This window comes from Pedobacter caeni (assembly GCF_900129215.1).
Lineage (GTDB): Bacteria > Bacteroidota > Bacteroidia > Sphingobacteriales > Sphingobacteriaceae > Pedobacter > Pedobacter caeni.
The window spans coordinates 115,343-173,013 of record NZ_FQUQ01000003.1 but is presented as its reverse complement, the minus strand read 5'-3'; the positions used below and the strand labels follow the sequence as shown (position 1 = coordinate 173,013).

The window sequence follows — 57,671 nt, the reverse complement described above, 5'->3', positions numbered from 1 at the left end:
CGTCCTTCAATAGGTAAAGGCGGCTTTTATCGGTTGCAGAATGAGGATCAATCAGGTAATCTTTCAGGGTGATGTTGAGATTTTTCACCGAATCCACTTCCGGCTTCGTCTTGTTATTATTGATGTATTTAAACCTGATGTTGTTAAAATCTATGGTATGAATGCTGAATTCTTTGAGGTAGGCGGAGATATAATCATACGGAGATTGATTGGGTTGCGGGAGTTTGTCTTCATTAAAATCAAACTGTTTATTGATCATCACTACATTTGGATTGTCGAGCCGCAGCTGACTGATGTTGAGTTTACGTTCCTGAAGCAACCTGAACAGGTGAAAATTTCTGATCCCTAGTTTCTCCAGTTGCACATAATAGATGTTGTTTGGTGCTTTTTTTAAAGCGATCAGCTTTTTAAAAATCTGGGTATCGGGAACAACTTTCACATCTGTTAAGGAGGCATTTGCCGTGAGCAGATTAATCCTGATGGAAGAAAATTCTATATGGTACAGGCTATCCGTAGACCTTAAGACCAATTCTTTGATCTGTTCTTTGATTAAGGGTTTGAATTTATTGGCAAAATACCTTGAGGTCAGGCTAATGCCCAACACCAATATCAATATAATGCCCCCAGTCCATATCAGTATCTTCTTTCTTTTTAGGGATTTTTCAATCATAGGCCTTACACAGATATCCTAAGATAGTTTTTTTCTCTCTACTTTTCCTTTCGTTCCCTACTTTTCTCCTGTCGCTCCTTTTTCTTATCCTTAATAGCTTCCATCGCCTTTTCGGGAGTTTTTACAGGCACAATCCCAAGGCCGGCTGTTTCACGCATGCCTATAAACAGTCCTTTCCAGAGCAAGTTAAAGAAGGAGGCTGCCGGGGAGCGTTGAAAAGTAACATTTGCTGTTCTTACCGCCTCCCCTTTTGAAGGATTCGCATCTATAATGAGCAGGTTATTGGCCAGAAAAGAGAGCAATCCTTTTTTCTTCGGGGCTTCACCATTTTCTCCTTCTTTGAGCAATTTGAGTTTTAAGCCGGTATAATAAAAATGCACCTTTCCGGCAGATCCGCTTCTGTTTGCGCTGAAATTGAAATCTGCTTTCTGCATCCTGCCCTCTTCAATTTCTATCAGCCCCAATGGTTTGGACACCGTATTAAGCTCCGTTAAATCCATTGGCCCGACATTACCGGAGTAATTGAAGCTCCCATCCCTGCTGCTCAGGTTAAAGTCTATCCGGAGGTCAATCTTCGCTTTTTTCATTACCATGGCATTGATCCTGGCAATGGCATGGTTGTTTTTAATCAGGCTGAGAGAGTCGTTAGTCAGGTTGCTGATTTTTCCGTTCAGGTTTTGAAAATAAATGGTCCCTTTCTTCTGACTAATGGGGTTGTATTCGGTGTAGGCGAGGTCAATGTTATCCAGTTTAACCTCATCTATAGTTGATGGTATCGGTGCTCTTTTCAGGGCCATATGGGGGAAATTCTTTGCTTTATCCAGGTTTGGGACCGGGGGCATTTCACGGTTTAAGAAGATATTTACTTTGGCAGGTCCGATTTTCAGTGTTTTGGCATGAAACTCTTCCTCTTCATTTAAGCGGAGGAAATCTACTCCGGAAAAGCTGATCTGACTAAAATTAAGGTCGTACCGGTCTTTCCCATATTTGCTCATCCGGCTAAACTCAAGTTCAGGATACAAAGGGATCATTTTAAGGCCCTGAATCCGGATTGTTTTTCCGGTAGCAGAACCAGAAATGGTATCAGCCTTTATCTGGTACATTTTGTCTTTAGATTGATATCCGGTAAGTTCAAACCCAATATCTTTGGTATAATAGAACCGGGTAGTATCAAATTGAGATAAGGAATCAATCAACAAATCTTTCACATTCAGATTCAGGTTCTTTATTCTGTTTAACGGTTTTGATGTCTCTCCATTTATATAGTCGAAGTCTGCGTTTACAATTCTGATGGCATTGACCCGAATGGATTTTACCTTTTTAGATATCAGCTGGAACAGGCTCACATCTGGTTTAAGGCTATCTTTTCTTTTGCGTATGGTATAATGGACCATATTGATGGATGGCTGATCCAGTACAATACTGCTGATGTTGATTTTTTTCCTGAAGTAAGCATTTAGCAGACCAATATGATTGATCTGGAGCTTTTTCACTTTCACCTGAAAAACATGAGCAGGGGCGGTTCCGAGTTTTTTCAGTTTAAAAAATACAGCGGTATCCGGGTTCAACTCTGCCTCGTCAATAGAAGCAGTACCCGTCAGTAAATTCAAATGGATGTCTTTAAAGTTAAGCCGGTAAAGCCCATATGAGCCATCACTTATCCCATTTTGTATTTTCTCTGAAAGAATGGGTTTCCATTTATTTAACAAATAATATCCGGCTCCTGTTCCGATTAAAAGAAGGGCAGTTACAATTCCCGCAACCCATTTCCACCATTTCTTTTTAACTGATTTGTCCTGTTCCATAAGCTCCTGATTAACCGAAGAACCTGCAATATCAGGGCCAGAATCAAGATTTACAATGCGCCGGCAGTGTAGGTCCTTAAATCCACATCAATCGCATAAAAATATCCCTGTGCATTTCCGGATATATTGCCCGTTGCATTTACAGGGACACTGGAGAAAAGTCCGCTCCAGTCTGTTTCCATAAATGCATCGTACAGGTATTTGGCATAACGTTCAGAAAGTGAGATTTTAAAAATCCTTATATTTTCGTTTTTATTCAGTGTAAAAGTTCGTTTCAGGTTATTGAGTGGATAAAGGGAATTCGGGGAACCCAGAGAATGGGTATAACTATAGTATTTAGACTGGTCGAATTTACCAGGATTCCATAAAGGGATATCCCGATAACAGATCATCCATTTATTGGGATTCAGGTAACCGAATGTATGTTTTGGAATCGTCCCGTTATATGTTCCATCAGAATTCACTTTCATCGATAAAGGCAGAAAATCATCCACAATGTTAACCACTTGTCTGAGGGTATCCACTGCGGTATAAGTTTTATCGCCCACCTTGATGGTTAAGGTATAGGCTCCATTATAATTGGGTTCATTTTTAGCAGCCCCTGTATAAATACCCTTCGTTGCAGACTCCGTAAACAAGATGTTTGATTTCCCGTCATTCACGATGACCTGCGCTTTCGAGATGGGTGCCGGATCCTCATCCGGACTTAATGCCGGTTTGGAAATGCGGATGTATTGGGTAGGCATCCTGGTATTGAAGCCCCCCTCCACAGACAGGTCATACTGACGTTTTGGATTCAGAAACTTGTCATCCAGTGATTTCTTGCATCCCAGGGAGCAGACCAGCAACAGCACCATAAATAAGCGATAGTCTTTCATACTAAATCTTAAAACTGTAAGCAATCCATGGATAAAAACCGAAACCATATTCAATACTACTCTTTTTCGTTTCAAAAGAAGAAGAATTAAGGTGGTAATACAAGGCATTCTTTCGGTTATACAGGTTGTAAGTACCCACAGAAATGGTACTGAAAACCTTTCGTTTTCCAAAAAAACGGTGCTGGAACTGGTATTGTGCAGAAAGGTCAAGTCTGCTGAAGTCAGGGAATCTGGAGGTATTTCTCTCTTCAAAAATGGGAACATTCAGCCCGTCATGCTGGTAATATCCCACAGGAAGTGTGAGTGGCCTTCCGGTGGAATAGATAAAGAAGCCCTGAAAAGACAAATGTTTATTCCAGTCGTACCTTGCCGTTATTTTAAGCTCATGGGGAATGTCGTAGTTCGCTACAAACTCACTCCCGAAGTTGATGTCATCAATCCTGCGAAAAACCCTGGAATAGCTATACGCCAGGGTTCCGGAGAATTTCCCTTCAGTTTTACTGACCTCTGCTTCCAGCCCGTAGGCATTAGACCTGCCTGCCCTTAGCTGATTCCTCACTCCGGGGTTTTTGATGATCTGCGCATGGTCAGTTAGCTCCAGCTGGTGATTTAAACGCTTATAATAGGCATTTACCGAAAAGATATAATTTGCCGGGGAATAGCGGTAACCCAGCGAAAAGTAATCAGAATGTTGCGGCTTAATATGCTTAGAGGCAGGAATCCAGGGTTCAAGAGAAGAAAATGCAAGTGTGCTGTTCTGAACCAGTTGCAGGTACTGATAATTGCGGTTATAAGTTAGGAAAATCCGCATCGAAGCATTCGGAAGATAACTCAGGTTAAGCCTTGGCTCCGGATTTATAAAAACCTTTACTTCATTCGCATTGATCCGGTTTCCCTGAGGATCGAAGACATTATTGCGTTCCTGAGTATTTTTAAACAGGCTGAGACGGAGTCCATAATTTAACTCAAAAGATCTGTTTAATGTGATCTGTTGTGAGTAATATGCTGCAGCTTCTACGGACTTATCCCTGGGAATATTTAGCTCATCCATCGGTGACTTTTGGATTTCACCTGGATTAAACTGATGGTAGATCGTGGAAACACCAAACTTAATTTGATTTTCCGGACTATGGTAATAGGTATAATCGGCTTTCAGGGTAAGGTCCCTCACCCTGGTTATCCACTGTGTTTTCTGAGAGAGGGTATCTGCATTCAGGTCCAGCAGATTATTATAATTACTGTAAATCAGAGAAACGTTCTGAAAGATTTTCGAGTTAAAGATATGGTTCCAACGCAAGGTAGAGGTAAGATTTCCCCAATTGTTGGTATATGAATTTTCGGACAATAACCTGTCCTCTCCCATATAAACGGAATAAAAGACGCTGTTATTCTTATTCAGCTTGTAGTTTGCCTTGGCATTGATGTCGAAATAGACAGAATTAGGGCTGAACAATTTAAATTTATTGGGGAAAACATCCAGCAAACTTCTTCTGAAAGCAACGATAAAAGACCCTTTCTCTTTGACAATAGGTCCTTCTGCGGCCAGGCGGGCCGACATCAGGCTTAGTCCGCCACTAAGGTGATATTCTTTACTACTTCCTTCAGCCATTCTATTCACGACCACCGAGGAAAGCCTTCCACCAAAATTGGCCGGCATATAGTCTCTGTAAACCTGAACATTGTTCACCACATCCGGATTAAAGACGGAAATCAAGCCATATAAATGGGAAGGATTGTAGACAATTGCCTCATCTAACATGATCAGATTCTGATCCGTATTGCCCCCTCTTACGAATAAACCGGAGCTTCCTTCCGACATTGATTTGATCCCGTTCTGCATTTGTAAGCGCTTTACAACGTCCGTTTCTCCCGCATAATAGGAGGTATTGTTGAGCTGCCTGACTCCGAAGTTCTGTTCGTTTAGCAAAATGGGATTGGGTGCTATGGCAGATTGTTTGATCTCCACTTCTTCCAGCCGGTTTGTTTTTGGGCGGATTTCAATTTCCAGCTCGATGTCCGTATTCAGGAAGGTACTTTCCGATTTTGTTTGATACCCGGTATTGGAGATCAACAGCTGATATTGTCCTTCAGGAATAGAAATCGCATAAAATCCATATTGATTCGTATTGATCCCCACTCCCAGTTCCGGAATATGAACCGTAGCACCAATGAGTTCCTCTCCGTTAGATTCATCACGCACGTGACCACGAATGGTCCATACCTTAGGTTTTATGGGAGTGATGACAATGTCGTTTCCCACCAGTTTAAAACCGAGTCCGGATCCAAAGAGTACGTACTCTAAAATCCCGCTTAAAGTGTTTCTGGAGAAATGAAATGCTTGAGACCTTTTATGCTTTAGCTGATCCGGATCGTAGGCAAAACTACATTTAGCTTTTGATTCCAGCAGGTTCAGCACCTGGATCAATGCCCCCGCGGGGATATTTACGGTCAGCTCCTGGTCCAGAACGGTTTTAGTCTGGGCCTTTACACTACTGATACCTGTAAAAAATAAGAGCATACAAAGGCAGTAAAGCCGCCTAAGAGAAATCATCAATTGTCATATAAAATAAACGTGTCTTCAGACTTTTTAACTTTACACTGCAAAGATGCAGAGATCACTGCAAGTGCACTATCCAGTGTCTGATATTTCAGTCTGGCAGTGAGTTTTCTGTTTTTTAAACGATCTCCTTCAATGTCTATTTTGAAGTTATATACTTTTTGCAATTGCCCCGCCACTTCACCTACAGCCACCGCTTTGAATACAAAACTTTTATCGATCCATGCTTTATAATTGAGGTCCTGATTGTCTTCAGCGATCAATGCCCCGGTCATGGGATTATAAAGACCAATCTTACCTGGTGTCAGACGGAGTTCTTTAGCTGTACTGTTCTGGCGCAATGCGACCTCTCCTTCTTCTACAATGACAGTGGTCTTATGTTCCGTTTTACTGATGTTAAAGCGGGTTCCAATATCTTTGGCCTCCAATTCTCCCAGGTCTACCCTAAACTGAGAGCTGCTGCCTTTTGCTACGTGTATAAAGGCTTCGCCTTTGAGCAGTTCCAGTTTTCTATCCGTTTTAAAGGTGTTTTTATGATAGCTGATGCTGGTTGCTGCATTGAGCTTGACCTCAGTCCCATCCGGAAGCACAATATTGGTGAGGGCTGTGTTCTGATCGGTATGGATCACCACATCCTGGTTTCTCCAGACGAAGTAAAATCCCACTGAGGATACCAGCAATATAGCCGCAGCGATTTTCAGCCAGTAATGGTTTTGTTTTTCTTCTTTAAGAAATACCAGTTCCTCCAGATCGGGTTGATCGTTAATTTTTTTATCGAGCGATTCCCAGGACTGTTGTGCATCAATCTCGAGTCGTCCAACCAATTTGTCCAGATTCACCTGAACATTCAGAAATTCCTGGTAGGTTATTTCATTGGCAGGATCTGCTTCACGCCATTGATTCAGGAGTTCTTTATTGGCAGGCGTGATGGTATTGTCCAGATCATCGATGATCAGTCCAAAAATTAGTTCTTCGTTTGTTTCAAAATTTTTCATTTGAATGGATTTTTTTAAACGTTAGGGATGAATTAGCGTATCATTATTTTAAACAACAGGATCAAAGAAATAAAGGCCTTTTTGTTTTTTTCGAGATGTTCTCTCAATTTCTGAAAGCCATAAGTCAAATGGTTTTTAACAGTTTTTAAGGAGATCCCCATTTGATCTGCGATCTCCTGCTGTTTGAGTTTTCCAAAGCGGCTCAGGTACATCACCTCTTTGCATTTGGCAGGTAGCAGAACCAGGGCATCGTCCAGGTTTTTCAGCAACGCTTCCTCCTGCTCGGTATCGTCGGCTGAGGGTTCGTCAGCAGGAACTGTTGCCAGCCATACCAATTTTTTCTCTGCATCCATCTTTTCTTTTTTAATGAAATTCAGTGAGGAGTTGACGATTGCTCTGAACAAATAGCTTTTCATTGAATACTGAATATTTAACTGGTCTGCTCTATTCCATATCGTGATAAACAAATCATGCACAATTTCTTCTGCTGCTTCAGCCTGCCCGACATATCCGTAGGCTGTACTAAACAACTGTTTATAATATTTTTTATAAAAGGCTTCAAATACCTTTTTTTCTTTTTTTCTGATGGCAGTGATGAGCGTAAAATCTTCATCAGATAAACTATGTATCGGCTCTTTGCTCATGTTACCGGCCTAATTTTGTTTCAGCGTCAATACCCCTGAAATCTCAGGAGATTTTGCCAATGTATTAATCGCTACAAACCACAATCCCTTTAACAGGTTTCTTTCCTGTAAAGGGGTCAGAGTAAACGTTCCAGATAAGGGCAAAGGAACAATCACTCCTGAGTTTTTATAAAGAACTGCTGTTAAGGTTCCTTTTGAACCTTTTGTCCCGTTTCTAAGGCTGATTTCTTCTGGTATCAACTTCTCATACGTTAGCTCGTAGCTTAATAATTTTGTTCCTTCATCGTATTTACCTTTTAAAGTCGCGGTCCCCTCAGAGTTGGTGTTCGTTCCTTTCTTATCTATTCTCGCAACAACGAGGTAAGACCTTACCGGAGGTTTAATTTTCTGATCTGCTACCGGCGTTTTTTTACATGCCCAAAGGCAGACCATTAAGATACCTATTACCGCTATTTTAAAAAATATAAGCCCCTGACCTTTAACCCTTCCCATATAGTAATTTTAGTCAGGGCCAAAAATACTAACTTTTTAATCACTAAGTAACATCCTTTTTATCAACCGGAAAAATAGCTCAGGCGCTTAATAAAGAAAGCTATATTGAAAAGAACGTTTTGTATAGAAATGTTTATAATATCCTCTGATAGAAAACAAGAGGTTTCTGCCAAGCACCTTTTTCACCCATTCCAATTCGTTGTTGGTCTGATAAGGGATAATTCCGCCTACATTTTTATTGACCAGTTCCTCTGCTGCCGAAAGTGCTTTCACATAAGGTTTATAAATATGTTTGATTTGATTTCTATTTAATTTATAGCCTTTACTCGTTAGCATATAGCTGCCATTGAGCGAATAGCTAAAGGCATGATAATGGTAAAACACCAAATCGAAATTCTGCTTTCCGGAGACTTCCGTTCCTATGCATTTACCGGACTTGATGTTAAAGTCATACTGCTGTACATTCCAGGGTGCGACTCCACCACCAGGATGTTTGAGCACATGCACACAGGAGAAGCGTTCTGCCCAGTCGTCCAGGTATTTCTGATCTCCGAATTTGTTGTCTTCACATCTGCTGAAACACCAATCCAGACAGGCATTCACCCACCAGTTCAGCACCTCCATTCCTTCGGCGTTGTTTTTAAAGGTTAAAAACTGCACACAATAGACGCCGCTTGCGATGGTTTGATCATATTCAGGTGTATACCTATGCGGGGTAATCAGTACCGATTTATCCTGCATTTCATCGATCAGCACCTGTGGATTTTTAAAGAATAGCAAGTCAGCATCCACATAAGTACAATGATCAAGGTTAAAATTTTCTATACAAAACTTAATGGTAGAAGATGCACAGGTCCAGCAATATTCCTGAGCAGTCCGCCCTGGTTTTACTGCAAGCAGGGCTTCGTTCTCAAACTCTTTCAGGTTTACAATACTAACCTGTGTCAGCTTTAGTTTAGTCAGCGCTTCAAAACAATGCTGATCAAAAGCAAAGATATACAGGTGAAAACCTGTCCCACATTGTTGTTTAAGAGACTGATACATGGCCAGTCCGCGGGAAAGGTAAGTGGTATTAAATAAGGTGCAGAAGTTAAGCATGTTTTGATAGATTAATTAAGTAAAAGCCTTTATCATAGCCTGATTGAATTCCATCAATCAGCGTATTTTCTTCTCCTTTGACGTAAGAAGCAAATTCTGCCACCATCTGATACTGCGAAGAAAAATGGCTTAGAAAATTGGTTTGGTTAAAGAACCAGGATGGATAGCTGGCCGGATAAATTTCCGGAGGAACCTTTTGCAGGGTCAGCCGGTCTTTCTCTCCATAATGGAAAGCAGTCCGGTCAAACAGCAAAAACTGAAAATTATATTCCGCGAGTTTCTGTAAGAAATCATGTGGTTTTTCCAGGTATTGGACACTTCCCGACAAAATGACCAGATCGACGGTTTTCTCCTTCAGGCAGGCATCCATACTTTCATAGAATTTCAATACTCCGTCTTCAAAGTGTGATTTTCCACATTCCACATAATGGCTTTGCTCCACTACATTCCAGCTGCCACAAATTTCCGGAGTTAAAAACTCTTTCACCTGATAATAGGTACTTCCTAATGAACCGCCAAAATCAATGACATGAAGTGGTTTCTTATTTAGTGTTGCACTGTGCAACAAAAAAGTGATCAACGGGAAGGGATATTCCTTTTTATCGAATACGACGGAGTCACGTTCATACACTGCTTCTCCGTTTTTGACTTTTAATATTGCATTTTTTGTTCTTTCCAGAATCACGTCTGCATCATAACCATCCGTTTCCCTGCTCAGTTCTGCCCAGGAGGAATAGTTACCGAACCAGCCGTATTGGTTCTTTTGATGTTTTTTAAACAGATTTTTAAACATGCGCCTGATTAATTTGCCTGATTTTGTCATTAAAGACAATGACTTTTTAAAAAGGTCCTATATGTTTCATCTATTTATTTTCGGACTTAAAAATTCTGCCACTTTGTCATTTATAAATATAAATGTGTATTTTTGAAGCCCAGAAAAAGGTTAACCATTTATGATTGATTTACAGCTAACAGATAAGACACACGATGAAGAGCGCCAGGGCGAGGCTTTAGTTATTGATGCACCAGAGGTACTCAATGGACGGAAGCTTTATATTGAAAGCTATGGTTGTCAGATGAATTTTGCAGATAGTGAGATCGTTGCCTCGATACTAAAAGATCAGGGATTTGAAACTACAGGTGATTATCATGAAGCTGATGTGGTATTTATCAACACCTGCTCCATTCGCGAAAACGCGGAACAGAGGGTACGTAACCGCCTGTCTCAATTCGGTGCTGAAAAACGCAGGAATCCGAAATTGGTAGTTGGCGTTTTAGGTTGTATGGCAGAGCGTTTGAAATCTAAATTCCTGGAAGAAGAGAAATTGGTGGACATGGTGGTTGGCCCTGATGCTTACCGCGACCTTCCTCAACTGATCAGTCAGGTGGAAGACGGACATAAAGCCATCAACGTTTTACTCTCCCGTGAGGAGACTTATGCAGACATCAGTCCGGTAAGGTTGAACGGAAATGGAATCACGGCTTTTATTTCAATTATGCGTGGTTGTGATAACATGTGTTCTTTTTGTGTTGTTCCTTTTACAAGGGGACGTGAAAGAAGCAGGGATCCACATTCTATTCTTGCCGAAGCTCAGGACTTATTCGACAAGGGCTATAAAGAGGTTACTTTACTGGGACAAAATGTAGATTCTTACAAATGGAAAGGCCCGGATGCAGAAGAAACTGCTGAGATCGAGGTCAACTTTGCCCAGCTTCTGGAAAAAGTGGCACTGATCAGCCCTGATTTAAGGATCCGTTTTTCAACCTCACACCCTAAAGACATTACTGACGAGGTATTGTATGCCATCGCCAAATACGATAACATCTGTAATTATATCCACCTGCCTGTTCAGTCCGGCAGCAGCAGGGTTCTGGAATTGATGAACAGAACTTATACCCGCGAATGGTACATCAACAGGATTGATGCCATCAGACGCATTATTCCGGGTTGTGCAATTTCATCTGATATCATTGCCGGTTTCTGTACAGAAACAGAAGAAGAGCATCAGGAGACACTGACGATGATGGATTATGTGGGCTATGATTTTGCATTTACGTTCAGCTATTCGGAAAGACCCGGAACACTTGCAGCAAGAAAGCTGGAAGATGATGTTCCGGAAGAGGTAAAAAAACGCAGGCTAGCAGAAATATTACTTAAACAACAGGAAACTTCTTTGTTCCGCCTACAACAATTCGTAGGAAAAACTGTTAGGATTTTAGTGGAGGGTACTTCCAAAAAATCCGACAAGGACCTTTGTGGAAGAAATGATCAGAATGCTATGGTTGTTTTTCCTGCAACAGCAGGAGTTAAGGCCGGTCAGTATGTGAATGTTCACATTGACCGTTGTACATCGGCAACTTTATTAGGAACGATTGCAGTTGAAGTACCCGAAATTGTTTAATTAAAAAACAAATTACTTTGGACATACAAGACATTAAAAACCGGTTCGGGATCATAGGTGGTTCTCCGCTACTGAACCGGGCTATAGATATCGCCAGACAAGTTGCACCTACAGACATGTCGGTTTTAATTACCGGAGAAAGTGGAAGTGGCAAGGAGGTTTTTTCTCATATCATTCATCAGATGAGTACCCGCAAGCACGGCGCCTTTATTGCCGTAAACTGTGGTGCCATTCCGGAAGGAACAATAGATTCGGAATTGTTCGGGCATGAAAAAGGCTCTTTTACCGGAGCACATGAGGCCCGCAAAGGTTATTTCGAAGTGGCCAATGGAGGAACGATCTTTTTAGATGAGGTGGCAGAATTGCCATTAGGTACCCAGGCCCGTTTATTACGGATTTTAGAGAGCGGCGAATATTTACGTGTAGGATCTTCCAAAGTACAAAAAACTGATGTCCGGATTATTGCGGCAACAAACGTAGATGTATACAACCGTGTGAAATCGGGCAAATTCCGTGAAGATCTATATTACAGACTGAATACTGTTCCATTGCGTATTCCGGCTTTACACGAACGGAAGGAAGACATTTACCTGTTGTTCAGAAAATTTTCCGCCGACTTCAGTGATAAATACAGAAGTCCGGGAATTCAACTGGAGCCGGAAGCGATTCAGCTACTGAGCAATTATAGCTGGCCTGGAAACGTCAGACAGCTGAAAAACATCGCAGAACAGATCTGCGTATTGGAAAAAGAACGCAATGTAAGTCCTGCGGCATTACTCAATTATATTCCAAACGAGAGTGCCACCAATTTACCTATGGCCATCAACGGCAGCAACAAGGAAGATTATACGGAAAGGGACATTCTTTATAAGGTGCTGTTCGATATGAAGAAGGACATGATGGAGCTGAAAAAGCTGGTCGCAGAGATCATACAGAGCGGAGGCAATACTTCACATATCATTGCCGATAACCCTCATTACATCAATCAACTTTACCAGGAGGTAGACCAGACGATTAATGAACCTACGTTTACGATCAAAAAACCGGTTCAGAATGCACCGGTAGATTATAACTATACCCAGGAAGCCGAAGAGGTAGAAGAGTCTTTATCTTTGATTGACAAAGAATCCGACCTGATCAAAAAAGCATTGAAGAAACACAAAGGAAAGCGGAAATTTGCCGCACAGGAGCTCGGCATTTCTGAACGTACTTTATACAGAAAGATTAAGGAGCTCAATTTAAATTAGCCGAAACCATCTTTTGATCGTTTCATGGCCTTTAAACCGGGTTTACAAGCTCTTGAAAACTGCTAAGCTGAGCTTGCGAACTCCTTAGAGCCATTGAATAGCAATAAAAAGGGCGAAAAACTCAATATAAAACGCAAAAAAACAAGATAAAACCAATGAAAAAATTATATTTCCTTTTAGTCATTGCAGTCTTCAGTTCCTGTTCCATTAAACTTAGCGGAGATTCTATTCCTCCGGAAATGAAAACGGTGAACATTACCTTTTTTGAAAACAATGCTCCCTTAGTCGTTCCCTATATGTCAAATGACTTTACGGAGAACCTTCGGAACAGGATTCGTAGCCAGACCAAGCTGAACCTGACGACCAATGATGCACATGGTATTTTTTCAGGAACGATTACCGGTTATGACATCAGGCCAACCAATATTTCGGATGCCAATAACCGTGGACAGGTTCAGAGTGGAACCAACAGGATGACCATTAGGGTAACCGTGAAGTATACCAATAACCTGGATCCTAAACAGAGTTTTGAAGAGGCTTTTGAACGTTTTAAAGATTTTCCAACTGCAGGACAGAACTTCCAGGCTCAGGAAAAAGGATTAATAAACGAAGTACTTACCCTACTTACGGAAGATATTTTTAACCGTGCATTTGCAAATTGGTAGAAATTGAAAATTCAATTGTTAACTTAGCGACGTGGAGCAGGACATAGACATTAGACAAGAACTGGCGGTATTATTAGCGGAACCTGAAAAGGTAAGGCCCGGCCATAGCCCAATGCTGAAAGATCTGGTATCATCGTATCCTTATTTCCAGCCATTGCATCTTTTGCTGGCTAAGGCAACTGCAGAAAGCCCTGAAAATAATGGTCATCTGGCTACAGCTGCCTTATATACCAATGGGCAGTTACTTCACAATTTCCTTTATGAGCCTGATGCTTTAGTAAAGACGGCTTTCAATATTGTTTTTTCACCTGCTTTTGACCAGCTTAACAGTCAGCCTGAGGCATTGGATGAAGTGGTGCTGGATGAAGTTCCTGCAGCATCAGAGTCTGATGAGGATTATACGACCGATATCGTGGAAACGGAAGCGCTTCCCAATGAAGAAAAGCTTTCAGATCAGGAAAAGGTAGCCGATGATTTTGTACTGGAGAACATTGTATCTACAGACTTTTTCGCTTTCCAGGAAAACTTTAGCCCTGAACCGGCACCTGAGGAATTGCCTGAAGAAAACACGACAGTAGCAGAGACAGAAGATGGCCTCCCAAAGGAAGATCCTGTGGTGCTGAGCAAATATGACGATGACCAGTTGCCCTACACTTTTCTCTGGTGGTTACATAAAACAAGAAAAGAATATCAGCAGATCTTCCAGCCTTATGTAACGACTGTTAAAAAAGAGCCTGTAACACCGGGCGAAAGACCAAACGAATTACAGCAACAATACGTAGAGCACATCTTCCATTTACAAAGCCCGTTTACAGAGGCTGGAGAAAGCGATTACAGCCCTTCGAATTTACGCAATACCCACAAAGGAGTCGACATTATAGATAGCTTCCTGAAGAATGACCCTCAGATCAGTCCGCCAAACGCAGAGCAGATCAATACAGAAAACAAGGCTAAAAAGAGTGCTGAGGATCACAATGACCTGGTATCTGAAACACTGGCAAAGATCTATATAGAACAAATGCTTTACGACAAGGCCATAGAGACTTATGAAAAATTAAGTTTGAAGTTTCCAGAAAAAAGCCGTTACTTTGCCGACCTTATCCAATCCATAGAAAAGAAAATTTAACCATATAACCTATTATGCTTTTTTTAATTATTTTATTAATCATTGTCTGCATTGCCTTAGCGCTATTTGTTTTGATACAAAACCCTAAAGGTGGTGGCCTTGCAACAGGTGGATCAGGCAGCAACATGTTTGGCGTTCAACGTACTGGTGATGTTCTTGAAAAAGGTACATGGGTATTATTGGCATTGATCGTAGTGCTTACGTTATCGATTACAACGATTGCAAAATCCGGTGGTTCTGCAGCAGCAGTAGATTCTAAAATTCAGGAACACCTGGATAAGATCCCTACTCCATCACCGCTTGGAAATTCAGCACCAGCTGGTCAGGCACCTGCAACTCCTGCTCCTGCAGCCGGAGATACCACAAAAAAATAAGTTTTAAACGAAACTCATAAAAGAGCCTTCCTGAATTTCAGGAAGGTTTTTTTTATGGCCAACAATTCTGCCACTCTGACACAAAAACGGTTTACTCTAATCTATTAGCTGACAATGCAGTGTAAATTTGTCAATGAACCTCCCTTGGCATAAAAACTGATATACAAGGAGCACGAATACTTTTACATTAATTTTAAAATTAAAACAACCAATAAGTTATGGCTTTAAACATTAAACCCATTGCAGATAGAGTAGTCATTGAAGCTGCTCCTGCCGAAGAAAAAACAGCTTCGGGTCTTTATATCCCTGATACAGCTAAAGAAAAACCTCAGCAAGGAACAGTAGTTGCAGTAGGACCTGGCAAATTTGCAGAGGCTACAGGTAATCTAATTCCACTGAGCGTTAAAACAGGCGATCAGGTATTATATGGTAAATACGGTGGTACAGAAATTACCTTTGAAGGTAAAGAGTATCTTATCATGCGTGAGTCTGATCTTTACGCAGTTCTTTAATCGTTGAATTCAACCATTCAACTTTACAACAATCAATCATTAATAACAATATTTTAAAATGGCAAAGCAAGTAAAATATAATGTAGAAGCCCGTGACGCCCTGAAAAGAGGAGTGGATATTTTGGCTAATGCAGTAAAAGTAACTCTAGGTCCTAAAGGACGTAATGTAATTATTGACAAGAAATTTGGTTCACCTGCAATCACCAAAGATGGTGTTACAGTAGCTAAAGAAATTGAATTAAAAGACCCAATTGAAAATATGGGTGCTCAAATGGTTAAAGAAGTAGCTTCTAAAACTGCAGATATTGCAGGTGACGGAACTACAACTGCAACTGTATTGGCACAGGCAATTGTAACTGCAGGTATTAAAAACGTTGCTGCCGGTGCAAATCCAATGGATTTGAAACGCGGTATCGACAAAGCAGTTACTGCAATTGTTGCGAACTTAAAATCTCAGTCTCAGACTGTAGGTGAAGACAATAACAAAATCAAACAAGTTGCTTCTATCTCAGCAAACAATGATGAAGTTATCGGTTCTCTTATCGCTGAAGCAATGGCTAAAGTAGGTAAAGATGGTGTAATTACTGTTGAAGAAGCAAAAGGTACTGAAACTGAAGTAAAAACAGTAGAAGGTATGCAATTTGACCGTGGTTACTTATCTCCATACTTCGTAACTAATGCAGATAAAATGGAAGCGGAATTAGAAAACCCTTACATTTTAATCTATGACAAAAAGATCAGCAACATGAAAGAATTGTTGCCGGTTTTAGAGAAACAAGTACAAACAGGAAAACCACTATTGATCATTGCTGAAGACTTAGATGGCGAAGCATTGGCTACATTGGTAGTGAACAAGATCCGTGGATCCCTGAAAGTTGTTGCGGTTAAAGCTCCAGGTTTCGGTGACCGTAGAAAAGCAATGTTAGAAGACATCGCGATCTTAACTGGTGGTACTGTAATTTCTGAAGAAAGAGGTTATAAATTAGAGAATGCTGACCTTACTTATTTAGGTACTGCTGAGAAAGTACTTGTTGACAAAGACAATACTACGATCATCAATGGTGCAGGTAAATCTGAAGACATCAAAGCCCGCGTTAACCAGATCAAAGCTCAAATCGAGACCACTACATCTGATTATGACAAAGAGAAATTACAAGAGCGTCTGGCTAAATTAGCTGGCGGTGTTGCCGTTCTTTACGTTGGTGCAGCTTCTGAAGTTGAAATGAAAGAGAAAAAAGACCGTGTAGATGATGCATTACATGCAACACGTGCAGCGGTTGAAGAAGGTATTGTTGCCGGTGGTGGTGTTGCTTTCATCCGTGCTATTGAGGCATTAGAAGGAATGAAAGGTAGCAACGATGATGAAACTACCGGTATTGCTATTGTAAAACGTGCGATCGAAGAGCCATTACGTCAAATCTGCCAGAATGCAGGTATTGAAGGTTCTATCGTAGTACAAAAAGTTAAAGAAGGTAAAGCTGACTTTGGCTACAATGCACGTACTGATGTATATGAAAACTTAATTGCTGCCGGTGTAATCGATCCAACTAAAGTTGGTCGTGTAGCACTAGAAAACGCAGCTTCTATCGCAGCGATGTTGTTAACAACAGAGGTGGTATTGGCTGATGATCCTGAAGATGCTCCTGCTGGTGCAGGTATGCCTCCAATGGGTGGTGGTGGTATGGGTGGAATGATGTAATCATTTCCCTTTCACAAAACAGAAAAACCCGCAATCTGCGGGTTTTTCTGTTTTAGGGACAATCTCCGATATCTTTGTTATATTTAGTTCTGTAACACTATGGAGAACATCTTAGAAAACAACCATTTCCTTACGCAGACTGAGGTCTATAAATTCCTGCTGGCTACGCTGCTTTGCGGTCTGATTGGTACCGAGCGTGAATTCAGGAGTAAACAGGCCGGCTTGAAAACCATGATCATGATTGGACTGGGCTCTACCCTCTTTACCATTTTATCCATAAAGATCGGGTTGACAAGTCATGACAGGATTGCCTCCAATATCGTTACCGGAATTGGATTCCTTGGTGCAGGGGTGATTTTCAAAGAAGACAATCAGGTGAAAGGTTTAACCACCGCCTGCGTGATCTGGATCGTTGCAGCAATCGGGATGGCTATCGGCGCCGGATATTTTGAACAGGCTGTTGGCGTAACACTGGTGGTGCTCCTTGCTTTGCTGACCTTCCCTTTTATCGAAAACATGGTAGAACAGCGTTTCACAAAACGGGTTTACCGGATCGTAAAGAAGTACGAGAATGAAAGCCTGGAGAAATACGAAGAAGACATAAAAACCTCCGGACTAAAACTAAGCAGGGGAAAACAGGAACTGGCCAATGGAACCATCAGCGGAACCTGGGTGGCCATCGGAAGCCCAAAGAACCACAAACGGTTTGTGGACCGGATGCTGCAGGACAAAAAAATCATTGCCTTCGATTTTTAGCCCTGATTCTTTCAATTATATCCTTTTTGAACAGGATCAAAAGCCCAAAATGTCCCAAAACTATCTTAGCTTTGTAATATGCAAAGGGAACAAATCTCAGTTTTTGATATTTTTAAGATAGGCGTTGGACCATCAAGCTCACATACTTTAGGTCCCTGGAGGGCCGCCCAACAATTTACCGCATCCTTAAAAGAAAAAGACCTGCTAGAGCAGGTTGATCAGATTAAGATCTTGTTATACGGCTCTTTAGCTAAAACCGGCAAAGGACACGGAACAGATGTGGCCATTCTATTGGGATTAAGCGGTGCTGATCCGGTAACCTTTGATGTGAACGCCATTGACTCTACAGTCGAAGAGATCAAAACCTACCAGTTATTAAACCTGAACGGAGAAAGAAACATCACTTTCAATTACGAAGAGGACCTTGTGTTTTTATTCTTTGAAAGCCTTCCTTTTCATCCTAATGCCGTGACTTTTCAGGCCTTTTTAAACACTGGCAAAGCAATCTCAGAAACTTATTACTCCATTGGAGGAGGTTTTGTACTGAAAGAAGGCGAAAGCGGCAGTGATAAGGAACAGGTAGACCTTCCATTCCCTGTAGAGAAAGCAGCGGACCTGCTACACTGGTGTTTAACCACAGGCTTAAAGGTTTCTGAGGTCGTTATGGAAAATGAACTGGCCTGGCGCACAGAGACCGAAACCAGGAAAGGCATCATGCAGCACTTCAATGTGATGAAGGATTGTACTTACCGGGGTTGCCATACTGCGGGATTTTTACCCGGTGGACTGAATGTTGGAAGAAGGGCTTGTGCCTTGAATAAACGCCTGATTGGCAACAGTACCTATACAAATTATGAAAGCTGGATCATGGCCATCAGAAATGGCGGAAATGGTTTTAATTATATCCTGGATTGGGTAAGCTGTTTTGCCCTTGCCGTAAATGAAGAAAATGCTTCATTTGGCCGCGTGGTTACTGCGCCTACGAATGGGGCTGCCGGAGTAATTCCGGCAGTACTTCAATATTACATTGCTTTTTGTGATGGCTATACAGATGAAAAGATCAGTCAGTTTATCGCCTGTGCCTCAGAAATAGGCAGCATCTTTAAAAAGGGAGCCACCATCTCTGCTGCCATGGGTGGATGTCAGGCCGAAATAGGGGTTTCTTCGGCAATGGCCGCAGCAGCGTTGACCGAATGTTTAGGTGGTTCACAGCGTCAGGTTTTAATGGCGGCAGAAATTGCCATGGAACATCATTTGGGTTTAACCTGTGATCCAATCGGGGGTCTGGTACAAATTCCATGTATTGAAAGAAATACGATGGGCGCCATTAAAGCGATTACTGCCAGTCAACTGGCCTTACAAAGCAATCCTGACAAAGCGAAGGTTAGCCTGGATGCAGTGGTGAATACCATGTGGGAAACCGCATTAGACATGAATTCTAAATATAAAGAGACTTCCGACGGAGGTCTGGCTACCAATATTCCGATCAGCTTACCGGAATGTTAAGCATTTAGGTTCTCTGCTGGGATTTCAAGGCCAGATAACGGTTAACAACATTGATGGTTAAATTTTCCGGTGGGGTAAGGATGCTCAGGATCCCATGTTTGGCCAGCTCTTTAACCATGAGTTTTTTTTCATGGGCAAATTTCGCTGCAATGGTTTTAATATAGATTCCTTCCACATCTTTAGCCGGCTCATCACTCAGTGTTTTGAGTTCTGTATTTTCAAAGAAGACAATCAGCAACAGATGGAACCTGGCCATTCTCTTTAAAAAGGGAAGTTGTCTGTTTAAGGCCGACATGCTTTCAAAATTGGTAAAAAAGACCACCAGACTCCGTTGTTTCAGGACCTGACGGATGCTCAGGTACAAAGCCTCCATATTGGTTTCCAGGTAACGTGTCTTTTCTTTGTACAGGACTTCCATTATTTTCCCCAGCTGGGCAGGTCTTCTTTCTGCGGGAACGACACTTCCGATCTTTTCAGAAACGGTAATCAGTCCGGCTTTATCTTCCTTTACCAAAGCCACATTGGAAAGCACCAGACTTGCATTAATGGCATAATCCAATAAGCTCAACCCTCCGAAGGGCATTTTCATCGTTCTGGATTTATCAATTACACAATAGACATGTTGGGCTTTCTCATCAGTAAAAGAGTTCACCATTAAATCACCTCTTCTGGCCGTTGCCTTCCAGTTGATCGTTCGGTAATCATCCCCCTTGACATAACTCTTCACCTGATCAAACTCAATGCTATGGCCAATTCTCCGGATCTTCTTAATGCCAATTTCGCTGAGCCTGTTGGAAATGGCCATCAGCTCGTATTTGCGCAATTGCAAAAAAGAAGGGTATACCGCAACCATGGTCTCTTCTCCAAAATTGTACCTCCTGGAAATCAGTGCCAGAGGAGATCGTACATACAAGCGCGTCCTGCCAAATAAATATTCCCCTCTCTTTGTCGGACGCAGGGTATAAGTGATCGTTTTGTTTTCCCTGGACTTTAGCTTACTGCTGAACCAAAGGTCCCTTTTCTGAAATTGGAAAGGGATTTCATCGATGATCCCGACATGAATACCAAAGGAATAGAAATTCTCAATATGCAGGCGAAGTTCATTATCATCCCCATTACTTAGCCTTTCAGGAAGGTCCCTGCGCAGGAAAACACCTTTATCCGTTTTGAACAATAAAATCAGATCTGTAACGCATAACAAGACCAGCACCCAAAAGCAAAGGTAAGGCAATGCGCCAAGCCAGGGCAGAAAGAAAGAGAACAGAAACAGGGATACACAAGCCCCGATACCGATAAAAAGTCTTTTACCAAGGAACAGGTCAGTGTAATATTTAGTAATGAAGCTTTTCAATATGCTGATATTATCTTGGGATTTCTATTTTCTGAATGATCTGGGCAATAACATCGTTTGTGGTTAATCCCTCCATTTCCTTGTCCGGTGTCAGCATGATGCGGTGTGTCAGCACTGGTGTTGCCACCTTGATGATGTCTTCCGGAGTAACGAAATCACGTCCCTGCATGGCGGCAAAAGCTTTGGCAGCGTTTACCATTGCTAAAGAAGCCCGGGGGGAAGCCCCCAGATACAAGGATTTATTATTCCTGGTTTCATGAGTAATCTTTGCCACATATTCAATCAGCTTAGGCTCTACATGCAATCCTTTAATGATTGCCCTGCAGGACTTCACCTGATCTATGCTCAGCACCGGCTGTACCGCTTTAAGCGAATCATCCAGGCGATGTTGGTGTTGGTTGAGCAGGATTGCAGTTTCTTCCTCCAGGCTGGGGTATTTCACTTCAATTTTGAACAGGAAACGGTCCAGCTGTGCTTCCGGCAAACGGTAAGTTCCTTCCTGTTCAATCGGGTTCTGTGTAGCCAGAACCATAAAAGGTTCGTCCATCAGGTAAGTATGCCCATCAACAGTGATCTGGCGTTCTTCCATCACTTCAAATAAAGCAGACTGTGTTTTTGCCGGAGCCCGGTTGATTTCATCCACCAGGATGATATGGCCAAAGATGGGTCCCTTCCTGTATTCAAAAGCCGCATTCCTGGGATCAAAAACCGATGTACCCAATACATCAGAAGGCATTAGATCAGGTGTGAACTGGATCCTTGAAAATGAAGCATCGATACTTTTGGCGACCAGTTTAGCACTTAATGTTTTCGCCACTCCCGGTACACCTTCGAGCAGGATGTGCCCGTCGGCCAGTAATCCTGCGATCAGGAAATCAATCGTATCTTTTTGACCGACAATGATCTTACCCAGTGTTTCCCTGATTTGTTCCACTGCAGTATTCAGCTGCGTCAGGTCGGTTCTTTTGTTAAACATTTCCGCTTCCATTTTTATTGGGCTTGTTTATAAAATTTTTCTATTAGTTTGTTCAATGTGATCAACTGATGATCAGTCACCCTGCCGGGTTTATTCATTTCTTCAATTGTGGCAAATAAATGCCGGATATCCTGTTCATTCCCATTGGATTTGAGCAAGACCCCATTAACCAGCTCTTCGCCTATTTCGCTGGTCTTTAAGCGGTAGGACGCTCTGATAAATTCAAGCAGATAGCTGATCTTTTTCAAAGCAATGTCCCTGTTATCGCGTTGCTGGTAATAAACTTTACCCACAACCCGGACAAAGTCGACTGAAGAATTTGCCAATTGAGGAATGATGGGAATGATTCTTTGCCTGCGTTTCCTCTCAAAAATCACAAAAACAAGTAAGCCGATGATGGAAAGGTAATAAGCCCAGCGCAACTGTCCATGTTTAAAAAGTACCCTCAGCAAACTTTCATCTCCCTGATTCCCTTTGGTGTTCTTCTCATCCCAGATTGTTGTCGCAGCCTGGGGCAGATAGGACAGTGCCTTTGCCGCATACTCTGCACCTTTAGGGCTCAGCAAGGCATAATTACTGAACAATTGTGGATTTGGTAAGAGGTATAAAGCTCCCTTTCCGAAGTTATATCTGACAAAATTGACCTCTCCTTTCTCATTTCTCCCAAGTACAATCGCCCTGGAAGTATCCAGTTTGCTGAAATAGAGATCGCCAAGCCCCTTATCAAAGACATAAGCATGCTTCGCCTTTAGGGCAGGGTTGACAAAATTAATTGGTATATCTTTTTTTTTACGGTAGCTCAAGGCCGAACTGACGTCCAGGCTTAAGGTATCTTTCAGGTAATCACCGATATCAAAAGCTGCGATAAAAACGTGATTTCCATCTTTCATGAATTTAACCAGTTCCTGATAATCCAGTTCATCGATATTTACCGCACCGGCAACCATGAGGTAATTGCTGGTTTTTCGTTTTTTATCTTTCAGGGTATTGTATGCCGGAAGCCTTGAAGTTTCAATTCTCGTTTCCGGGAACAGGCTTTGGTACTCCTTATTCAGGACATACAATCCAAATGGAATCTTATCTTCCTTCAGATAGCTTGGCCTCCAATCGGTAGGTTTAGGCTTGTAATATTCTGCAGCGAGGTATAAGATGAGCAGGATACCCGTTCCGATAAGGTACAGTTTCATGCCTTTCATGTGCGCCTCCCGTTAAACGTGTCAAAATCCTTTTTTACTTCGGCAAAACTTTCTTTGTTAATGAAAAACTCTCCGTACCAGATGTATTCAAACTGGGTAGTCAGTTCTCCGAAATGTTTTCTTTTTACGGGATCTGTAAGTTCCTCTATATAAATCTGATTGGTTTTCTCCGGCTGCCAGTTGATCAGCTGATGGTCATTCATTACTTTTAGCGCATGCAGGTACAAGAGTCGTACCCCCAATCTGTAATTTCCTGTAGCAATGGCCTTATCCAATTCCCCGCTGAAATTAATTTCATGAATATTCTCCAGGCTTTCTGAATAAGGAATCTCCACCATTTTAGATTTGCCGGTAAAGATTTTCAGGTCGAGTCCCATCGCCTTTATAATGATATAGGCCACCAGTGCTGCCAGGGCAACGATGATCCCATACTTGATAAAAGTACCCGATGTTTTGTTCTCCAAAACTCCCGTAAACCAGTTCCAGAACCAGCGCCAGAATCTGGCCCATAAACTGTCCTGATCGGGTGGCGTTTCTTTATAACTAAATTCGGTCTGCTCTGTATACGCTTTAATCTTTTCTGCATCAAAGTTACGCAGGATCAGCTTACTGCTGTCCATACGGAGCTGCTTTTGAACAGGTTTTTGTACCGCAGGAGCAGTAAAGCCACTGATGGTCCAAAGCATGAGCATAAAGATTAAAACCAGTCTGCGCATATCAATATTCTTCCGGCGTATTGAAGGCATCTTTTGAACTCCCCATCTGTTCTATGCGATCCATTAGTCCGGTACTATCCAGACGTTCTGCAAGGTTAAAATAACAAAAGGAGATCCCCACCAAAGGAATGATGATAAACACCTGACACAAATACTGTACGGTAGTAGAGATGATAATAACCGTATTACTTAAGCCTTTTGCTCCTTCTGTGAATGCGCTGAAAAAAGTAAGAATCAGGGCAGGAAGGGAAGCCAGAGACTGACAGGCGGTGGCAATAAAGTAAATGAGCAGTATGGTTCCAAAAGTAACCCACCACTGTCCTTTGAGCAGTTTAAAGGCGCGGTCAAAAGAGTAGCTAAAACCGGCATTCTCATAAATCATTACCGGAAGGAACAGCATCATGGCAGGCATTACATATATCCCTGGGATCAAAAGGCAAACAAAGCACAGCCCAACGAATATGCTGATTAAAATCCCGCTGCCCAGTACCCTGAAGAAATAGAATTTAAAATAAGCCCAGACTTCTTCCAGCTCAGGGGTTTCATTTCCTTTTTTTACATATACGGCAATGAAACTCAGAATAGACACATTCATTGCGGTGTAACTCACCATGTTGAAAATCAACACCAGCAAATAGTTGAGGTTAAATATCTTTCCCATCATAGAAGCGAAATCATCTGCGGTTTTCAGGCTTTTTTGCATCTCTATTTGTTGGTATATACCTGAGATCATTGATCCCAGTATGAAAATTCCACAGAAATAAACAAACACTTTTAATAAGGCTTTGAAGTTCTGTTTAATGAATAAGAAAAGATCATTGATGATCTCTCCGAATTCTCGGACTTTTTTGAATTCCAGTTTTTCAGACATTTTCTATAGTTTGATGGCGTTTATGAAGTTTTGATGGATATAGGATGACATACCAGATGATAAATAGCAGAGAGCCTGCCAGGATACTGATGCTGAGCGCAACCGGCATTTCTGTATGGCGTGTGATGAACCCCTCAAAGAAAGCGGCAAGCAGGATGATGGGAATCAGCCCCAAAGCAATTTTAGTCCCATCCTTAGCGCTGTTTTTAAAAGCCTGAAAGCGGGTATATGTTTTAGGAAAGAGCAGGCCATGCCCCAGTACCAGCCCCGCAGCACCAGCGATAATGATGGCGGAGATCTCCAGTGTCCCATGAATCCAGATGGTTAGTATGGATGCTGCGCCCAAACCTTTACTAAAAAAATAATATTCAAAAGCACCGATCATGACTCCATTTTTCAGCATAAAAAAGACAGGGCCAACGGAGACGAATATTCCGCTGACAAACATGATCAGCGCAACATAAGAGTTGTTTGCGGCAATCATCAGGAACATTTCCACTTCTCCCTGCCGTTTATACACCCCGAACGGATCTCCTTTTGCGATATTCTCATTCGTCATGTTCACATAACTGTCTCCAAGAATAAGTCTGACAAAAGAATCATCATATTTAGCCGAGAGTGCTCCTATTGAGGCAGAAAGCAGGAAGAAAAACAGGGAATACAGCAATTGTTTGCGGTAAGTATAGAATAGTACCGGTAGTTCTGTTTTCCAGAAGGTGATGAAGCGGTTCCGGTCTTCTTTTTTATTCTTGTAAATTGACTGGTGTAAAACAGACGCTAAACCATTAAGATAAGCCGTGGTATTTGATTTTGGATAAAAGGTATTTGCATAAGCCAGATCATTGGTAATGTCAATGAAACGCTCCGCAAGCTCATCTGGGTTCTCAGAATGCATTTGCTGATAACGCTTCCACTTCTCCGAATTCTGTTTAACAAACAAGGCTTCTTTCATAAATCCCGATGAAGATCAAATTTTCTGTAAAATAGCGACAAAAAACAATTTTACAATAATAAATTGAACATCAATATTATATTTGATCTTATGGAAACAATTAAGGTAAGTACCAGTCAGCATGTAGACATCAATTATCCGGTAGCCGGATTAGGGGAGAGGATTGCTGCAAGGCTGATAGACCTGGCTGCTTTTTTAGGTTTATACCTCTTATTTATTGTTTTGGGAGCGCTAACTGGTATGGGGACTACTTTTATAGTCTTAATGATCATCCTTGGTGTCCTTTATATTTTTTACAATCTCATTTGTGAAATCTTCATGAATGGGCAGAGTGTGGGCAAAAGGCTGATGAAAATAAAAGTCATCAGCATTGACGGAAGTCAGGCCAGCATCGGGCAATATTTTATCCGTTGGTTGTTCCGCCTGGTAGATTTTGTGCTGACCGGACAAATTGGGGGTTTGATTGCAGTAGCAGTATCAGAGAATAAGCAAAGGATCGGAGATATGGTAGCCGGAACGACATTGATCAAAACTGTTCCCAGAACACATATTGACCAGATTGCCTTTCATCCGGCACAGGAAGAATACCAGCCTGTTTTCGGTAATGCCGACCTGTTGAGCGATCGTGATGTAGAGCTCATACATGAAGTTGTCCGCACCTATTATAAAACATTCAATACAGATCTGGTTTATGCCATGTCAGCAAAAGTAGCTGCACATTTAGCGGTCAGCCTTCCTCAGGGAATGAATGAGCTGAACTTCCTAACCACCGTGATCAAAGACTATAACCATTTAACTTCCCGCGCTGAATAGTTATTTGATTTTCTTAATCACAACAGGAGCCAGTTGAACCACCCAGTCAAGATACATTTTAGAAGAGGGATGCAGGCCATCCGCAGCGACCAGTTCCGGATCTGATACCACCAGGCGGGATGCAGCAGTAATGTCAGTATAGCTGATTCCTTCGGCCAGGCTTTCTTGTTTATTAATGGCATTAAAGGCATCGATATCTGCACTGACGGCCAAAGTTTCCCTCCCACTTCCCATTCCGTAAGGAGTAAGCCCCCAATCCGGAATAGAAACGACAAAGACATGGGCTTTATTTCCATCAGCGAAAGTAATGGCGGCTTGCAGAAGTTCCTTAAACTCTTTACGGTATTTTTCTTTTGACTCTCCGCGGTACTGATTGTTTACCCCGATCAGCAAAGTAACCATGCTAAACTTCTGTCTCAGATTTGCATGGTTGATCCCTTCCTGCAACTCACTTGTAGTCCATCCGGTTTTAGCAATAATATGTGGTTTGGAAAGCTGCATATCTGTCTTTTGCAATTCTTTTACCAACTGATATGGAAAACTGCTTTCTAATGGAACAGCTTCGCCAATGGTATAAGAATCACCAATGGCTAAATAAGAGATTTCATCTTCAGGTTTTACAACCGGAATTGGGTTGGGAGTTGTTGTCATTTTAAAACTATTCTTTTGGCAAGCCAATAATACTATAAATGGCAGAATTAAAATAACGTTTTTGATCATAAATACATTTACGGATGCAAAGGCATTTCAGATTCAGGAATGGGTATGGGCGGTGAAAATTTTGAAGAAATAACTGATGGTGATGATCGAGCCTGTGATCAGATACAAGACTTTAATCAGTTTATCACTATTTCCCTTGCTCAAATAATTTGCGGGAATGGCTACCATGAAGGTGATTAAGAGAGGGACAGTAGGTGGGTACAGCTGAAAACTTTCCTTCCATTCGCCCTGGAACAAGGCAATTAAAGACCGTTGAAAGCCACATCCCGGGCAATCTATTCCGGTGAGGTACTTAAACGGGCAGGTCAGAAAAAAATTATCCGCCTGATCTAAAAAAGAAGACCAGGCGGATAACAGGTATATCATCAACACCAGCAATTATGCCTGAGGTGTGGTTGGCGGCTTATTGAAAGGGTCATTTGTACCAAACGGGTTGTTGGTGCCAAATGGGTTGTTGGGATTTCCGTTGAAGCCTGGTTGTGCTTCAGCAGCAGAAGGACCTAAATACCTTGCATCTCCAAATCCCAACAGAGGATAGAATACGAATGGTAACAGGATCAGTCCTGCGGTAAAGCCTTCGCTTTTTCCGAAACTTTTGCTTAACAGGTTCATTGCCCAGATTCCGAAGTAAATGTTTACACAAGGAATGATCATCCAAAGAATCCAGATGGTTGGTTTACCAATGATTTCAAGAAGGATAATAATGTTATAGATAGGAATTAGTGATGCCCAGCCTGGTTTCCCGGCTTTCACAAAAACCTTCCATAAAGATGCGATCATGAGCACAACGAGAGCGAGATAAATTATCCCACCAACGGCTCCGATTCCAGCCACTGCGGCCGATTGTTCTGAAGAGTAATCCATAATAGTAGTTTGTTTTTCGAGTAAAGATAATCTTTACAATAAAAAAACAAAGAGATTATTCGTCTTTTTTTAGCAAAATTAGTAAAGCTCCATTTGGAACAAGCTGGAAATGTGACCTTTTAATACCGATTTCACCTCTTCCATATTCAGCTCATGCCCCAACTCTCTTTGCATTGAAGTCACATCTTTATCGTCTATCCCACAGGGAACAATATTTTTAAAATAATCAAGATCAGTATTCACATTAAAAGCAAAGCCATGCATGGTTACCCATCGGCTACACCTCACTCCCATTGCGCAGATTTTGCGCGCCCGGTCGTTGTCGGCATCCAGCCAGACCCCTGTAAATCCGGGATATCTCCCTGAAGGGATCCCATAATCTTTCAGCGTCAGCATAATTGCATCTTCCAATGTTCTCAGGTAAAGGTGAATGTCGGTAAAGAAATTATCAAGGTCAAGAATCGGGTACCCTACGATCTGCCCGGGACCGTGATAGGTAATATCTCCCCCGCGGTTGATTTTATGGTAAGTCGCATTTTTTTCCTTTAAACCTTTTTCATCCAATAACAGATTCTCCGGATGACCACTTTTACCCAGTGTATATACGTGTGGGTGTTCAACAAAGATCAGTTGATTGGGTGTTTCCAATAAGGTATTGTTATTTCTGTTATCGGTTTTGACCGCAATTGTCTGATTAAAGATCAGTTCCTGCCGATCCCATGCTTCCTGGTAATCTGTCAGGCCCCAATCTGTGAATTGCACTTTCTTATTCATCATTTGAAAATTAAGCCACTACATAGCCCAGCATATACCCATCGCTGGTTTTAAAATAGCTGACAGTCAGTTCACGGGTACCTTCAGGTAATTCCACCAGGGCATTCAGGCTACCCTCTGCTTTCAGTTTAAATGGTTTGATGTGGATGTCCTGCTTAAATTCCAGTCCTTTCCTTCCATTCCATTTATAGATTGCTTCTTTAGCGCACCAGCAGACATACAAGCCGTTGATGTTATCGCCGATCTGTTTTTGTGCCAGTTCGATATCAGAAAGGAACTTATGCCTGATGCTTTTGATTTTGTGTTTGATGAGCTCTATATCCACGCCAACTTTCCTGTCTTTACCGATGATCACCGCAGCATAATCGTAAGAATGGCTCAGTGAAATGTGATAATCCAGGTTAGGAAGAAAGGGTTTCCCATGTTCGTCCATCTGACAGTCGATATATTCGGAGGTATTGAGCATGGTCCTGAGCAGCACACGGGTGCTTAACCAGTGCAGCAGACGTTTCCCGTTACTTAAAGAGGAAATAAAGTCCAGCTCATGCTGTTTCAGTTGCAGGCCGGAAAGCAGCTGCTCTTCAGTCTCTTCGATTTTCCACACTGCAAGTATGGTATTCTCGTCAATATTTTTATTAAAAACTACGGGCATCTCTATTTTAGAAAACTATGCAAAAGTATCTTAAATTAATCATAATTTAGCCCAATACTTGATAAAATGATACTTTCCGACAAACGAATTCTGGAAGAAATAGAGAAGGGCACCATCATTATTGAACCTTTTAAGGCGGAATGTCTTGGTACAAACTCTTATGACGTCCATTTAGGCAAATACCTGGCCACTTATAAAGATAGAATACTCGATGCAAAAGTGCACAATAAAATAGAGCATTTTGAAATCCCAAAAGATGGATATGTTTTACAACCAGGCACACTTTACCTGGGGGTGACCTTAGAATATACAGAAACGCATGCACATGTTCCCTTTCTGGAGGGCAAATCCAGTACAGGACGTCTGGGCATAGACATCCATGCTACTGCCGGAAAAGGTGATGTTGGCTTCTGCAATACCTGGACACTGGAGATTTCCTGTGCACAACCAGTAAGAATTTATGCAGGAATGCCTATTGGTCAGCTGATCTATTTTAAAGTAGAGGGCGAAATTGAAACCATGTACAACAGCAAAGACAACGCGAAATACAGCAACAAGACCACTAAACCGGTCGAAAGTATGATGTGGAAAAACAAATTCTAACTTCGATAGCTCTTATCTTTTAAATTTACTTTAAGCCTCAATATTTGTATATTGAGGCTTTATTATTTGTTAAGGTTGTTAAATATGAAACGTAAATTGTTTTACCCGGTTTTATTGATTGCAGGCATCTGCCTCAGCTTTGTATCCCGCATGGATGGAGACCCTTTTGAGGCGCTTCTGGCCAGGATGAAGGATTTCAATAAAAAATATGCGCAGGAGAAGGTTTACCTTCACCTTGACAAACCTTATTATGCCGTTGGCGACAATATCTGGTTTAAAGCCTATATCCTCAATACGGAGACTTTACAACCCTCAGACATCAGCAAGATCCTATATGTAGAATTGATCAATGAGAGGGATTCACTGAAGAAGCAGTTGGTACTACCTGCCGGAGGGGGCATCAGCTGGGGTGACTTTAAGCTTTCGGATTCCCTGGCAGAGGGAAATTACCGGATCAGGGCTTATACGCAATGGATGAGAAATGCAGGGCCTGAGTTTTTCTTCGATAAAACGATCAAAATCGGCAATTCATGGGCGAACACCGTTTTCACCAGGACGAACTATACATTTAGCAAAGACAAGGCCGCTGAGAAGGTCGAGGCTAAAATTATATTTACAGACAAAGAGGGAAACCCATATCAGGAGAAAGAGGTCAGATATGAGGTACAACTTAATTTCAGAAGCTTATTTAAAGGTAAAGCCATGACCAATGCCCAGGGGGAAGTGTCACTGGATTTCGTAAATACACAGCCTTCCTTATATAAATCAGGGAAAATCCTGGCCACCATTACCCTGGCAGATCAGAAGAAAGTGACCAAAGAAATCCCGATAAAGGCCACATCAAAAGATGTTGATGTTCAATTCTTTCCCGAAAGCGGAAACTTTGTGGAGGGTCTTCCCAATAAGATTGGGATAAAGGCCGTAAATGCTTCAGGCCTTGGTGAACAGGTTAGCGGCACTATTGTCGATCAGAACGGAATTGAAATCAACCACTTCGAAACCAGACAGCTGGGGATGGGAAATTTTGTGCTTAACCCTCAGTCTGGAAATACTTATCAGGCAAAAATCAAATTTTCAGATGGTTCTGAGAAAAACTTCAACCTACCATTAGTCCGTCCCAGTGGTTACGTGATCAGTGTAAACAACCAAAATAAAGATAAGGACAAACTGAGTTTAAAAATCATGAGGTCCGAAGACCTTAATGGCCAGAAGGAACTGAACCTTGTGGGTCAGCACAGTGGGATCATACAATTCACGACCAAGGTTAAAGCAGATAAACAGATCATCAATATTTCTATTCCTAAAAAAGAGCTCACGGAAGGGATCCTTCAACTCACGCTGTTTTCCGGAGAAAATGTCCCTATTGCGGAAAGGCTGGTATTTATACGCAACCTTGAGGACCGCATCCAGACCACTCTACAGACAGAAAAAACGACTTATGGGAAAAGAGAAAAAGTAACACTCAACCTGAACAGTACGTATTCCGGACAGCCCACTTCCGGATCGTTCTCTGTTGCGGTAACCAATACTTCAGCTGTTAAACCTGATCCTGAAAATGAAAGCAATATTTTCAGCACCATGCTGTTGACTTCAGACCTTATTGGCTATATTGAAAAACCCAATTATTATTTCATCAATGAGAACCCCGAAACCTTACAGGACCTGGACAATCTGATGCTTACACAGGGATGGAGAAGAATTTTATGGAAAAATGTGATCAACAATACGCCTCCGATCACACGCTTTGCAGCAGAAAAGGGACAAACGATCAGTGGCACCATCACCAATTATAGCGGAAAGCCATCTCCAAACAGTAAGGTCTCTTTGTTTTCTTCTTCAGGTGGTTTTTTTGCACTGGATACCCTTACCGATGCCCAGGGAAAGTTTAACTTTGACCGGCTGATTTTCCCTGAAGATACCAGATTCATTGTGCAGGCCCGTACCGCAAAAGACAAAAAGCGGGTTGACATTCATATGGACGTGGTTCCGGGACAGATCATTACAAAAAGTAAAAACACAGGCGACATAGAGGTCAATGTGAATGAAGCCTTATCCGCTTATCTGCAACGAAGCAGCAGTTATTTTGATGAACTGAACAAGCGTGGGTTATTGGAGAAAACCATGCTCCTGAAAGAAGTACAGATTACGGAAAAGAAACAACAGGCTAAAAACTCCTCCAACTTAAATGGAGCGGGAAGAGCGGATGCGATAATTACAGCAGAACAACTCAGCACCTGTACCACCTTGTCTCAATGTTTGCAGGGTCGCGTTGCAGGCTTGATGGTTATGAATGGCCAGGCCTATCTGGGAAGAAATGGCGGAAGAACACCTATGGCAGTTGTATTGGATGGAATGAGTATGGGTCCTGACTTTCTGGATCAGATTAATGTGATGGATGTAGAGACCATTGAAGTATTGAAATCCGGAGCAAATACAGCCATTTATGGAATGAATGGAGGTGGTGGTGTTCTTGTCATCACTACAAAACGTGGGGGCAGCGGTGGCTACACGAATACCTTTACACCTGGCATCACGACATACAATCCTAAAGGATTTTATATCCCAAGAGAATTCTATGCTCCTAAATATGATCCATCTGTTCCGGACCGGAAGCCAGACCTGAGAACAACCGTTTACTGGGCTCCACAGGTTCCTACCGATGAGCAGGGAAAATCATCCTTCAATTTCTTTAATACAGATGAACCCGGCACTTACAGGGTCGTATTGGAAGGAATAGACAACATGGGACGCCTTGGAAGAACCGTTTATACCTATGAAGTAAAATAAACTGATATATATGAATACCATTAAAGTCACCATAAAAGACCATTTAGCCCTGATTACTTTAGACCGGGGAAGATCTAATGCTTTAAACCGTGAAATGATTACGGAGTTGAACGACATGTTGAACAGCATTGCTTCGGATCAGAATATTGCAGGGGCGATCATCACTGGTAAAGAGAATTTCTTTTCTGCCGGACTCGACCTGATTGAACTCTACAATTATTCAGAAGCAGAGGCAGAATCTTTCTGGCATTTGTTCCTGGATTTCATTGCAAATATTACTGCTTTCAGAAAACCACTGGTTGCGGCCATAAACGGACATAGTCCGGCTGGAGGCTGTGTCATTGCTTTAGCTTGTGATTATAGAATCATGGCAGAAGGAAAGGCCATCATCGGCCTGAATGAAGTCCCTGTAGGCATCATTGTTCCAAATTCAATTTTCCACCTTTACTCTTTCTGGATTGGGAATGCCCATGCTTCGAGAAGTCTGCTGGAAGGCAAGCTGTTTACTCCTGAAGAGGCATTACAGGTTGGTCTGGTAGATGAACTGGTAAATCCGGAAAGCATTCTTACCGCAGCTGAGCGCAGGATCAGGAAATATATGGGGATGGAGCGCAATACCTGGGAACAAAGCAAACTGAACATCAGGAAAGACCTGATTGCCGCTACACGTGCAAATCAGGACGAGGCACTGGCGCTCATGCTCAAACAATGGTGGGCACCAAGTACAAGAAGTATTTTAAAAACAATTATTGATAACCTGCAAAAGAAATAGCCCATGTACAATCAACCAATGTTAAGGGATGACGCCTTAAAAGGAAAAACAATCGTAGTTACCGGTGGAGGAACTGGTCTGGGTAAAGCAATGGGCACATATTTCCTGAAACTGGGTGCAAACCTGGTGATCACGAGCCGTAAGGTCGATGTATTGGAAAAGACCGCTGCCGAGATGGAGAAAGAAACGGGTGGAAGAGTACTGGCAGTTGCCTGTGATGTACGTGAGTATGAACAGGTAGAAAATGTCCTTGCCGAAACCATCAAAACCTTTGGGAAGGTAGATGGCTTACTCAACAATGCAGCGGGCAATTTCATCTCTCCTACGGAGCGCCTGTCTGCCAATGCGTTCTCGACCGTGATCGATATTGTATTAAAAGGATCGGTAAACTGTACCCTTGCTTTTGGGAAACACTGGATTAAAGAAAAACAAAGCGCAAGCATTTTAAATATTGTGACCACCTATGCGTTCACCGGTTCTGCCTATGTCGTTCCCTCGGCATGTGCCAAAGGAGGTGTTTTGGCAATGACCCGCTCTTTAGCGGTAGAATGGGGAAAATATGGCATCAGAACAAATGCCATCGCACCAGGACCTTTCCCTACAAAAGGGGCATGGGACCGGTTACTTCCGGGAGATCTGGCAGAGAAGTTCGACTTCAAAAACCGGGTTCCTTTAAAACGTGTTGGTGATCACCAGGAGCTGGCCAATCTGGCGGCATTTCTGATCAGCGATTTCGCGGGATATATCAATGGGGAAGTCATCAGTATTGATGGTGGCGAATGGTTGCAAGGTGCCGGTCAGTTTAACGGACTGGAGGCCATTCCGAACGAAATGTGGGACATGTTTGCCCAAATGACAAAATCAGCTAAAGGCAGTTAAGCCTTTAGCTGATTTTATAGTTACCATCTGATTAAAGCACTGGCCCAGGTAAATCCTGATCCAAAGGCGGCCAGGCATACCAGGTCGCCTTCTTTAATTTTTCCCGCTTCCCATGCTTCACATAATGCGATTGGCACGGAGGCAGCAGTTGTATTTCCATATTTCTGGATATTGTTAAACACTTTATCATCGGGTAAACCCAACAATTGCTGTACATACTGACTGATCCTCAGATTGGCCTGATGTGGAACCAGCATGTCGATATCTTCCGGCTGCAGGTTGTTTGCAGTTAAGGCTTCTCTGATCACTTCCGGGAATTTTACCACCGCTTTTTTAAACACTGCAGGTCCATCCATATAAGGAAGGGCTGCACCGCTTTCCAGCTGCTCGGTGGTCATGAACAGACCGCCCAATTCCTGATCAGGATATCCTGGTTTATCTTTCAGCCATTTGTTCGCACTGGCTCCAGGGTAATACATCGCCAGGATTTCAGCATCAGCACCATCACTATGCAAATGGGTACTCATGATCCCCTGTCCTTCTTTTTCGGAAGGCTGCAGGACTACGGCTCCTGCCCCATCACCAAAGATGACAGAAACATTGCGGCTCCGGGTTTCGAAGTCCATGGCAAAGGAATGTTTTTCACTTCCTACCACCAATATATTCTTATACATACCGGTTTTAATAAACTGATCGGCAACAGACAGGGCATATACAAATCCGGAACACTGGTTTCTGATGTCCAGTGCACCAATTTCTTTCATTTTCATTTCACGCTGAAGCAATACGCCACATCCTGGAAAATAATAATCAGGGCTTAGTGTTGCAAAAATCACGAAGTCAATATCCTGAGCTGTGGTTCCGGCTCTTTCTATTGCGATTTTCGCTGCTTCTACCCCCATAGTGGTGGTCGTTTCTTCTAAACGGTCAGCGAATCTGCGTTCTTTAATGCCGGTACGTTCCTGAATCCACGCATCATTTGTATCCATAAAACGGGACAGATCATCATTGGTATAGACATTTTCAGGCACATAATAGCCTATTCCGGCAATTTTTGATCGATGCATCATATTTAGGTTTATTACAAATTTTAGGCAAAAATAACTTTAACTGCAACATTATTTTGAAATTAGCTTATTTTTGTACCATGTCAACAGAAACTAAAGAAGAAACTTTTACATTAGAAGAAATCCTGACCTCCTTAAAAACGGTTCATCGGTTGATCTTATGGAACGATGATGTAAACACGTTTGACCACGTCATCCACTGTATGATGAAATACCTTGATTATTCAGAAAGCCAGGCCGAGAAAATTGCATGGGAAGTTCACAATAAGGGGAAATGTGCCGTACTGGAAGGTTCTTTTACCGAGATGGAAGTTTACCGTAAGATCTTACAACAGGAAGGACTAACTGTTTCTGTCGACTAACAATTTACGGACCATCGTATTCAACTCTTCCTGTGTAGTCTGCGTTTTATCTTTGGCATACCATCCGTGAAGTCTTTCTGCGATCAGCATCATATCCGTACTTTCTTTTTTCCAGTCGGCCAGCAGTGATTGCAGGATTTGTGGTCTCGGCCCCCATTTGCAAAGTACTTTTCCTTCTTCATCAAGGATCAGCAGTACAGGAATTGCCCTTCCTCCATTCGTCAGGTGTGCATCGATCAGCGGTAGATTCTGATCTCTCAACACGAATTTAAGGCTTATTTTATCTGGAAAAGTGCTGGCCATTTTATCAAAAACAGGCACAATCTGAGCGGCATCACCACACCATCCTTCAGAAATCACCAGAAAACGATACTTTCCGGTTAAACCAGTTAAGGCCTCCAGCAGCTCAGCGTTGAGTTGTACGGTTTTATCCACACGGTTCATTCGCTGTACATTCATTTTCGTATAATGAAGCATGGCTTCACTATCATCTTCCCCGGTAGTTTTTTTCCTGAGCAGCAGCTCGTTTATCAAATTACGATAGGTTGAATAACTCATTCCTTCGTTAACAAAAATATTACTGTATTCGATCATAATAAGCTGTAATAAAATAGTTACGCCTGTTCTTTTTAAACCTCCGACATGTTTCTTTGTCCCTCTTATATAAAAAGCACCAAAACCTAAACACACCAATGAAGAACCTGTTATACAAAGTTGTATTTTTAACTTTTGCCATTTGTACTACAACTGTAAAACTTAATGCACAAACTACCGGAGATGGTAAGATTACAGCCAAAGTTGTAGATGGCCAGAACAGTGAAACGATACCATTTGCTACGGCAGTCATTCTTGACAGAAAAACCAAAGCCCTGGTAAAGGGAGTACAGACGGATGTGAACGGAAATTTATCAATGGCTGGTCTTCCCAAAGGTGTTTTTACTTTTAAGTTGAGTTATGTAGGTTATCAGACGATGGTCCGCGATTCGGTGTCGATTTCAGGAATGGTTAAAGAAATCAATCTGGGCACTATAAAAATGAAGACTGCAAAAGGAACCGTCCTGAACGAAGTTGCCATTACCGCACCTAAAAGCACCATTCAACTGGGTGTAGACAAAAAAGTATTTTCCGTAGACCAGAGTCTGGTGAGTGAAGGTGGTTCGGCCGCTGATCTTTTACAAAATGTACCCTCTGTACAATCGGACATTGACGGAAATGTGAGTTTAAGAGGTTCTACCGGGGTTAAAGTCCTTATTGATGGTAAACCCTCATTGATTGCGGGAGGTAATGTTGCCCAGATCTTACAGTCTATTCCGGCAAGTTCCATTGAAAGTGTAGAGCTGATTACCAACCCTTCGGCCAAATACGATGCAGAAGGACAGTCGGGAATCATCAACATCGTATTAAAAAAGAATAAGAAACTGGGGCTGAACGGAAGTGTAGCCCTGACTGCAGGAAACAGGGATAATTACAATGCCAACGCCAGTTTGAGTTTTCAGAACAGTAAAGTGAACCTCTATGGTAATTACAGTTACCGCTATGGAAACCGTCTTGGTGGTGGCTATAACAATATTGACTATAAAGATTCAACTTCCCGGTTTGCCTTTGCAAATCAGAATACAGATTCCAGATCTTTAGATAAAGGGCACAATGTGAAGGGAGGACTGGATTACTACCTGAGCGACAAAGACGTTTTAAGCTTCGCTGCCGGCTTTAACATCCGGGACAATGACAGAAATGAGTTTCTGACTATCGATCAGTTAAACAAGCTGAAAGCCCCTCTGGAGCTCAGCAGAAGGAACAACTCCAACCTGGGATCTGGTGGCAGCTACGATCTAAACCTTGATTTCAGTCATAAATTTAAAAAACCAAAAGAGGAAATTACCTTTAATGCCAGCTTCTCTGAAGGAAACAACGACAACAACCAGGTCTACAATACGGATATTTATAACCTTAATGGTGTTCCTGTATTCCAACTCCCGGAAATCATCAGAAACGATGGAACAGGGATCAACAGGAATTACAATATCCAGGCCGATTATACCATCCCTGTAGGAAAATCCGGAAAACTGGAAGCCGGCTACCGCAGTCAGGTCCGTATTGCTGAGAACAATACCTATTCTGATCGGTTGAATAACATCACCGGGATTTATGAGACCAACCTGGCGCTTACCAATGATTTCAACAGCAAAGATCAGGTCCATGCCTTATATGCGAACTATCAGAACCAGGTTAAAAACTTTGGTTATCAGGTTGGGTTAAGGGCAGAAGATGCGACTCTTGACACCCGTTTAGGAATGTTTGGCGCGAATGGTCAAATCAATTCAGTTCCGGGGAAAGTCGCTTATACCAGGTTATACCCAAGTGTCTTTTTAACACAGAAACTCAAATCTGAGCAACAGTTGCAATTGAGCTATAGCAGAAGGGTAAACCGGCCGAGGGGCTGGGATACCAATCCTTTTGTTGATGTTTCTGATCCTCTGAACCACCGTCAGGGAAATCCAAACCTTAAACCGGAAGATGTGCATGCCTTTGAATTAAGCTATAGCAAGTTCTGGCCAAAGGTTACGTTTATTTCCACAGCTTACATGCGTCAGACCAACGATGCGATTCAAAGAATCAGGACAGAAACGGATCAGGATGGCATTACGCTCTCCACTCCTCAGAACTTAACAAGCGAGTTGTCCAGCGGATTAGAGCTGATCGGTCGCGTTGATGTAGCCAAAGCCTGGAACTTTACCGCCAATGCCAACTTGTATCAAAGTAAAATAAATGGCGGCCCTGCTTTGGGTTCTGGTATTGTAGACAACTCCGGATTTACCTGGAATGCCAACTTAACGAATAATTTTGTCCTGCCTTATAACATTACCTTACAGATCAAAGGAGATTACCGTGCCCGTCAGGTAATGGCGCAGGGAACAAGAAATGCCATGTATGGGATAGATGCAGGAGCGAAGTATGATTTTAAAGACAAAAAATCAACACTAAGCCTCAATGTCCGTGATATTTTCAATACCCGAGCCTGGAGTATGACCACTACTACCCAAAATTCTACCGTAGATTTCAAACGTTACATGCAGGGAACGATGGGCAGTCTGACTTATTCTTACCGTTTTGGAAAGACCAGCTTCAGTGCCAAGAAAGGCAAAAAACCGGATCAGCAGGAAATGCGTTCCGATGAAGAGTCATTTTAGTATATTTGCGTCCATGGAAGAACGCAATCCCTGGACCACTATTGAGAGCCATAAGATCTACGACAACAACTGGATTGGGCTCACAGAACATCAGGTGATCAACCCATCCGGAGGTAAAGGAATATATGGAGAAGTACATTTTAAAAACTTAGCCATTGGAATTTTACCTTTAGACGAGGAGTTGAACACCTGGTTGATAGGACAATACCGCTTTCCTATAAAAGCTTACAGCTGGGAAATTCCTGAAGGCGGAGGCCCTTTAGGGGAAGATCCCTTAGCTAGTGCCAAACGCGAGCTCATGGAAGAAACCGGCCTCTCTGCTACAGAATGGACAGAGATTCAACGCATGCATTTATCCAATTCCGTGAGCAATGAACTGGCTATTATTTATATTGCAAGGGGTTTGAGTATGGGCATCGCTTCGCCCGAAGAAACCGAAGAACTTCAGCTGCGCAAGCTCCCTTTTGAAGAAGCCTATAAAATGGTCTTAAACGGAGAGATCACCGACAGCATGAGTGTTGCTGCCATTTTAAAAACCAAAATCATCCTTCAGGAATTCTCGCTTTAACGAACAATTATGAATAAATTTTTAGGATATATTTTCAGTCCGCTGTTTTATCTCTTCTTTGGGTTGACTTTATTGATTTTCCAACCCATTCAATGGGTCTGTTACCGTTTGTTCGGCTATCAGGCGCATAAAGCTTCGGTAGATGCACTCAACTTCTTTCTAACATACTGTGATCTTTTCATTGGTTCTTCCGTTACATTTATCAATGATCAGGAGCTCCCTGTTGATCAGCCTAAAATATTTATTGCCAATCACCAGAGCATGTACGACATTCCCGGTCTCATCTGGTTTCTAAGAAAACACCATGTCAAATTTATCTCCAAGATCGAATTGACCAAAGGGATTCCTTCAATTTCATTTAACCTTAAATATGGTGGTGGTGCAAACATCGACCGTAAGGACAGCAAACAGGCCGTTGGGGAGATCATTCAGCTTGGCAACAGGATGAAAGAAAACAACTGGTCTGCCATGATTTTTCCTGAAGGCACCCGTTCCAAAGACGGAAACCTTAAACCTTTTCATGTTGGTGGGATTGCAACTTTGCTTAAAAAAGTACCCAATGCCCTAATCGTTCCCATTGCTATTGAAAACTCATGGAAAATGGTACAATATGGTACATTCCCGCTCAGCTTTGGTGAAAAGATCCGCTGGACGGTATTAAAGCCAATAGATTCGACAGGCAAAAATCCCGAGGAAATTACCCAGGAAGCAGAAAAAGCAATCCGTTTGAAATTAGGTCAATAACCGATCCCAGATGTTCTTATTCAGTTCTAGATATTCTTATTATCGATGTGCCTGAAGAATTCGTCCCGGTAAGTATCTCCGATAGGGATGACTTTACCAAAGATGCTGATCCTGCTGCGTTCGATACTTTCAATCTTATCTAAAGCAATGATATAGGATTTATGCACCCTTATAAATTGTCCTTTAGGCAGGGTTTCTTCCATTTTCTTCATGTTCTGAAGCGTGATGATTCTTTCTGTTTTGGTATATATGGAAATATAATCTTTTAAACCTTCTATATAAAGAATGTCGTCCAGTTGAATTTTCTGAATCTTATGTTCAGTTTTCACAAAGATGAAATCCTGAACAGGGTGTGCAGCCACCGGAGCAGACATCAGCGGGGTAATTGCCGGTGGAGCAGCAGGTACTGGTTCCGCAGCTTTTTGCTGTTGATTATGTACCTTTTCTACGGCTTTATAAAAACGGTCGAATGCGATAGGCTTCAGGAGGTAGTCAGAAACGTTCAGGTCATAACTTTCCAGTGCATATTGTGAATAGGCAGTGGTCAGGATATAATTTGATTTCCCATTCGCAATTTTCAGGAACTGGATTCCGGTAAGTTCAGGCATCTGAATGTCCAGAAAGACCAGGTCAATCCCTCCTGCCTGTACCAGCTGCAGGGCTTCAATTGCGTTTTCTGTTCTTTTCACCAGCTCTAAGAACGGTACCTTTGACACATAATCCTCTATAATATCAAGAGCCAATGGTTCATCATCGACCGCAATACATTTTAACTTTGTCATAAATCTAGCATTAATTCACTGGTGTAATGGGTAGCCGAATTTACAATATTTAATTTATATCTTTCAGGATATAACAATTGCAGTCGTCGTTCTACATTATTGAGACCTACTCCCCCTACTTCATCTTTATTGTGTTTATTCTTTTTGTTCGTTACGCTGAAATGCAGGATTTTCTGATTGGCGATGATATTGATCTTGATGGGATCTTTAGGATCATTGGCTACCCCATGTTTAAAGGCGTTCTCTACAAAAGAAATCAGGATCAGCGGCACGATCTGCTGGTTATCGATTTCCCCGTTCAGGCTCAGTTCTACCGCAGCCCCATCCCTGAACCTTAGTTTCTGAAGCTCGATATAACTCTGCACATATTCTATTTCTTTGCTGAGTGAAACCCAGCTATCATTACTTTCATAAATCATATAGCGCATGATTTCAGAAAGTTTCAGGATGGCATCTGCTGTTTTATCAGACTTCTGATAGGCCAGTGAGTAAATATTATTCAGGGAATTGAACAGGAAATGCGGGTTTAACTGTGACTTGAGGAATTGCAGTTCCATCTCTTTCTTTTCACTTTCCAGATTTCTCTGGATCCGTTCATTGCCAAACCAATCTACTGCAAACTTAGTTAAGGAACTCACCACGGTAAAGAAACCGCAACTGAACACCGCCATTATTGCGTATTTACCGATAGGAATGTACGACCGGACGTTTCCCTCCCAGGTCACCAATAATTCCTCAGGGTTCAGGCTTGCAATGACCGTCTTAATGGCACTCATCACCACAATCAATAACAGAATGGCTCCCATGTATAAGCCATATTTCTTCTGCTCTTTGATCAGCATTGGAATCAACAGGGTATAATTGATATAAAAAATGGAAATATTGGTTAAACCGGAATATCCATACCTGATTGCAATCGAAGATAAAGTTCGTGGCTCCTTAGAAAATATGGTGTCCAGGACAACAAGAGAGTATACCAACACCCAGAAAACAATATGTACAACCAGAGGGCCTTTATTTTTCATTTAAACTTTGTTATTGACAAAAACTCGATAGGTCTAAAGTAAATTTTTCCTGCTGTTATGAGCAATGGCTTTCGACGAACGGGCATTTTTTTTCTACCAAATTGGCAAATAAACCAATCAATTGCAAAACTACTATAAATAGGCGTTTATCTAGGATAATATGGCCTTGGTCTAAAAGATTTTAGCAGCATTTTTTTAATCATTCTATTTGTTTCATCAAATCGCAACGAATATGAAAACTGCATCTCTAAATATCAATATTATGAAAAGGTTAGCCAATGTATCGCCCTTCTTACTTTTATTAGTTCCTGTGTTTATGATGATGGTATTGACCATTGCCAACAATATCGGTACCACACAAAATGAAGAAGTTGCTGCAAAAACAAACACTTCAGTAAAAGGAATTGCCAAAGTGAGCGTATTTTCTTTCAAATAGGAATGAAGGACCTCATCATTGAAACCCGTGGTCTTAACTATTACTTTGGAAATCAAAAAGTAGTTGATGACTTGTCGTTAAAAGTAGAGAAAGGGAGTATTTATGGTTTTCTGGGCCCAAATGGTGCCGGCAAAACCACCTCTATTAAAATCCTTTTAAATCTTTTAAAATCACCGGCAGACACTGTGTTTCTTTTTGGTAAGGAAATCAACTCCAACCGCATTGCCAGTTTAAAACGCCTTGGCTCACTGGTAGAGCAACCCGCTATTTACGCCCACCTTTCCGGTGAGGAAAATTTATACAACAGGTGTATCCTGCTGGGCATTAACCGGACTAAAGCGAAAGAGATGCTTCGTCTTGTGGGCCTGGAAGATGCTGCAGGAAAAAAGGCAGGAAAATATTCATTAGGGATGAAACAACGTCTGGGTATTGCACTGGCTTTGTTATCAGATCCTGAGCTGCTGTTACTTGATGAACCCACCAATGGCCTGGATCCGAACGGGATCATAGAGATCAGAAATCTGATGATTGAGCTGGCTACAAAACATCAGAAAACAATCCTCGTATCCAGTCACCTGCTGAGCGAGATCGAGCGTATTGCCACTCATGTAGGCATCATCAATAAAGGGAAATTACTTTTTCAGGGAACGATCAACGAGCTGCATGATTTGAGCAAGCCCATGATCGAACTGGAAATCAACGATATGGCCAGAGGTCAGGACTTCCTGGAAAAAAACGGGTATCAGATCCTTGGCATTAAAGATAAAAAAATCACCCTTCCTTTTGTTTCTACCGCAGAATGTGGAAAACTGAATACCCTTCTTATTCAACATGGATTAACTGTTTACAGCATTTATCAGATTAGGAAAGATCTGGAGCACTTATTTCTTGACATCACTAAAAACAATTAAGTATGCGCTCTTTAATCATCTCCTTGCAGTCTGAATTTTATAAATCGAGAAAGACACTTGCCTTTTGGGCTTCGATCCTGCTGCCCCTTGTGATTTGCGGGCTCATTGCCTTTGGCTTTTTTAGCAATGCCGATAAGATCATCAAAATGCATTATCCCCCTCAAGTCTTATGGATGACCTTTAGTGGGAGCGCCCTGGGGGTAATGGGTATGTTGATCCTTCCTTTTTATGTGATCTTCATGGCATTTTCTGTTAATAATATTGAACATAAGAATGATACCTGGAAGAGCCTGTTTGCACAACCCCTGAATAAGCTTTCCATTTATACCGCAAAATATTTATATGCCGTTATTCTGATCTTTATCTGTTTGTTTTTATTTGCGCTGCTGACCTTCTTATCCGGTCATCTTTTACAGGCACTGAACAGTGGATTTAGCTTCAAGGGCTTTTCGCCGGTGGAGATCTTATCCAAAACATACTTTAAGATGTTTCTTTCTTCCCTGGGGATCCTGTCCTTACAATTCATCATTAGCCTGGTCTGGTCAGATTTTCTGAAACCTATGGGTATTGGCTTTGTCGGGGTTATTGCAGGAATCATTGCAGCGACAAAAGGATGGGAGCATGCTTACCTTATTCCTTACAGCCAGCCTACCCTGGCCTTATCCATGACCAAGTCAAAAAACATGGATCAAATATTCACCCAGGAAATATACACCAGTCTCATTTACGCTCTGCTCTTCTTTATTGCCGGTTATTTTATCGTTTCCAGGAAGAGCATCAAATAGTTTTTAGTTTTAGTTAATAGTCAGAATTGGCGGTCTTTGTACCGCCATTTCTTGTTTAATCTCTCTTTATAAATCACGGTTATATTTAACTAATGATGTAAAAATATGATTAGGGAGATACAAGCAATTATCTTTTCCTGTAAATTCAGGTATTAATGAAGAATTCCAAGGAAAAAGTACATATGAAAACACTTACAATAACCGGACTAGCACTATGCTTCAGTCTCTCTTTATCTGCTCAGGAGCAGATCAATACGGCCGCGGTACAGAAAATACGTCAGGAAGGCCTTGAAAACTCCAAGGTAATGGATATTGCGTTTCAAATCACTGATGTTGCAGGCCCGCGCCTGTCCAATTCTCCGGGATTAAAACGTGCGCAGGATTGGGCGGTACGTCAATTCACCTCCTGGGGACTAAAAAACGTACACCTGGAAGCATGGGGTCAATTTGGGAAAGGATGGCAGATCGACAAATACTATGCAGCAACGACTCTTCCTTATTATCATGCGATGATTGGTGCGCCTAAAGCCTGGACCCCCGGAACTAAAGGCGCGATAAAATCTGAAGTCATTCTGATCAAAGCGGATACCATTACAGACCTTTTACCTTATAAAGGAAAACTTGCCGGGAAGATAGTCGTGTTTGATCAGATTACGATACAACCCTTACAAAACAGCTATAAACCTGATGCAGTCAGATATACCGATGCTGAGCTGGCCAAAATGGCTGAAGCAACAGCACAGCCACAGGGACAGCGTCCGCGTGCCGGAGCGGCCAACAATATGATGGCTCAAATGATGAAGATGAGAGAAGTACGCGCTGCTATGGCCGGTTTTATGCAGGAAGAGCAAGTCGGTCTGATCCTTAGTTATGGACGGGGAAACCATGGTACATTCTTCACCAGCAATGGTGCTTCTTATGCCCTGGATGCAAAACCTGTTGCTCCTGAACTGGAAATTTCTGCAGAAGACTACCTTCACATCCTTCGTTTGCTTCGTGCAGGAGAGAAAGTGGAAGTAGAGGCCGATATCAGAACTTCTTTCTATGATCAGGATCCACAGGGGTATAATGTGATTGCAGAAATTCCCGGAACAGATAGAAAATTAAAAGATGAAGTGGTGATGATTGGCGGACATTACGATTCCTGGCATTCGGCTACAGGGGCTACCGATAATGCTGCAGGAGCAGCGGTGATGATGGAAACGATGAGGATCCTTAAAGCCATTAATTTTAAGCCTAAACGGACCATCAGAGTGGCACTATGGAGTTCTGAAGAACAGGGCCTACATGGTTCCAGAGGTTATGTAGCCAAACATTTTGGAGATCCGAAAACAATGGTCCTGACCAAGGATCATAAAAAGATCAGCGCATATTATAACCTCGATAACGGAACAGGTGCGATCAGGGGGATTTATTTACAAGGGAATACCGCTGCCGGCCCGATCTTCCAGGATTGGCTGAACCCTTTCCAGGATTTAGGAGCAAAAACAGTTACCGCTGCCAATACCGGAGGAACAGATCACCAGGCATTTGATGCTGTCGGGATTCCAGGATTCCAGTTCATCCAGGATCCAATGGATTACAATACCCGTACCCATCATACCAATCAGGATACTTTCGACCGCTTAGCGGAAGAAGATTTAAAAAGAGCAGCAACCATTGTAGCTTCTTTTGTATACCACACTTCTGAACGGGAAGCACAGATTCCAAGAAAAGAATTGCCGAAGGCTCCTGAAGCCCCAAAGCAGTAAAAAAGCGTTTAAACAAAGAAACCTCTGGAAACCCAGGGGTTTCTTTGTTTAAAATAAAATATTTTTATAAAAACTCTTTGAAAACTAAAATATTAGTTTTAAGTTTATACTAAGGTTTTAGTTATAATACTATTGACGAGTAGTTATGATCCTGAAACCAATTAAAAAAACCGGTTAATACAATAAAAAGATGGACATTAAAGATCTAACAAAAGCAGAAGAACAATTGATGCAGATTCTATGGCAGATAGAAAAAGGATTTGTAAAAGACGTGATGGATTTTTTACCAGAGCCTAAACCCGCTTATAATACCGTATCCACGATCATCAGGATACTGGAAGTTAAAGGTTTTATCGGGCATGAGGCTTTTGGAAAATCCCATCAGTACTTTCCGCTCATCAGCAGGGAAGATTACAAACGACATGCTACCGAAAAGTTGCTAGGCAGCTATTTTGAGAATTCTGTAGAAAGTATGTTTTCCTTTTTTGTTAAGGAAGAGAAGCTTGATTTGAGCGATGTAGATGAAATTTTAAAAATGATTAACAAAATTAAAAACAGACCGAGATGAGTTGGGCACATTATATCCTGCAGGCCAATATATACCTGGTATTATTCTATGGCTTTTATAAGTTGTTTTTGGCAAAGGAGACTTATTTCATCCTCAACAGGATCTATCTGATCTCAGCGGGGATAGGTTCCCTGTCCATTCCGTTCTTAAGGTTTGAATGGTTTGGCAAGCAACCTGTGGCAACACCGATCTATGCAGGCGTGGGACAGTTAAATGAGCTCATGACACAGGTTAGTGTGGCATCGGATGCCCCGGAAAAGCTAAGTGCAGGCAATGTAATCGTGGTCATATATTTGATTGGTCTAACCGTTTTTACGCTTCTTTTTATCTACAAATTATTAAAAGTACAACGCTTGCTTCAACAGGAACATGCCGGAAATGCCTTCTCCTTTTTCAGAAAGAAAAGAATAGATACCAACCTGCCGGAAGTTCAGACCATCGACAGGCATGAGGAGATTCACATCCGCCAGTTACATACCCTGGATGTATTGTTCTTTGAGCTGTTAGGCATTTTCACCTGGTTCAACCCCATCATTTATTTTTATAAGCATACCATTAAAAACATTCATGAATACCTGGCAGATGAGGAAGCTGCCAAATTTCAGGGCGACAAAGAGCAGTATGCATTGCTGTTGCTGAGCAGGGCATTTAACATTGCACCGAGTAGCCTCACTAATACTTTCTTTAATAAGTCATTGATAAAAAAGAGAATATTTATGCTACATAAACAAAGATCAAAAAAGACCGCCATCTTAAAATATGGCCTGTTTTTACCTCTTTTTGCCATCACGCTGATCATGTCGTCTGCCACTATCCGCAGTAACGAAAACATCATTGCTGTAACAGAAGAGATTCCCTTAAACAGCCCTTTGAACGTTGTAAAAGAAGTGATATCTGCACCTATAGAAATTGCGGTATCAAATATGAAGACAAGCGAGGTTAGCCCACAAAATGTAACTGACCCGGCCTGGCAGAACTTTTACGTACACCTTAAACGCCACATCAGATACCCTACAGAAGCTTACGATGCTGAACTTCAGGGAAACAGCCAGGTTAAGTTTAGTCTGAAAGACGGACAAATCGGGGCGATCAGTGTGGTAAACAAACTAGGTGCAGGGATTGAGGCCGAAATCATGAGGGTCATACTGAGCTATAAGGGTTTCAAAACCAGTCAGAATGGCAATTATTCACTGCCTGTTTCCCTGATCATTTCCGGGGCCAGCAGCACCAAAAAGAATCCAAAATTAAGTGTCGTGAAAGGGTATAAAGCCTTGAATACAGTGACCCTTATGAGTTATAAAGCGGAGGCTAAAAATGCGGCTAATACTTACCCAACAGATCCAAACGATGTTAAAGTCTATGATTTCGTCTCTATAGATAAGCAACCTGAGTTTGTCGGAGGAATGGATAAGTTTTACAAATATTTAAGTAAGGCGGTCAGATATCCGGTGGAAGCGCAGGAAAAAAACCTGCAGGGCAAAGTGTTCCTGTCTTTTATTGTGGAAAAAACCGGTGAGCTTACAGAAGTTAAAGTAGAAAGAAAGCTAGGCCTGGGAACAGATGAAGAAGCAGTAAGGGTATTAAAGGAATCACCTAAATGGAATCCGGGAATTTATGGAGGCCAGGCCGTAAGGGTAAAATATAATATCCCGATCAACTTTACGCTGAATGATGACAGCAGCCCTTCCGGAAACAAAGTGGGCAAAGTAACTGGATTAGGCCTTACGCAAGATGCAGGAACAAAAATAAAACTTACCGGCATTTCAGATGGAAAAGAGCCATTAATCCTGCTAAACGGTAAAAAGTTCATGTCTGAGATCAATGAGATCGACCCAAATACGATTGCTACAATTTCCATCTTAAAAGATGCTGCAGCAACTTCACGTTATGGCCCGGCAGCAGTTAACGGCGTCGTTTTAATAGAGACGAAAGTTGCCATAAAACCCGGCAAGACTGAAGACAAAAAGAACTAAAGACAATACCCCCCAACCCCCTAATGCACGAAAGCCCAGCTATATAGCCGGGCTTTCGTGTTAAATATCCTTGTCTCGTTAGCTAAATTTATTAAATATCTTCCTCAGATACAAATTTTGCGGACAAATAATCTCTATTCATGCGTGCAATGTTCTCTAAAGAAATTCCTTTAGGGCATTCTGCTTCACAAGCACCGGTATTGGTACAATTTCCAAAACCTTCTGCATCCATCTGCGCAACCATAGTCTGAACCCTGCGGTAACGTTCCGGCTGTCCCTGAGGCAATTGTGCCAGCTGAGATACTTTTGCAGAAACAAATAGCATTGCAGAAGCATTTTTACAAGTGGCCACACAAGCACCACAACCGATACAAGCAGCAGCTTCGAAAGCTGAATCGGCCTGTACTTTTGGAATAGGCAGGTTGTTGGCATCCTGTGCATTTCCAGTATTCACTGATATAAAGCCTCCAGCCGCAATAACTCTGTCAAACGCAGACCTATCTACTGTTAAATCTTTAACTACCGGAAAAGCCTTCGCTCTCCATGGCTCCACAACGATGGTATCTCCATCTTTAAATGAACGCATGTGTAACTGGCAGGTGGTCACTCCTTCTTTTGGTCCGTGAGGTCTGCCATTGATAAACATCGAACAGGCTCCACAAATCCCCTCTCTGCAGTCGTGATCAAACACAACCGGCTCGTCACCCTTAGAAATCAGCTCTTCGTTCAAAACATCAAACATTTCTAAGAAGGACATATCAGGAGAAATGTCTGATAGTTTATAATCCACCAAACCACCTTTGGCTTTTGTATTTTTTTGACGCCAGATTTTCAGCGTTAAATTCATATTTCCTGTACTCATGATATTGAGATTTTAGTACTTAGCTATTATTTATAACTTCTTTGTGCAACCTTGATGTTTTCAAATTTCAGCTCTTCTTTATGCAGCTCAAATTTAACACCTTCTTTGAACTCCCATGCTGCAACGTAAGCATAGTTTTCATCATCACGCATGGCTTCACCTTCTTCCGTCTGATATTCTTCCCTGAAGTGACCACCACAAGATTCGTTTCTGTTCAAGGCATCGATACACATCAATTCTCCCAGCTCAATAAAGTCGGCTACACGGCCTGCTTTTTCCAGCTCAGGATTGAACTCATTGGCTTCTCCCGGTACACGAACATCGCTCCAGAAATCTTTACGCAATTGCTGAATTTCCGCAATCGCTTCTGTTAAGCCTTTGGCGTTACGTGCCATTCCACATTTTTCCCACATGATCTTTCCTAATTTCTTATGGAAATAATCAACGGTTTTGGTTCCTTTAATTGCAAAGAATTTATCGATAATTCCTCTTGCACTAGCCTCTGCTTCTACAAACGCCGGGTGATCCTGAGGAATTGGTTTTGTGGCCAGTTCTTTAGATAAGTAAGCACCAATAGTATAAGGAATTACAAAGTAACCATCCGCTAATCCCTGCATTAAAGCAGAAGCCCCTAAACGGTTCGCACCGTGATCAGAGAAGTTAGCTTCTCCCAGAGCATATAATCCCGGAACGGTTGTCATTAAGTTATAATCTACCCATAGGCCACCCATAGTATAGTGAACCGCAGGATAAATACGCATTGGCAATTCATAAGGATCTTCTCCTGTGATCTGCGCATACATATCAAAAAGGTTACCATATTTTTCCTTAATTACCTCACGGCCAAGGCGCATGCAGGTTTCTTTATCAGGGTTATGGATATTCTGTACGTTGGCTTCAATACGGCCATAACGCTCAGTATTGGCTTTAAAATCAAGATAAACAGCTAGTTTAGATTTACCTACACCATAACCTGCATCACAACGTTCCTTAGCAGCTCTGGAAGCCACATCACGTGGTACAAGGTTACCGAAAGCAGGATACCTGCGCTCTAAATAATAATCTCTTTCATCTTCAGGAATCTCCGAAGCTTTACGTGGATCATCCTTCTTTTTAGGTACCCAGATTCTGCCGTCATTACGTAATGACTCAGACATCAGGGTTAATTTACTCTGGTGATCACCTGAAACAGGGATACAGGTAGGGTGAATCTGCGTATAGCAAGGATTACCAAAGAAAGCGCCTTTTTTATGTGCTTTCCATGCTGCAGTTACGTTACTGCCCATTGCATTTGTAGAAAGGTAGAATACGTTACCGTAACCGCCACTACACAACAATACCGCATGTCCTGAATGACGCTCCAATTCACCTGTAAGCAGATTACGGGCAATAATTCCGCGGGCTTTGCCATCTACTACGACTACTTCAAGCATTTCATGGCGGGTAAACATTTCTACCTTACCCATTCCTACCTGACGCTCCAAAGCGCTGTATGCGCCTAAAAGCAATTGCTGACCCGTTTGACCGGCAGCATAAAAAGTTCTTTGAACCTGTGTACCACCAAAAGAACGGTTGTCTAACAGACCACCATATTCCCTTGCCAGAGGCACACCTTGTGCCACACACTGATCTATAATATTTGCACTTACTTCTGCTAAACGGTGAACGTTAGCTTCACGTGCACGGTAATCACCACCTTTTATGGTATCATAGAATAGACGGTAAGTACTGTCCCCATCATTCTGATAGTTTTTCGCTGCATTAATCCCACCCTGAGCTGCGATAGAGTGCGCTCTTCTCGGGGAATCCTGAAAGCAAAAACATTTAACTTTATAGCCCATCTCTGCCAGGGTTGCTGCTGCCGAAGCACCTGCCAATCCCGAACCCACTACAATAATTTCGATGCTTCTTTTATTTGCCGGGTTAACTAATGGCATAGAAGACCTCAATTTGGTCCATTTATCCGTTAATTCGCCTTCCGGTATATTTGCATTTAATTCAGCCATTTTATTTAAGCTTTATACGTTCAAAAATTATTTAATAAGACCTGCATAAATTGCTACAGGCATAGCTGCAAATAGTATTGCGATGATAATTGAATACCAGATACCAAATGCTTTGATGAGTGGAGTATATTTTTTGTGATTCCATCCCAGCGTCTGGAATGCAGAAGCAAAACCATGTAATAAGTGGTAAGCCAGAGAAACCATTGCCAAAACATATAAAATCACTACCCAAAGGGTTTGAAATCTTGCCACCATCACTGCAAAAAGATTTTCGTGTCCTGCTGAATCAACGGTAGGAATTCCTGTAAAACGGGAAACTACCCAGAAATCAGATAAGTGTACGATTAAGAAAATCAATAAGATCGTTCCTAATAATCCCATTGACCTGGAGTACCATTTGCTGTTTGCAGCACCATTATTTACCGCATACTTTACCGGACGTGCAGCCTGATTTTGAAAAACCAAACGTAAACCCTGGATAATGTGTGCCAGTAAGCCCGCCATCAAGACCACTTCCATTGCCCTGATCAGCCAGTTGGTAGCCATAAAGTGAGCCCCTACATTGAAGGTTAAACCACCGTCATTCACGAAGATCAAAGCATTTATAAAGCAATGAACCGCAAGAAATGAAATAAGAAACAGGCCGGTGATACCCATTATTAGTTTTTTTCCTATAGACGAGGAAAAAGCGTTTCCGAAACTAGCCATTTGATTGTATTTTAGTTCTATTCCTGCAAAAGTATTTAATAAAAGAATTAATTTGTTAATCATTGTCATAAAATAACGACAATAAAGCTATTTAGAAACGTTCTAAATTTTACAGAGCCATGACAAGTGAGAATTCAAATCCAGACCACCCTGAATGCAAAAAGGGAGGCAGTTTTTGCTGCCTCCCTTTTTAAAGGATCAATTAAATTATTCGTTTAGAAAGTAAAAGTATAGTTTCCATTCGGGCCAACGCCGGAGATGGTGGTCATTCCACTTTTTGAAGTAGGCAATGCCGCTTCCACGTCTTTTGCGCTATTTACAGTTTTACCATTAACAGTAGTGATCAACAACCCTTTAGGAAGGTCCATTGCATCGAATACTTTTCCTGGCTCAACACTGCTTACTACGACTCCATTTTTCACTCCATATTTGGCTTTCACCTGTGCAGGAGCCGGAGCAAAAGCTGCACCTAACTTACTGATGGTGGTACCTGTTGATTTTCCAGCTGGTGCTGCTTTAGCAAGATTCACACTTGCATCCCCTTTAAGGGTTACATTTAAGTCTTTTAAAGCACCATTTCTCAATACCGTCAGCTGTACTTTATCACCAGGACTCATACGACCGATTTTTTCCTGTAAATCAGGAGAATCGTAGATCGTTACGCCATCTACTTTTTTAATGATATCTCCTTTTTGGATTCCTGCAGCAGCGCCACCACCATTAGGCAGTACATCACTCACATACAATCCGTTGATGTCCTTAATTTTCAATTCTTCTGCATAATCCGCATCAAGAGGTCTGAAATTTACACCAATATAGCCACGTTTCACCGCTCCATATTTTCGGAAATCTTCCAGGATCTTTTTCGCCAGGTTTACGGGAATGGCAAAACCATAACCTTCATTGGTACCTGTCTGAGATGCGATTGCTGCATTAATTCCGATCAACTCACCGTTTGCATTTACCAATGCTCCACCGCTGTTTCCAGGGTTAATTGCCGCATCAGTCTGAATGAAAGCTTCAATACTGTTATTGGTACGCTCAGGTGCTTTTCCAGTTCTGCGGTATTCATCATACTCTTCTTCTGTCAGCTGACCTTGTTGTCTCGCTAAGATACCGATGCTTCTTGCTTTCGCACTCACAATTCCTGCGGTTACCGTAGTCTGAAGGTCAAGCGGGAAGCCCACTGCCAATACCCATTCCCCGATCTGTACATTGTCTGAGTTTCCCATTTTCACAATCGGAAGATTGGTTTCTTCTACCTTGATCAGGGCAAGATCTGTGTTTGGGTCTTTTCCAATTACTTTAGCCATCACCTTACGACGGTCAGACAAGATCACCTCGATCTTATCAGCATTATCCACCACGTGGTTATTCGTTACGATATAACCATCAGGCGTAAGTATTACACCAGACCCTGAGGCTGCTCTCGGCGCACGTGATCTGCCACGGCCACCGCCGCCACCAAAAAACTCTTCGAACATGTCCATTGGTGAGCCACCTCCAGCTCTTTCGCTGCCGGAGCTACTGCCATAAGAAGTTTTAATGTGCACCACTGCCGGTGATACTACTGAGGCAGCCTGGACAAAATCTACAGCTCCTGTAGAGGATATTTTTACGGGATTGTTAGCAAAAAGCACATTTTGTTTCTCCGCTAATGTCATCCCATCATTGTTGCGCTCTAACAGTTTGTAAGCGCCAATCGCAGCCGCACCACCTATAAATGCGGCTAACACTATCAATCCGATTCTTTTCATTTGTATTTTTTGTTTTTTTTAATTGTTTCAAAAGCAATCCGATGGAGCTTAAATTCCTAAAGCAAAGCTGGCATGGATTGTGATTTATTCGTTTTACTCGTTAAGAACTAATTCTTTTGTTTCAATTACTCAAATTTAATACCATATAAACGATATTTGCATAAGTAACAGGCCGTGAATACTGTTAAAAAATGTTAAATGACAAGCACCAACATCTCATGAAGATCCACTTTTTCAAATACCAGGGCGCAGGCAACGATTTTATCTTAATAGACAATCGTGATCAATCCTTTAAATATACAGGTAATAATACGGTTCTGCAACTCTGTAACAGACGTTTTGGGATTGGTGCAGATGGATTGATGCTCCTTCAGAATCATGAAGATTACGACTTTGAGATGCTTTATTTCAATGCCGATGGCAACCTGGGGAGTATGTGCGGAAACGGAGGCAGGTGTATCGTTGCCTTTGCCAAACATTTAGGAATAATTGACACGGAAACTAATTTTTTGGCAGTTGATGGACCACATTATGCCAAAATTTCAGAAAAAGGCGACTGGGTTGATCTGCAAATGATTGATATTGATCATATTGGGAATGATGGAACCGCGTATGTATTAAATACCGGGTCGCCACATTATGTGCAACAGGTAAGCAGATTAGAAGCCTTGGACGTATATAAAGAAGGCAAAGCGATCCGCAACAATTCGACCTATAAAGCCGAAGGGATCAACGTAAATTTTGTGGAAGATCAGGGAGACCATCTTTTTGTCCGCACTTTTGAACGCGGCGTAGAAGATGAGACCTATGCCTGTGGTACCGGGGTAACGGCTGTAGCCTTATCAATGGCCCAGCATAAACATCAGCAAGGACATATCAAAACGCCTGTTAAAGTATTAGGCGGAGATCTGCGGATTGAATTTGACTATGATGGTACTCAGTTTAGAAATGTATTTCTATGTGGTCCTGCAGCACAGGTTTTTCAGGGGGATACTGAGGTCTGATTAATCTCCTTCTGCCAGATATGCAGCCAATCCGATTTTGATCTCTCCAAAACTATAGTCTCTGCCCAGATGTTCCCGGATCGGGTTCATCTGCATCGTTTTCAGTTCCCTGATGGTCTTCAGAATCTTATCCAGCTTTTTTGAACCGATAATGTCTTTGGCCGCAATCTCCTGTTTGGCCACGTAATGTGCCAGGTGACCTTCAATCGTACCAATCACCATTTTCCGGTCTCTTGCGATTTCAGCAATTGTTTTCCCTTCTTTATGCAGCTCCAGTGAAACCTCTTTGGTATCCACTTTAGGTGCTTTCTCCTTAACTGCTGCCGTTTTAGCCTTACTGGATTTTGTCTTTTTGGCCGTAAAGTCCAGCTTACCGGGAACTGCAAAAACTTTTTCCATTACTGCTGCCCGTTCTGCCTGACTCAACAAAGCATTCACATCTTTTTTAGTAAACTCACTTCCATTAATCGTAGCATTCAGCAAGGCTGTAGCTTTACGTATTTTCTTAAACTGATCGTAAAACAAGGCTTCCATTTCCAGCAATTCCGTGAGATAAGCAGTCACTTGTTTATCCAGTTTCACCAGTTCCATACGTTCAAAGATGCGTTTGGAAAATCCCACCAGCAAAGGATTAAAATAGTTCTCTGCGGCAATGGTGCGTTCCAGCAATGCAGCCATTCCTGCTTCCGTTTTTACCTCATACATCCGTTGTATCTGAGTTAAAAACTTACTTGCGTTTACTTTCACCTCGGTCAGGTCCTTCAGCAACTGCCCGGCCCATTTTACATGTTTTTGTTTTGCCGATTTATTGATGTCTTTGGTATAGGAATGCACATGTTCGTATACATAATTATCCAGTGGAGCGAGGTCAAAACACTGCAACAGGTAAGACCTCAGAAAAACATCACTTTCTGTTCTGATTTGTGTAGCCAGATTCTGCTGGTTTTCTTTAGTTTTAGAGAAGAAAGAAACATTCTGGTCCTGACGGATACCCGATCCTGAGATCTGGGAAGTTAAGATCAGTCCATCCAGGGAGCGCAAACGGGAAAGTGCCACATAGATCTGTCCCGGTGCAAAAGCATTTCCAATATCAATAATTGCACGGTCAAAGGTGAGGCCCTGACTTTTATGAACCGTAATGGCCCAGGCCAGCTTTAAAGGATATTGGGTAAAGGTTCCTACCAATTCCTCTTCAATTTCACCGGTCACTTTATCTGTAGTATACTTGATGTTCTTCCAGGTATACTTTTCAAGTACAATCTTTTCTCTTGTACCTTCCGTCTCTACCTCAATTGTATCTGTTCTCAGCGAAGTGACCACCGCAATCTTTCCATTAAAGAAACGCTGCTCACCGGTAGGGTCATTTTTAATGAACATGACCTGTGCCCCCACTTTAAGTTCCAGAATGTGCTCTGCAGGGTAGGCATATTCACTAAAATCATCTTCAATTTTAGCCACATATAAAAAAGAAGGGGCTTTCAGCTCTTCCAGACTTTGCTTATTTAACGAATCTGCTTTATTGTTATGTGTGGTGAGGGTGATGTATTTATCATCAATAGAAGGCTTAAAATCGGCCTTATAATATTTATCCAGCAGTGCCACATCCTGCGGGGTCACCTCATTATTTCTCAGGTTATTCAGTAGGTTGATGAATACTTCATCTGCCTGTCTGTAGATCTTTTCCAGTTCGATATAAATGGGCGGATTGTTCTGAAGCGCCAGGGCATCAAAGAAATAGGCACTGTTATAAAATTGCCCTAACAAGTTCCATTCGGTAGATTTCACTACCGGGGGTAACTGATGCAAATCGCCGATAAACAAGACCTGTACTCCACCAAAGCTGGCTGTATTGTTTCTTCGGATATAGCGTAAGACCATATCAATGGCATCCAGCAGATCCGCACGGAGCATACTGACCTCATCAATGATCAGCAATTCCATATCCGTCAGCACCTTTCTTTTCGTCGCCGTCATGTTCAAATGGCGGACAATAGATTTTGGGGTATTGTATTGCTGGTTATAATGATCTCCTTCCGCAGCCGGAGCTTTAGGCAGGTAAGTACCGAAAGGAAGCTGGAACAGGGAATGGATGGTTACTCCCGCAGCATTTATGGCTGCAATGCCTGTAGGCGCTGCAATAACCGCCTTTTTATGTGTCAGTTCAATTAAATTCCGTAAGAATGTGGTCTTCCCTGTACCGGCCTTTCCCGTCAGAAAGATGTGTTTAGAAGTATAATTTACGAATTTAGCGGCAAGCTCAGCAGGGTTTTGTTCAGACATATTGTAGGCATCAATTAAAAATAACCATCTCAAATTGGTGTTTACAAAGATACTAAGAATGCTGACAATTAATAAACCCTAATCATAATTAAAAAACAATCGTAAAAGGAAATACGTAATATTACAGATTAACACAACAAATGTCACCAAACCGGAATGTCGGAAAAGGACTTTATTTTCTGCTAATTCCTGATTTTCTGTTTTGATAACAGCATCCGGAATTAGCAGAATTGGAGATCAGATGTTTTATTTCTTCTGCTTGATTTGTTCCAGCAAATCAGAAAGCTCTTTTACTTTCTCCGGATGTTTTTCCGCAAGGTTATTCTTTTCGCCAAGATCTTCTGTCAGATGATACAACTGAGGACTAGGCAGGTTTCCCGATTCAATCCCCACATCTTTCATAAAAGGTGCTCCGCCGCTGGGACTAATGTATTTCCAGCCTTCTTTGATCACAGAAAGTGGCCCTCCCTGTTCTACAAAAGAAGTCCTTCCTTTTATAGATTTACCCAATAAGGCCTGGATCAGGTTTTCGCTGTCCG

General features: G+C 42.0%; 55 protein-coding genes (2 of these 55 running past the window's edge). 25 read left to right on the top strand and 30 right to left on the bottom strand.

Translation table 11 applies throughout. The features are described 5' to 3' along the window. From BUC20_RS15375 to BUC20_RS15335, 9 genes are all read right to left on the bottom strand, one after another. On the bottom strand, window positions 1-670 hold the start of the coding sequence (locus tag BUC20_RS15375) for an AsmA family protein (RefSeq protein WP_073231988.1). 1,145 nt of this gene lie to the left of the window's left edge; 670 of the gene's 1,815 nt are visible here — the first part of the coding sequence; the start codon lies at window positions 668-670; its stop codon lies off the left edge, out of view. Window positions 671-708: 38 nt separating this feature from the next. Continuing rightward, window positions 709-2,475 carry an AsmA family protein gene (locus tag BUC20_RS15370; protein WP_073231987.1) on the bottom strand — a complete coding sequence of 589 codons (1,767 nt, stop codon included), beginning with the start codon at window positions 2,473-2,475 and terminating at the stop codon, window positions 709-711. A 50-nt stretch (window positions 2,476-2,525) separates the two neighbouring features. Next, window positions 2,526-3,353, bottom strand: a complete 828-nt coding sequence (locus tag BUC20_RS15365; protein ID WP_073231986.1) for a DUF4249 family protein — start codon at window positions 3,351-3,353, stop codon at window positions 2,526-2,528. Between the two features lies 1 nt (window position 3,354). Next, window positions 3,355-5,871: a TonB-dependent receptor gene (locus BUC20_RS15360; protein WP_234994527.1), complete on the bottom strand. Its 2,517-nt coding sequence runs from the start codon at window positions 5,869-5,871 to the stop codon at window positions 3,355-3,357. A 32-nt stretch (window positions 5,872-5,903) separates the two neighbouring features. Then, a complete protein-coding gene (locus tag BUC20_RS15355; RefSeq protein WP_073231984.1) occupies window positions 5,904-6,905 on the bottom strand; it encodes a FecR family protein in 1,002 nt (333 codons plus the stop codon). 32 nt (window positions 6,906-6,937) lie between these two features. Beyond that, window positions 6,938-7,549, bottom strand: a complete 612-nt coding sequence (locus BUC20_RS15350) for an RNA polymerase sigma factor (RefSeq protein WP_073231983.1) — start codon at window positions 7,547-7,549, stop codon at window positions 6,938-6,940. 9 nt (window positions 7,550-7,558) lie between these two features. Next, a complete protein-coding gene (locus BUC20_RS15345) occupies window positions 7,559-8,041 on the bottom strand; it encodes a CHRD domain-containing protein (protein WP_073231982.1) in 483 nt (160 codons plus the stop codon). 87 nt (window positions 8,042-8,128) lie between these two features. Next, a complete protein-coding gene (locus BUC20_RS15340) occupies window positions 8,129-9,139 on the bottom strand; it encodes a glycosyl transferase (RefSeq protein ID WP_073231981.1) in 1,011 nt (336 codons plus the stop codon). Next, window positions 9,132-9,932 (bottom strand): TIGR04325 family methyltransferase, encoded by an 801-nt coding sequence (locus BUC20_RS15335; protein WP_073232686.1) that lies wholly within the window; start codon window positions 9,930-9,932, stop codon window positions 9,132-9,134. Before BUC20_RS15335 ends, BUC20_RS15340 begins: the two co-directional genes overlap by 8 nt. Window positions 9,933-10,092: 160 nt before the next feature. On the opposite strand from BUC20_RS15335, the gene miaB reads away from it, so the two are divergent. The 9 genes from miaB (at window position 10,093) to BUC20_RS15290 (ending at window position 19,426) form a co-directional block, all read left to right on the top strand. Continuing rightward, on the top strand, window positions 10,093-11,541 hold the full coding sequence (miaB, locus tag BUC20_RS15330) for a tRNA (N6-isopentenyl adenosine(37)-C2)-methylthiotransferase MiaB (RefSeq protein WP_073231980.1): 1,449 nt from the start codon (window positions 10,093-10,095) through the stop codon (window positions 11,539-11,541). Window positions 11,542-11,558: 17 nt separating this feature from the next. Beyond that, the gene (locus BUC20_RS15325; RefSeq protein ID WP_073231979.1) at window positions 11,559-12,788 is read left to right on the top strand and encodes a sigma-54 interaction domain-containing protein; all 1,230 of its coding nucleotides are present in this window, start codon (window positions 11,559-11,561) and stop codon (window positions 12,786-12,788) included. 155 nt (window positions 12,789-12,943) lie between these two features. Continuing rightward, window positions 12,944-13,453 carry an LptE family protein gene (locus BUC20_RS15320; protein ID WP_084528938.1) on the top strand — a complete coding sequence of 170 codons (510 nt, stop codon included), beginning with the start codon at window positions 12,944-12,946 and terminating at the stop codon, window positions 13,451-13,453. Window positions 13,454-13,484: 31 nt separating this feature from the next. After that, window positions 13,485-14,579, top strand: coding sequence for a hypothetical protein (locus BUC20_RS15315; protein WP_073231977.1), 1,095 nt, complete (start codon window positions 13,485-13,487; stop codon window positions 14,577-14,579). A 14-nt stretch (window positions 14,580-14,593) separates the two neighbouring features. After that, complete coding sequence (secG, locus tag BUC20_RS15310; protein ID WP_073231976.1) at window positions 14,594-14,953, top strand: preprotein translocase subunit SecG; 360 nt, start codon at window positions 14,594-14,596, stop codon at window positions 14,951-14,953. Between the two features lie 218 nt (window positions 14,954-15,171). Then, entirely contained in the window at window positions 15,172-15,465 is a 294-nt protein-coding gene (groES, locus tag BUC20_RS15305; protein ID WP_073231975.1) for a co-chaperone GroES, read from the top strand. 58 nt (window positions 15,466-15,523) lie between these two features. Beyond that, on the top strand, window positions 15,524-17,164 hold the full coding sequence (groL, locus tag BUC20_RS15300; RefSeq protein WP_073231974.1) for a chaperonin GroEL: 1,641 nt from the start codon (window positions 15,524-15,526) through the stop codon (window positions 17,162-17,164). A gap of 99 nt (window positions 17,165-17,263) precedes the next feature. Then, window positions 17,264-17,920 carry an MgtC/SapB family protein gene (locus BUC20_RS15295; protein ID WP_073231973.1) on the top strand — a complete coding sequence of 219 codons (657 nt, stop codon included), beginning with the start codon at window positions 17,264-17,266 and terminating at the stop codon, window positions 17,918-17,920. 78 nt (window positions 17,921-17,998) lie between these two features. Beyond that, window positions 17,999-19,426 (top strand): L-serine ammonia-lyase, encoded by a 1,428-nt coding sequence (locus BUC20_RS15290; protein ID WP_073231972.1) that lies wholly within the window; start codon window positions 17,999-18,001, stop codon window positions 19,424-19,426. A 4-nt stretch (window positions 19,427-19,430) separates the two neighbouring features. Here the strand turns inward: BUC20_RS15290 and BUC20_RS15285 are convergent, their stop codons facing one another. The 6 genes from BUC20_RS15285 to BUC20_RS15260 are packed head-to-tail and all read right to left on the bottom strand — an operon-like array spanning window position 19,431 to window position 25,488. Beyond that, window positions 19,431-20,777: a DUF58 domain-containing protein gene (locus BUC20_RS15285; RefSeq protein ID WP_073231971.1), complete on the bottom strand. Its 1,347-nt coding sequence runs from the start codon at window positions 20,775-20,777 to the stop codon at window positions 19,431-19,433. 10 nt (window positions 20,778-20,787) lie between these two features. Then, the gene (locus BUC20_RS15280) at window positions 20,788-21,765 is read right to left on the bottom strand and encodes an AAA family ATPase (protein WP_073231970.1); all 978 of its coding nucleotides are present in this window, start codon (window positions 21,763-21,765) and stop codon (window positions 20,788-20,790) included. A gap of 2 nt (window positions 21,766-21,767) precedes the next feature. Continuing rightward, window positions 21,768-22,949, bottom strand: a complete 1,182-nt coding sequence (locus BUC20_RS15275) for a DUF4350 domain-containing protein (protein WP_073231969.1) — start codon at window positions 22,947-22,949, stop codon at window positions 21,768-21,770. After that, on the bottom strand, window positions 22,946-23,695 hold the full coding sequence (locus BUC20_RS15270; RefSeq protein WP_143166821.1) for a DUF4129 domain-containing protein: 750 nt from the start codon (window positions 23,693-23,695) through the stop codon (window positions 22,946-22,948). The genes BUC20_RS15275 and BUC20_RS15270 overlap by 4 nt, the downstream gene beginning before the upstream one ends. Further along, complete coding sequence (locus BUC20_RS15265; RefSeq protein WP_073231967.1) at window positions 23,667-24,536, bottom strand: hypothetical protein; 870 nt, start codon at window positions 24,534-24,536, stop codon at window positions 23,667-23,669. The genes BUC20_RS15270 and BUC20_RS15265 overlap by 29 nt, the downstream gene beginning before the upstream one ends. Beyond that, window positions 24,529-25,488, bottom strand: coding sequence for a stage II sporulation protein M (locus BUC20_RS15260; protein WP_073231966.1), 960 nt, complete (start codon window positions 25,486-25,488; stop codon window positions 24,529-24,531). The genes BUC20_RS15265 and BUC20_RS15260 overlap by 8 nt, the downstream gene beginning before the upstream one ends. Window positions 25,489-25,578: 90 nt before the next feature. On the opposite strand from BUC20_RS15260, the gene BUC20_RS15255 reads away from it, so the two are divergent. After that, window positions 25,579-26,301 (top strand): RDD family protein, encoded by a 723-nt coding sequence (locus BUC20_RS15255; RefSeq protein WP_073231965.1) that lies wholly within the window; start codon window positions 25,579-25,581, stop codon window positions 26,299-26,301. Here the strand turns inward: BUC20_RS15255 and BUC20_RS15250 are convergent, their stop codons facing one another. The 5 genes from BUC20_RS15250 to BUC20_RS15230 form a co-directional block, all read right to left on the bottom strand. Beyond that, window positions 26,302-26,952: an SGNH/GDSL hydrolase family protein gene (locus BUC20_RS15250; RefSeq protein WP_234994526.1), complete on the bottom strand. Its 651-nt coding sequence runs from the start codon at window positions 26,950-26,952 to the stop codon at window positions 26,302-26,304. Between the two features lie 102 nt (window positions 26,953-27,054). Next, window positions 27,055-27,387 carry a DUF2752 domain-containing protein gene (locus BUC20_RS15245; protein WP_073231964.1) on the bottom strand — a complete coding sequence of 111 codons (333 nt, stop codon included), beginning with the start codon at window positions 27,385-27,387 and terminating at the stop codon, window positions 27,055-27,057. 12 nt (window positions 27,388-27,399) lie between these two features. Then, on the bottom strand, window positions 27,400-27,885 hold the full coding sequence (locus BUC20_RS15240) for a DUF5684 domain-containing protein (RefSeq protein ID WP_073231963.1): 486 nt from the start codon (window positions 27,883-27,885) through the stop codon (window positions 27,400-27,402). Between the two features lie 78 nt (window positions 27,886-27,963). After that, on the bottom strand, window positions 27,964-28,659 hold the full coding sequence (gene lipB / locus BUC20_RS15235) for a lipoyl(octanoyl) transferase LipB (protein ID WP_073231962.1): 696 nt from the start codon (window positions 28,657-28,659) through the stop codon (window positions 27,964-27,966). A gap of 10 nt (window positions 28,660-28,669) precedes the next feature. Then, entirely contained in the window at window positions 28,670-29,311 is a 642-nt protein-coding gene (locus tag BUC20_RS15230) for a 4'-phosphopantetheinyl transferase family protein (RefSeq protein ID WP_073231961.1), read from the bottom strand. 66 nt (window positions 29,312-29,377) lie between these two features. Here BUC20_RS15230 and dcd point away from each other — a divergent pair, with 66 nt between their 5' ends. The 4 genes from dcd (at window position 29,378) to BUC20_RS15210 (ending at window position 34,352) form a co-directional block, all read left to right on the top strand. Continuing rightward, complete coding sequence (gene dcd / locus BUC20_RS15225; RefSeq protein WP_073231960.1) at window positions 29,378-29,914, top strand: dCTP deaminase; 537 nt, start codon at window positions 29,378-29,380, stop codon at window positions 29,912-29,914. Window positions 29,915-29,998: 84 nt separating this feature from the next. Continuing rightward, window positions 29,999-32,701 carry a TonB-dependent receptor plug domain-containing protein gene (locus tag BUC20_RS15220; protein WP_073231959.1) on the top strand — a complete coding sequence of 901 codons (2,703 nt, stop codon included), beginning with the start codon at window positions 29,999-30,001 and terminating at the stop codon, window positions 32,699-32,701. Window positions 32,702-32,711: 10 nt separating this feature from the next. Continuing rightward, entirely contained in the window at window positions 32,712-33,473 is a 762-nt protein-coding gene (locus tag BUC20_RS15215; RefSeq protein WP_073231958.1) for an enoyl-CoA hydratase/isomerase family protein, read from the top strand. Window positions 33,474-33,476: 3 nt separating this feature from the next. Beyond that, window positions 33,477-34,352, top strand: a complete 876-nt coding sequence (locus tag BUC20_RS15210; RefSeq protein ID WP_073231957.1) for an SDR family oxidoreductase — start codon at window positions 33,477-33,479, stop codon at window positions 34,350-34,352. 20 nt (window positions 34,353-34,372) lie between these two features. Here BUC20_RS15210 and BUC20_RS15205 read toward each other — a convergent pair whose 3' ends face one another. Next, on the bottom strand, window positions 34,373-35,422 hold the full coding sequence (locus BUC20_RS15205; RefSeq protein WP_234994525.1) for a 3-oxoacyl-ACP synthase III family protein: 1,050 nt from the start codon (window positions 35,420-35,422) through the stop codon (window positions 34,373-34,375). Between the two features lie 77 nt (window positions 35,423-35,499). Between BUC20_RS15205 and BUC20_RS15200 the strand changes: the two genes are divergently transcribed. Beyond that, complete coding sequence (locus tag BUC20_RS15200; RefSeq protein WP_073231955.1) at window positions 35,500-35,781, top strand: ATP-dependent Clp protease adaptor ClpS; 282 nt, start codon at window positions 35,500-35,502, stop codon at window positions 35,779-35,781. On the opposite strand, the gene BUC20_RS15195 is transcribed toward BUC20_RS15200, so the two are convergent. Continuing rightward, window positions 35,761-36,375, bottom strand: a complete 615-nt coding sequence (locus BUC20_RS15195; RefSeq protein ID WP_073232684.1) for a thioredoxin family protein — start codon at window positions 36,373-36,375, stop codon at window positions 35,761-35,763. The two genes, BUC20_RS15200 and BUC20_RS15195, sit on opposite strands and share 21 nt — an antisense overlap. A 98-nt stretch (window positions 36,376-36,473) precedes the next feature. Here BUC20_RS15195 and BUC20_RS15190 point away from each other — a divergent pair, with 98 nt between their 5' ends. Genes BUC20_RS15190 through BUC20_RS15180 form a run of 3 tightly spaced genes read left to right on the top strand, consistent with a single transcriptional unit; the run spans window position 36,474 to window position 40,284 of the window. Beyond that, the gene (locus BUC20_RS15190; RefSeq protein WP_073231954.1) at window positions 36,474-38,972 is read left to right on the top strand and encodes a TonB-dependent receptor; all 2,499 of its coding nucleotides are present in this window, start codon (window positions 36,474-36,476) and stop codon (window positions 38,970-38,972) included. Window positions 38,973-38,985: 13 nt separating this feature from the next. Continuing rightward, complete coding sequence (locus tag BUC20_RS15185) at window positions 38,986-39,540, top strand: NUDIX domain-containing protein (RefSeq protein WP_073231953.1); 555 nt, start codon at window positions 38,986-38,988, stop codon at window positions 39,538-39,540. 9 nt (window positions 39,541-39,549) lie between these two features. Further along, entirely contained in the window at window positions 39,550-40,284 is a 735-nt protein-coding gene (locus BUC20_RS15180) for a lysophospholipid acyltransferase family protein (protein WP_073231952.1), read from the top strand. A 26-nt stretch (window positions 40,285-40,310) separates the two neighbouring features. On the opposite strand, the gene BUC20_RS15175 is transcribed toward BUC20_RS15180, so the two are convergent. Both BUC20_RS15175 and BUC20_RS15170 read right to left on the bottom strand, forming a co-directional pair. After that, on the bottom strand, window positions 40,311-41,066 hold the full coding sequence (locus tag BUC20_RS15175) for a LytR/AlgR family response regulator transcription factor (RefSeq protein WP_073231951.1): 756 nt from the start codon (window positions 41,064-41,066) through the stop codon (window positions 40,311-40,313). Beyond that, window positions 41,063-42,091: a sensor histidine kinase gene (locus BUC20_RS15170; protein ID WP_073231950.1), complete on the bottom strand. Its 1,029-nt coding sequence runs from the start codon at window positions 42,089-42,091 to the stop codon at window positions 41,063-41,065. Before BUC20_RS15170 ends, BUC20_RS15175 begins: the two co-directional genes overlap by 4 nt. Before the next feature lie 262 nt (window positions 42,092-42,353). On the opposite strand from BUC20_RS15170, the gene BUC20_RS33915 reads away from it, so the two are divergent. The 6 genes from BUC20_RS33915 to BUC20_RS15140 all read left to right on the top strand — a co-directional run bounded on the left by BUC20_RS33915 (window position 42,354) and on the right by BUC20_RS15140 (window position 48,515). After that, a complete protein-coding gene (locus BUC20_RS33915; RefSeq protein ID WP_159441111.1) occupies window positions 42,354-42,527 on the top strand; it encodes a hypothetical protein in 174 nt (57 codons plus the stop codon). Between the two features lie 2 nt (window positions 42,528-42,529). Continuing rightward, a complete protein-coding gene (locus BUC20_RS15160) occupies window positions 42,530-43,438 on the top strand; it encodes an ABC transporter ATP-binding protein (RefSeq protein ID WP_073231948.1) in 909 nt (302 codons plus the stop codon). A 2-nt stretch (window positions 43,439-43,440) separates the two neighbouring features. Then, the gene (locus BUC20_RS15155; RefSeq protein ID WP_073231947.1) at window positions 43,441-44,223 is read left to right on the top strand and encodes an ABC transporter permease; all 783 of its coding nucleotides are present in this window, start codon (window positions 43,441-43,443) and stop codon (window positions 44,221-44,223) included. Window positions 44,224-44,378: 155 nt separating this feature from the next. Next, on the top strand, window positions 44,379-45,974 hold the full coding sequence (locus BUC20_RS15150; protein ID WP_234994524.1) for a M28 family metallopeptidase: 1,596 nt from the start codon (window positions 44,379-44,381) through the stop codon (window positions 45,972-45,974). Window positions 45,975-46,164: 190 nt separating this feature from the next. Then, window positions 46,165-46,542: a BlaI/MecI/CopY family transcriptional regulator gene (locus BUC20_RS15145; RefSeq protein ID WP_073231946.1), complete on the top strand. Its 378-nt coding sequence runs from the start codon at window positions 46,165-46,167 to the stop codon at window positions 46,540-46,542. Then, complete coding sequence (locus BUC20_RS15140; protein ID WP_073231945.1) at window positions 46,539-48,515, top strand: M56 family metallopeptidase; 1,977 nt, start codon at window positions 46,539-46,541, stop codon at window positions 48,513-48,515. The genes BUC20_RS15145 and BUC20_RS15140 overlap by 4 nt, the downstream gene beginning before the upstream one ends. A gap of 91 nt (window positions 48,516-48,606) precedes the next feature. On the opposite strand, the gene BUC20_RS15135 is transcribed toward BUC20_RS15140, so the two are convergent. From BUC20_RS15135 to BUC20_RS15120, 4 genes are all read right to left on the bottom strand, one after another. After that, window positions 48,607-49,377 carry a succinate dehydrogenase/fumarate reductase iron-sulfur subunit gene (locus BUC20_RS15135; protein ID WP_073231944.1) on the bottom strand — a complete coding sequence of 257 codons (771 nt, stop codon included), beginning with the start codon at window positions 49,375-49,377 and terminating at the stop codon, window positions 48,607-48,609. A gap of 26 nt (window positions 49,378-49,403) precedes the next feature. After that, window positions 49,404-51,383: a fumarate reductase/succinate dehydrogenase flavoprotein subunit gene (locus tag BUC20_RS15130; protein WP_073231943.1), complete on the bottom strand. Its 1,980-nt coding sequence runs from the start codon at window positions 51,381-51,383 to the stop codon at window positions 49,404-49,406. Window positions 51,384-51,410: 27 nt separating this feature from the next. After that, the gene (locus tag BUC20_RS15125) at window positions 51,411-52,154 is read right to left on the bottom strand and encodes a succinate dehydrogenase cytochrome b subunit (protein ID WP_234994523.1); all 744 of its coding nucleotides are present in this window, start codon (window positions 52,152-52,154) and stop codon (window positions 51,411-51,413) included. A gap of 152 nt (window positions 52,155-52,306) precedes the next feature. Beyond that, the gene (locus BUC20_RS15120; protein ID WP_073231942.1) at window positions 52,307-53,848 is read right to left on the bottom strand and encodes a trypsin-like peptidase domain-containing protein; all 1,542 of its coding nucleotides are present in this window, start codon (window positions 53,846-53,848) and stop codon (window positions 52,307-52,309) included. 218 nt (window positions 53,849-54,066) lie between these two features. Here BUC20_RS15120 and dapF point away from each other — a divergent pair, with 218 nt between their 5' ends. Beyond that, window positions 54,067-54,852: a diaminopimelate epimerase gene (gene dapF, locus BUC20_RS15115; RefSeq protein WP_073232681.1), complete on the top strand. Its 786-nt coding sequence runs from the start codon at window positions 54,067-54,069 to the stop codon at window positions 54,850-54,852. On the opposite strand, the gene BUC20_RS15110 is transcribed toward dapF, so the two are convergent. Together BUC20_RS15110 and BUC20_RS15105 are read right to left on the bottom strand one after the other, a co-directional pair. Continuing rightward, window positions 54,853-57,132 carry a helix-turn-helix domain-containing protein gene (locus tag BUC20_RS15110; RefSeq protein ID WP_073231941.1) on the bottom strand — a complete coding sequence of 760 codons (2,280 nt, stop codon included), beginning with the start codon at window positions 57,130-57,132 and terminating at the stop codon, window positions 54,853-54,855. Window positions 57,133-57,378: 246 nt separating this feature from the next. Further along, window positions 57,379-57,671, bottom strand: partial view of a sulfatase family protein gene (locus tag BUC20_RS15105; protein ID WP_073231940.1) — the final stretch only. The gene runs 1,231 nt beyond the window's last position; the window shows 293 of its 1,524 coding nt (coding positions 1,232-1,524); its start codon lies off the right edge, out of view; the stop codon is at window positions 57,379-57,381.

Excerpts from the sequence above, each read along its gene's own strand:
- BUC20_RS15370 (WP_073231987.1), bottom strand. The coding sequence starts at position 2,475 with ATGGAACAGGACAAATCAGTTAAAAAGAAATGGTGGAAATGGGTTGCG.
- BUC20_RS15365 (WP_073231986.1), bottom strand. The coding sequence starts at position 3,353 with ATGAAAGACTATCGCTTATTTATGGTGCTGTTGCTGGTCTGCTCCCTG.
- BUC20_RS15360 (WP_234994527.1), bottom strand. The coding sequence starts at position 5,871 with ATGCTCTTATTTTTTACAGGTATCAGTAGTGTAAAGGCCCAGACTAAA.
- BUC20_RS15355 (WP_073231984.1), bottom strand. The coding sequence starts at position 6,905 with ATGAAAAATTTTGAAACAAACGAAGAACTAATTTTTGGACTGATCATC.
- BUC20_RS15350 (WP_073231983.1), bottom strand. The coding sequence starts at position 7,549 with ATGAGCAAAGAGCCGATACATAGTTTATCTGATGAAGATTTTACGCTC.
- BUC20_RS15345 (WP_073231982.1), bottom strand. The coding sequence starts at position 8,041 with ATGGGAAGGGTTAAAGGTCAGGGGCTTATATTTTTTAAAATAGCGGTA.
- BUC20_RS15340 (WP_073231981.1), bottom strand. The coding sequence starts at position 9,139 with ATGCTTAACTTCTGCACCTTATTTAATACCACTTACCTTTCCCGCGGA.
- BUC20_RS15335 (WP_073232686.1), bottom strand. The coding sequence starts at position 9,932 with ATGTTTAAAAATCTGTTTAAAAAACATCAAAAGAACCAATACGGCTGG.
- miaB (WP_073231980.1), top strand. The coding sequence starts at position 10,093 with ATGATTGATTTACAGCTAACAGATAAGACACACGATGAAGAGCGCCAG.
- BUC20_RS15320 (WP_084528938.1), top strand. The coding sequence starts at position 12,944 with ATGAAAAAATTATATTTCCTTTTAGTCATTGCAGTCTTCAGTTCCTGT.
- secG (WP_073231976.1), top strand. The coding sequence starts at position 14,594 with ATGCTTTTTTTAATTATTTTATTAATCATTGTCTGCATTGCCTTAGCG.
- groES (WP_073231975.1), top strand. The coding sequence starts at position 15,172 with ATGGCTTTAAACATTAAACCCATTGCAGATAGAGTAGTCATTGAAGCT.
- groL (WP_073231974.1), top strand. The coding sequence starts at position 15,524 with ATGGCAAAGCAAGTAAAATATAATGTAGAAGCCCGTGACGCCCTGAAA.
- BUC20_RS15295 (WP_073231973.1), top strand. The coding sequence starts at position 17,264 with ATGGAGAACATCTTAGAAAACAACCATTTCCTTACGCAGACTGAGGTC.
- BUC20_RS15290 (WP_073231972.1), top strand. The coding sequence starts at position 17,999 with ATGCAAAGGGAACAAATCTCAGTTTTTGATATTTTTAAGATAGGCGTT.
- BUC20_RS15280 (WP_073231970.1), bottom strand. The coding sequence starts at position 21,765 with ATGGAAGCGGAAATGTTTAACAAAAGAACCGACCTGACGCAGCTGAAT.
- BUC20_RS15275 (WP_073231969.1), bottom strand. The coding sequence starts at position 22,949 with ATGAAAGGCATGAAACTGTACCTTATCGGAACGGGTATCCTGCTCATC.
- BUC20_RS15270 (WP_143166821.1), bottom strand. The coding sequence starts at position 23,695 with ATGCCTTCAATACGCCGGAAGAATATTGATATGCGCAGACTGGTTTTA.
- BUC20_RS15265 (WP_073231967.1), bottom strand. The coding sequence starts at position 24,536 with ATGTCTGAAAAACTGGAATTCAAAAAAGTCCGAGAATTCGGAGAGATC.
- BUC20_RS15260 (WP_073231966.1), bottom strand. The coding sequence starts at position 25,488 with ATGAAAGAAGCCTTGTTTGTTAAACAGAATTCGGAGAAGTGGAAGCGT.
- BUC20_RS15255 (WP_073231965.1), top strand. The coding sequence starts at position 25,579 with ATGGAAACAATTAAGGTAAGTACCAGTCAGCATGTAGACATCAATTAT.
- BUC20_RS15250 (WP_234994526.1), bottom strand. The coding sequence starts at position 26,952 with ATGACAACAACTCCCAACCCAATTCCGGTTGTAAAACCTGAAGATGAA.
- BUC20_RS15245 (WP_073231964.1), bottom strand. The coding sequence starts at position 27,387 with ATGATATACCTGTTATCCGCCTGGTCTTCTTTTTTAGATCAGGCGGAT.
- BUC20_RS15240 (WP_073231963.1), bottom strand. The coding sequence starts at position 27,885 with ATGGATTACTCTTCAGAACAATCGGCCGCAGTGGCTGGAATCGGAGCC.
- lipB (WP_073231962.1), bottom strand. The coding sequence starts at position 28,659 with ATGAATAAGAAAGTGCAATTCACAGATTGGGGCCTGACAGATTACCAG.
- BUC20_RS15230 (WP_073231961.1), bottom strand. The coding sequence starts at position 29,311 with ATGCCCGTAGTTTTTAATAAAAATATTGACGAGAATACCATACTTGCA.
- dcd (WP_073231960.1), top strand. The coding sequence starts at position 29,378 with ATGATACTTTCCGACAAACGAATTCTGGAAGAAATAGAGAAGGGCACC.
- BUC20_RS15220 (WP_073231959.1), top strand. The coding sequence starts at position 29,999 with ATGAAACGTAAATTGTTTTACCCGGTTTTATTGATTGCAGGCATCTGC.
- BUC20_RS15215 (WP_073231958.1), top strand. The coding sequence starts at position 32,712 with ATGAATACCATTAAAGTCACCATAAAAGACCATTTAGCCCTGATTACT.
- BUC20_RS15210 (WP_073231957.1), top strand. The coding sequence starts at position 33,477 with ATGTACAATCAACCAATGTTAAGGGATGACGCCTTAAAAGGAAAAACA.
- BUC20_RS15205 (WP_234994525.1), bottom strand. The coding sequence starts at position 35,422 with ATGATGCATCGATCAAAAATTGCCGGAATAGGCTATTATGTGCCTGAA.
- BUC20_RS15200 (WP_073231955.1), top strand. The coding sequence starts at position 35,500 with ATGTCAACAGAAACTAAAGAAGAAACTTTTACATTAGAAGAAATCCTG.
- BUC20_RS15195 (WP_073232684.1), bottom strand. The coding sequence starts at position 36,375 with ATGATCGAATACAGTAATATTTTTGTTAACGAAGGAATGAGTTATTCA.
- BUC20_RS15190 (WP_073231954.1), top strand. The coding sequence starts at position 36,474 with ATGAAGAACCTGTTATACAAAGTTGTATTTTTAACTTTTGCCATTTGT.
- BUC20_RS15185 (WP_073231953.1), top strand. The coding sequence starts at position 38,986 with ATGGAAGAACGCAATCCCTGGACCACTATTGAGAGCCATAAGATCTAC.
- BUC20_RS15180 (WP_073231952.1), top strand. The coding sequence starts at position 39,550 with ATGAATAAATTTTTAGGATATATTTTCAGTCCGCTGTTTTATCTCTTC.
- BUC20_RS15175 (WP_073231951.1), bottom strand. The coding sequence starts at position 41,066 with ATGACAAAGTTAAAATGTATTGCGGTCGATGATGAACCATTGGCTCTT.
- BUC20_RS15170 (WP_073231950.1), bottom strand. The coding sequence starts at position 42,091 with ATGAAAAATAAAGGCCCTCTGGTTGTACATATTGTTTTCTGGGTGTTG.
- BUC20_RS33915 (WP_159441111.1), top strand. The coding sequence starts at position 42,354 with ATGAAAAGGTTAGCCAATGTATCGCCCTTCTTACTTTTATTAGTTCCT.
- BUC20_RS15160 (WP_073231948.1), top strand. The coding sequence starts at position 42,530 with ATGAAGGACCTCATCATTGAAACCCGTGGTCTTAACTATTACTTTGGA.
- BUC20_RS15155 (WP_073231947.1), top strand. The coding sequence starts at position 43,441 with ATGCGCTCTTTAATCATCTCCTTGCAGTCTGAATTTTATAAATCGAGA.
- BUC20_RS15150 (WP_234994524.1), top strand. The coding sequence starts at position 44,379 with ATGAAGAATTCCAAGGAAAAAGTACATATGAAAACACTTACAATAACC.
- BUC20_RS15145 (WP_073231946.1), top strand. The coding sequence starts at position 46,165 with ATGGACATTAAAGATCTAACAAAAGCAGAAGAACAATTGATGCAGATT.
- BUC20_RS15140 (WP_073231945.1), top strand. The coding sequence starts at position 46,539 with ATGAGTTGGGCACATTATATCCTGCAGGCCAATATATACCTGGTATTA.
- BUC20_RS15135 (WP_073231944.1), bottom strand. The coding sequence starts at position 49,377 with ATGAGTACAGGAAATATGAATTTAACGCTGAAAATCTGGCGTCAAAAA.
- BUC20_RS15130 (WP_073231943.1), bottom strand. The coding sequence starts at position 51,383 with ATGGCTGAATTAAATGCAAATATACCGGAAGGCGAATTAACGGATAAA.
- BUC20_RS15125 (WP_234994523.1), bottom strand. The coding sequence starts at position 52,154 with ATGATTAACAAATTAATTCTTTTATTAAATACTTTTGCAGGAATAGAA.
- BUC20_RS15120 (WP_073231942.1), bottom strand. The coding sequence starts at position 53,848 with ATGAAAAGAATCGGATTGATAGTGTTAGCCGCATTTATAGGTGGTGCG.
- dapF (WP_073232681.1), top strand. The coding sequence starts at position 54,067 with ATGAAGATCCACTTTTTCAAATACCAGGGCGCAGGCAACGATTTTATC.
- BUC20_RS15110 (WP_073231941.1), bottom strand. The coding sequence starts at position 57,132 with ATGTCTGAACAAAACCCTGCTGAGCTTGCCGCTAAATTCGTAAATTAT.